At 39.0% G+C, this 57671-nt stretch carries 48 protein-coding genes and 1 tRNA gene (1 of these 49 running past the window's edge); 36 read left to right on the top strand and 13 right to left on the bottom strand.

Going from position 1 to position 57671, the window contains the following annotated elements; translation table 11 throughout:
* On the top strand, positions 1–372 hold the end of the coding sequence (locus H5126_RS06355) for a multifunctional CCA addition/repair protein (protein ID WP_182721371.1). It extends 879 nt beyond the left edge of the window; 372 of the gene's 1251 nt are visible here — the last part of the coding sequence; its start codon lies off the left edge, out of view; the stop codon is at positions 370–372.
* Positions 373–377: 5 nt separating this feature from the next.
* Here the strand turns inward: H5126_RS06355 and H5126_RS06350 are convergent, their stop codons facing one another.
* The 3 genes from H5126_RS06350 to pdsR form a co-directional block, all read right to left on the bottom strand.
* Positions 378–542 carry a hypothetical protein gene (locus tag H5126_RS06350; RefSeq protein WP_182196201.1) on the bottom strand — a complete coding sequence of 55 codons (165 nt, stop codon included), beginning with the start codon at positions 540–542 and terminating at the stop codon, positions 378–380.
* Between the two features lie 281 nt (positions 543–823).
* Positions 824–2962: a proteobacterial dedicated sortase system histidine kinase gene (gene pdsS / locus H5126_RS06345; RefSeq protein WP_182695729.1), complete on the bottom strand. Its 2139-nt coding sequence runs from the start codon at positions 2960–2962 to the stop codon at positions 824–826.
* The gene (gene pdsR / locus H5126_RS06340; protein WP_182721372.1) at positions 2962–3651 is read right to left on the bottom strand and encodes a proteobacterial dedicated sortase system response regulator; all 690 of its coding nucleotides are present in this window, start codon (positions 3649–3651) and stop codon (positions 2962–2964) included. The genes pdsS and pdsR overlap by 1 nt, the downstream gene beginning before the upstream one ends.
* Positions 3652–3855: 204 nt before the next feature.
* Between pdsR and pdsO the strand changes: the two genes are divergently transcribed.
* Genes pdsO through H5126_RS06325 form a run of 3 tightly spaced genes read left to right on the top strand, consistent with a single transcriptional unit; the run spans position 3856 to position 7254 of the window.
* Positions 3856–4587 carry a sortase-associated OmpA-like protein PdsO gene (pdsO, locus tag H5126_RS06335; RefSeq protein ID WP_007377011.1) on the top strand — a complete coding sequence of 244 codons (732 nt, stop codon included), beginning with the start codon at positions 3856–3858 and terminating at the stop codon, positions 4585–4587.
* Positions 4588–4633: 46 nt separating this feature from the next.
* Positions 4634–6652 carry a marine proteobacterial sortase target protein gene (locus tag H5126_RS06330; protein ID WP_182721373.1) on the top strand — a complete coding sequence of 673 codons (2019 nt, stop codon included), beginning with the start codon at positions 4634–4636 and terminating at the stop codon, positions 6650–6652.
* Entirely contained in the window at positions 6649–7254 is a 606-nt protein-coding gene (locus H5126_RS06325; RefSeq protein WP_182721374.1) for a class GN sortase, read from the top strand. Before H5126_RS06330 ends, H5126_RS06325 begins: the two co-directional genes overlap by 4 nt.
* On the opposite strand, the gene H5126_RS06320 is transcribed toward H5126_RS06325, so the two are convergent.
* Positions 7149–8108 (bottom strand): DMT family transporter, encoded by a 960-nt coding sequence (locus H5126_RS06320; RefSeq protein ID WP_024597327.1) that lies wholly within the window; start codon positions 8106–8108, stop codon positions 7149–7151. The two genes, H5126_RS06325 and H5126_RS06320, sit on opposite strands and share 106 nt — an antisense overlap.
* A 119-nt stretch (positions 8109–8227) precedes the next feature.
* On the opposite strand from H5126_RS06320, the gene proB reads away from it, so the two are divergent.
* The 5 genes from proB to H5126_RS06295 all read left to right on the top strand — a co-directional run bounded on the left by proB (position 8228) and on the right by H5126_RS06295 (position 12810).
* Positions 8228–9331 carry a glutamate 5-kinase gene (proB, locus tag H5126_RS06315; RefSeq protein ID WP_024597326.1) on the top strand — a complete coding sequence of 368 codons (1104 nt, stop codon included), beginning with the start codon at positions 8228–8230 and terminating at the stop codon, positions 9329–9331.
* 101 nt (positions 9332–9432) lie between these two features.
* On the top strand, positions 9433–10407 hold the full coding sequence (locus H5126_RS06310; RefSeq protein WP_182695723.1) for a GGDEF domain-containing protein: 975 nt from the start codon (positions 9433–9435) through the stop codon (positions 10405–10407).
* A gap of 56 nt (positions 10408–10463) precedes the next feature.
* The gene (locus H5126_RS06305; protein WP_002961611.1) at positions 10464–10823 is read left to right on the top strand and encodes a glutaredoxin domain-containing protein; all 360 of its coding nucleotides are present in this window, start codon (positions 10464–10466) and stop codon (positions 10821–10823) included.
* Positions 10824–10862: 39 nt separating this feature from the next.
* Complete coding sequence (gltX, locus tag H5126_RS06300; protein ID WP_182721375.1) at positions 10863–12347, top strand: glutamate--tRNA ligase; 1485 nt, start codon at positions 10863–10865, stop codon at positions 12345–12347.
* Between the two features lie 163 nt (positions 12348–12510).
* Positions 12511–12810, top strand: a complete 300-nt coding sequence (locus tag H5126_RS06295; protein ID WP_154903479.1) for a 2OG-Fe(II) oxygenase — start codon at positions 12511–12513, stop codon at positions 12808–12810.
* Between the two features lie 16 nt (positions 12811–12826).
* Here the strand turns inward: H5126_RS06295 and H5126_RS06290 are convergent, their stop codons facing one another.
* Together H5126_RS06290 and H5126_RS06285 are read right to left on the bottom strand one after the other, a co-directional pair.
* Positions 12827–13219 carry a hypothetical protein gene (locus H5126_RS06290; protein WP_154903480.1) on the bottom strand — a complete coding sequence of 131 codons (393 nt, stop codon included), beginning with the start codon at positions 13217–13219 and terminating at the stop codon, positions 12827–12829.
* A gap of 104 nt (positions 13220–13323) precedes the next feature.
* A complete protein-coding gene (locus H5126_RS06285; protein WP_182721376.1) occupies positions 13324–14193 on the bottom strand; it encodes a CPBP family intramembrane glutamic endopeptidase in 870 nt (289 codons plus the stop codon).
* 113 nt (positions 14194–14306) lie between these two features.
* Between H5126_RS06285 and H5126_RS06280 the strand changes: the two genes are divergently transcribed.
* The 3 genes from H5126_RS06280 to H5126_RS06270 all read left to right on the top strand — a co-directional run bounded on the left by H5126_RS06280 (position 14307) and on the right by H5126_RS06270 (position 17478).
* Positions 14307–15008, top strand: a complete 702-nt coding sequence (locus H5126_RS06280) for a DUF3581 domain-containing protein (protein WP_182716070.1) — start codon at positions 14307–14309, stop codon at positions 15006–15008.
* 176 nt (positions 15009–15184) lie between these two features.
* On the top strand, positions 15185–16432 hold the full coding sequence (locus tag H5126_RS06275) for a DEAD/DEAH box helicase (RefSeq protein WP_182721377.1): 1248 nt from the start codon (positions 15185–15187) through the stop codon (positions 16430–16432).
* 59 nt (positions 16433–16491) lie between these two features.
* On the top strand, positions 16492–17478 hold the full coding sequence (locus tag H5126_RS06270; RefSeq protein ID WP_182711497.1) for a sensor domain-containing diguanylate cyclase: 987 nt from the start codon (positions 16492–16494) through the stop codon (positions 17476–17478).
* Positions 17479–17584: 106 nt separating this feature from the next.
* Here the strand turns inward: H5126_RS06270 and H5126_RS06265 are convergent, their stop codons facing one another.
* Entirely contained in the window at positions 17585–19864 is a 2280-nt protein-coding gene (locus H5126_RS06265) for a hypothetical protein (protein WP_182711498.1), read from the bottom strand.
* A gap of 230 nt (positions 19865–20094) precedes the next feature.
* Positions 20095–21051, bottom strand: coding sequence for a methylenetetrahydrofolate reductase (locus H5126_RS06260; protein ID WP_182711499.1), 957 nt, complete (start codon positions 21049–21051; stop codon positions 20095–20097).
* Between the two features lie 259 nt (positions 21052–21310).
* On the opposite strand from H5126_RS06260, the gene H5126_RS06255 reads away from it, so the two are divergent.
* From H5126_RS06255 to H5126_RS06245, 3 genes are all read left to right on the top strand, one after another.
* Complete coding sequence (locus tag H5126_RS06255) at positions 21311–24193, top strand: pitrilysin family protein (protein WP_182721415.1); 2883 nt, start codon at positions 21311–21313, stop codon at positions 24191–24193.
* Between the two features lie 197 nt (positions 24194–24390).
* A complete protein-coding gene (gene cysE / locus H5126_RS06250; RefSeq protein WP_002958786.1) occupies positions 24391–25209 on the top strand; it encodes a serine O-acetyltransferase in 819 nt (272 codons plus the stop codon).
* A 35-nt stretch (positions 25210–25244) separates the two neighbouring features.
* The gene (locus tag H5126_RS06245) at positions 25245–25922 is read left to right on the top strand and encodes a hypothetical protein (RefSeq protein ID WP_182721416.1); all 678 of its coding nucleotides are present in this window, start codon (positions 25245–25247) and stop codon (positions 25920–25922) included.
* Here the strand turns inward: H5126_RS06245 and xseA are convergent.
* A complete protein-coding gene (xseA, locus tag H5126_RS06240; RefSeq protein WP_182695719.1) occupies positions 25919–27250 on the bottom strand; it encodes an exodeoxyribonuclease VII large subunit in 1332 nt (443 codons plus the stop codon). The two genes, H5126_RS06245 and xseA, sit on opposite strands and share 4 nt — an antisense overlap.
* A gap of 401 nt (positions 27251–27651) precedes the next feature.
* Here xseA and guaB point away from each other — a divergent pair, with 401 nt between their 5' ends.
* From guaB to rimI, 5 genes are all read left to right on the top strand, one after another.
* On the top strand, positions 27652–29121 hold the full coding sequence (gene guaB, locus H5126_RS06235) for an IMP dehydrogenase (RefSeq protein ID WP_002958783.1): 1470 nt from the start codon (positions 27652–27654) through the stop codon (positions 29119–29121).
* 102 nt (positions 29122–29223) lie between these two features.
* Entirely contained in the window at positions 29224–30801 is a 1578-nt protein-coding gene (gene guaA / locus H5126_RS06230; RefSeq protein WP_002958782.1) for a glutamine-hydrolyzing GMP synthase, read from the top strand.
* Positions 30802–30956: 155 nt separating this feature from the next.
* Positions 30957–31033, top strand: a tRNA-Trp gene (locus H5126_RS06225).
* A gap of 64 nt (positions 31034–31097) precedes the next feature.
* Positions 31098–31403, top strand: coding sequence for a hypothetical protein (locus H5126_RS06220; protein WP_182721389.1), 306 nt, complete (start codon positions 31098–31100; stop codon positions 31401–31403).
* Positions 31390–31857: a ribosomal protein S18-alanine N-acetyltransferase gene (rimI, locus tag H5126_RS06215; RefSeq protein ID WP_002958780.1), complete on the top strand. Its 468-nt coding sequence runs from the start codon at positions 31390–31392 to the stop codon at positions 31855–31857. The genes H5126_RS06220 and rimI overlap by 14 nt, the downstream gene beginning before the upstream one ends.
* Before the next feature lie 73 nt (positions 31858–31930).
* Here rimI and H5126_RS06210 read toward each other — a convergent pair whose 3' ends face one another.
* Entirely contained in the window at positions 31931–34597 is a 2667-nt protein-coding gene (locus tag H5126_RS06210; RefSeq protein WP_024596082.1) for an ATP-binding protein, read from the bottom strand.
* Positions 34598–34754: 157 nt separating this feature from the next.
* Here H5126_RS06210 and H5126_RS06205 point away from each other — a divergent pair, with 157 nt between their 5' ends.
* The 5 genes from H5126_RS06205 to H5126_RS06185 all read left to right on the top strand — a co-directional run bounded on the left by H5126_RS06205 (position 34755) and on the right by H5126_RS06185 (position 40448).
* Entirely contained in the window at positions 34755–35036 is a 282-nt protein-coding gene (locus H5126_RS06205) for a multidrug transporter (protein ID WP_259414007.1), read from the top strand.
* Between the two features lie 292 nt (positions 35037–35328).
* Positions 35329–36918 carry a peptide chain release factor 3 gene (gene prfC / locus H5126_RS06200; RefSeq protein ID WP_002958776.1) on the top strand — a complete coding sequence of 530 codons (1590 nt, stop codon included), beginning with the start codon at positions 35329–35331 and terminating at the stop codon, positions 36916–36918.
* A gap of 60 nt (positions 36919–36978) precedes the next feature.
* Positions 36979–38721: an arginine--tRNA ligase gene (gene argS / locus H5126_RS06195; RefSeq protein WP_002958775.1), complete on the top strand. Its 1743-nt coding sequence runs from the start codon at positions 36979–36981 to the stop codon at positions 38719–38721.
* Positions 38722–39020: 299 nt separating this feature from the next.
* Entirely contained in the window at positions 39021–39659 is a 639-nt protein-coding gene (pdxH, locus tag H5126_RS06190) for a pyridoxamine 5'-phosphate oxidase (RefSeq protein WP_002958774.1), read from the top strand.
* A 21-nt stretch (positions 39660–39680) separates the two neighbouring features.
* Positions 39681–40448: a TatD family hydrolase gene (locus H5126_RS06185; RefSeq protein ID WP_182721390.1), complete on the top strand. Its 768-nt coding sequence runs from the start codon at positions 39681–39683 to the stop codon at positions 40446–40448.
* Here the strand turns inward: H5126_RS06185 and H5126_RS06180 are convergent.
* A complete protein-coding gene (locus H5126_RS06180; RefSeq protein ID WP_002958772.1) occupies positions 40415–41035 on the bottom strand; it encodes an AhpA/YtjB family protein in 621 nt (206 codons plus the stop codon). The genes H5126_RS06185 and H5126_RS06180 overlap by 34 nt on opposite strands.
* A 152-nt stretch (positions 41036–41187) precedes the next feature.
* On the opposite strand from H5126_RS06180, the gene serB reads away from it, so the two are divergent.
* Positions 41188–42216 carry a phosphoserine phosphatase SerB gene (gene serB, locus H5126_RS06175; protein ID WP_182721391.1) on the top strand — a complete coding sequence of 343 codons (1029 nt, stop codon included), beginning with the start codon at positions 41188–41190 and terminating at the stop codon, positions 42214–42216.
* Positions 42217–42236: 20 nt separating this feature from the next.
* Here serB and H5126_RS06170 read toward each other — a convergent pair whose 3' ends face one another.
* Positions 42237–44714, bottom strand: a complete 2478-nt coding sequence (locus H5126_RS06170; RefSeq protein ID WP_182721392.1) for a PilZ domain-containing protein — start codon at positions 44712–44714, stop codon at positions 42237–42239.
* 363 nt (positions 44715–45077) lie between these two features.
* Between H5126_RS06170 and radA the strand changes: the two genes are divergently transcribed.
* Positions 45078–46463, top strand: a complete 1386-nt coding sequence (radA, locus tag H5126_RS06165; protein ID WP_002958769.1) for a DNA repair protein RadA — start codon at positions 45078–45080, stop codon at positions 46461–46463.
* A 75-nt stretch (positions 46464–46538) separates the two neighbouring features.
* Positions 46539–47471, top strand: coding sequence for a hypothetical protein (locus tag H5126_RS06160; protein WP_002958768.1), 933 nt, complete (start codon positions 46539–46541; stop codon positions 47469–47471).
* 53 nt (positions 47472–47524) lie between these two features.
* On the opposite strand, the gene argE is transcribed toward H5126_RS06160, so the two are convergent.
* Complete coding sequence (gene argE / locus H5126_RS06155; RefSeq protein ID WP_149602219.1) at positions 47525–48673, bottom strand: acetylornithine deacetylase; 1149 nt, start codon at positions 48671–48673, stop codon at positions 47525–47527.
* Between the two features lie 224 nt (positions 48674–48897).
* Here argE and argC point away from each other — a divergent pair, with 224 nt between their 5' ends.
* The 8 genes from argC (at position 48898) to H5126_RS06115 (ending at position 57235) form a co-directional block, all read left to right on the top strand.
* Positions 48898–49908 (top strand): N-acetyl-gamma-glutamyl-phosphate reductase, encoded by a 1011-nt coding sequence (gene argC / locus H5126_RS06150; RefSeq protein ID WP_182721462.1) that lies wholly within the window; start codon positions 48898–48900, stop codon positions 49906–49908.
* Positions 49909–50676, top strand: coding sequence for an acetylglutamate kinase (gene argB, locus H5126_RS06145; protein ID WP_002958765.1), 768 nt, complete (start codon positions 49909–49911; stop codon positions 50674–50676).
* 7 nt (positions 50677–50683) lie between these two features.
* Positions 50684–51616: an ornithine carbamoyltransferase gene (locus H5126_RS06140; protein WP_002958764.1), complete on the top strand. Its 933-nt coding sequence runs from the start codon at positions 50684–50686 to the stop codon at positions 51614–51616.
* Positions 51613–52815: an argininosuccinate synthase gene (locus H5126_RS06135; RefSeq protein WP_007377844.1), complete on the top strand. Its 1203-nt coding sequence runs from the start codon at positions 51613–51615 to the stop codon at positions 52813–52815. The genes H5126_RS06140 and H5126_RS06135 overlap by 4 nt, the downstream gene beginning before the upstream one ends.
* 51 nt (positions 52816–52866) lie before the next feature.
* Positions 52867–54732, top strand: coding sequence for an argininosuccinate lyase (argH, locus tag H5126_RS06130; protein ID WP_182721463.1), 1866 nt, complete (start codon positions 52867–52869; stop codon positions 54730–54732).
* 257 nt (positions 54733–54989) lie between these two features.
* A complete protein-coding gene (locus H5126_RS06125; protein WP_149602223.1) occupies positions 54990–55199 on the top strand; it encodes a hypothetical protein in 210 nt (69 codons plus the stop codon).
* 13 nt (positions 55200–55212) lie between these two features.
* Complete coding sequence (locus tag H5126_RS06120) at positions 55213–55746, top strand: hypothetical protein (protein WP_149602224.1); 534 nt, start codon at positions 55213–55215, stop codon at positions 55744–55746.
* A gap of 964 nt (positions 55747–56710) precedes the next feature.
* Complete coding sequence (locus tag H5126_RS06115; RefSeq protein ID WP_182695710.1) at positions 56711–57235, top strand: hypothetical protein; 525 nt, start codon at positions 56711–56713, stop codon at positions 57233–57235.
* The last annotated feature ends 436 nt before the right edge of the window (positions 57236–57671 follow it).

Genomic DNA, 57671 nt, shown 5'->3' with positions numbered 1-57671 from the left:
CGCGATATTGGTGTACTCACCAGTGATAATCACACCCTTTGCCATACAGTTGATCAGTTAAGGCCGCAAACCATTCACAAGCTAATAGTGACTAACTTAAATGCGTTGGTACACCCAGAACGTTTTATAGCGTTTACCCAAGCATGCCAATGCGATGCACAAGGGCGTGGTGAAACACTGGTCGATAAGCCATACCCGCAAGCAGCTAAACTGCGAGCAATTCATACTGAACTGCAAAAAATGGATAAGAAACAAGTAGTGCAAGATGCACTTAAAAATGGCAAAAAAGGCCCTGAAATAGGCGAAGAAGTAAAACTTGCAGAAATAAACTGCATTAAAGCATTTTTAGAACATGAGAAGTCCCAAGCGTAATAAAATTAGACTAAGTAGTGCGATACACCTTGGTTTTTAGTCGCGTCGTGCTTTCTTAGCTCTTTGTAATTGGTGTTTTTTGGTTTTACCTCTTCAGACTTGGGCTTTTTAGAGGGCCTGTATAAGTCAAAAATAAAGTCTAGTTCTTCACGCTCTAGTGATGGTTTCATGAGTATTCCTTCAATTTAATACTTTAATATGATGTAGGGTATGGTCATTCGACTGAATAAAAAGTGAATAGTTACATTTGAAGTTGTACTAAATTGTAACCGGCAGGTTTTGAGGGATGAGAGGGGGTTGTTTGTTAATTTATATGGAGTTAAGGTAAATTAAAGTAGCTCTTTTTAACTAAAAATATACAGCTGAATTTAACTTATTGCGTACTTACTATTTGCATATAATGCTGGGGCTATAAATATAACGGTACAAATATAACGGTATAAATACAGCCCTAACCATTAGCTAACGGCAGTGTTACGGTAAACACTACACCATTACCTTGCTCGTTGTTTTGCGCGGTTACACTGCCTTTATGGTAATCGCACACCAGCCTTACAATATAAAGCCCTAACCCCAAATGTGGCTGTTGCTGCATTTGCTGGCTACGTACCGACACCATAGAGTCAAAAATATGCTCAGTGAGTCCTTCAGGTAAAGCAGGACCAGTATTACTCACTGTTAATGTTGCTTTATTTTCGCTCTGCTTAAGGCTTACATTAATAGCCGTATTGGCTTTGCTGAACTCCAGCGCGTTACTAATAAGTTTATCAAGCAGCTGGGCTATAAACTCCGGTGCACCTTGCATAGGTAATTTGCTTTGGCATACATCAAGCGTAAATAACTGGTTTGGGTAAGTAAGCTGGTAGCCTTGCATGCAACCATTTATTACTTTTTGTAAATCAAAAGGCTCAGACTCGTTGCTTTGAATACTCTGCTCAAGGCGGGTGGCTTCGCTCATGGTGGTTATTATTTTACCTAAGCGTTCAACGCCTTCACTGGCGCGGTCGAGGTATTTTTGACTCAGCTCGTTTTGTGGCAAGCTTTGCAAGTTTTCGAGTGATGAGCGCACTACGGCAACTGGCGTGCGCAGCTCGTGGGATAACCGTGACGACATATTTTCTAAGTAATCGGTATAGCCACCAAGTCGGCTTACAATATTTGAAAAACTACGAGACAGATCCCCAATTTCATCGTTAGCATCGCTGTAATTAATACTGCCGGTAACACGCCCTTGTGCATCAATTGCTTGCTCAGCGGTATCGCGCAGCCGCCTAATTCGGTTCGATATACGTGAGGCAAAAAAGAACAATGTGACAGTACCAATTAGCATCACAGCTAAAATAACGTTAAAGAGTTTTTCAAGTGACTTGTTACGCAGCGTACGTACGCCGTTTGTGGTTTCCTCTGCTATTACCGCGCCAATTACTTGGTCTTGAATCCAAATAGGGTAAGCGGCCGATAAAATAACGGCTTTGCTGTCGGGAGTTAAGCGCCAAGACGATGCAGGTTGTCCTTTTAATGCTTTCGCTAAATGTGTGCCCTGCATAGAAGCTACATCGTGCAGGGTATCTAAAAACTCATTTTCGGGGCGCGTTAATATTTTATAGTAAATTGGGTGTAAGTAATTTTGCTCAAAGCGCTGCCACCAAGTTTCAGGTGCTTTGTTAGCAAGTCCATCAGCCCATACGCCATCTGCATTTTGAATAGTACCCGATTGCGCAAGTACACGATGATGGTTATCAACCACCCAAATGCGGCTACCACTGTGGCCCATACCTTTTAAAATACGGCTAATTTCTGGAGAAGGGACTAATACTGAGCCTAAATCGTTTGGGTTATTTAAGTTTGAGGTCGACATTATTTTAGGCTCTAGCAATGCCTCTTTACTATCAATGTCAACAATAGCAAAGCCAAGTTTGTTGCCCAGCATGCTAATAGGAAAGCGCAGCTCTACGTTATAACCTGATTCGGTACTTTCAAAATAGCCCTGAATTTTTGTAAAAGGGGCTTTGGTATTTGCATCAAACGCATTAACCCAGCCATCTTGGCGTGGCGCAATTATATAGGTATTAAATTGGCCGTCAGGTGTTTTTAAGCCAATTTGTAAATAATCGTTATTGGTAATGCTTAAACTATTTTTAGCGCGATAAATAAGGGTATTGTCGGTTACTTTAAATGCGGCGTATAAGTAGTTATCAAACTTGCCAACCATATGATCAAACGATAAGTCACTGGCTTGATGTTTGTTATCTGTTTTTTGTAAATAGCGTTTGTCGTAGTGCCAAAATAACGGTTGATAGCTGTCCCAATCGTTAAGTTTACCGTCGAGCTGAATAGGGTTTTTAAGATTATAAGCGTATAAATCACGACCTTTTACAACTTGGTCTAAAAAGTTGGTTTGCTCGTCAAATAATGCAGGGCGCTCATGTAATGCGGTAGCAAGTGCGCGAGTGGTGCCTACGAGGGTTTTTTCTTGGCCTTGGCGTAAAAACTTTTCCATTTCCCATACGTACTCGTAGCCAAGCCACGGTAGCAAAAACAAAAAACATGAAAGTAATATAAATTTACTGCGTAGACCAAATCGTAGCATTAGTATTGTTCCCACCTGTAGCCCATGCCATACACGGTATCTATGCAATCAAAGGAGCTGTCGAGTGCTATAAATTTTTTACGAATACGCTTTACGTGGGAAGTAATAGTGCTGTCGTCTACATAAATTTTTGCATCGCTCATTAAATCGTTACGGCTTTTAACATGGCCTGGTCGCTGGGCGAGTGAATGCAGCATCCAAAACTCGGTTACGGTTAAATCAACTAATTGTTGCTGCCAAAATACCTGCATACGTTGCGTGTCGAGCGTTAACTGCCCGCGTGTTATGAGTGCATTTGCATCAGCGGGTTGTTCAAGTGCTTCCATTCGGCGAAATAGCGCACCAATACGTGCAGCCAAGTGAGCCAAGCTTATGTCTTTTGTTAGGTAGTCGTCGGCGCCCATGCGTAGGCCGCATACGGTATCTATTTCGCTATCGCGGGCGGTTAAAAAAATAATAGGCAGTGTTTTAGAAAGCGATCGCAATGTTTGGCACAGTAAAAAACCACCATCTATTTCATGGCCTAGGCCAATATCAACAATGGCTAAATCGGGCAGGGCATTTTTAAATGCAGCTTCAGCGCTGGCGCGATCGGCAAAGCCACTGACTTGGTAGCCCTGTGCGCTCAGCATTTCTATGTAGTTTTCGCGGATTGCGGGTTCATCTTCAACGATGGCTATTTTTTTCATCTTAATCATTATCCTATCGGCTCTGCTGTGCACTATATCGAAGTTTTTAAGCTAAGTACGCTTAAAAAGGCAATTGCCATTTTTTTGCCACAATTGCTCAGCAGTTTGCCATTTTTGATCCCCTTTGTTGCCACTTGAACTTGTTTTAATAGGTCCATCAAAACAAAACATCACAAATTAAAAAGTAAGTTTAAGGGTCAAATCATGAAGAAGACATTAATTGCATTAACACTCGTTGCTAGTTTTTGTACTCCAGCAATTGCCTCAACATCTAACACGCCATCAAAAGAAGCCCATAAAGAAACGGCTATTGGTTTAGGTGCAGGCGCTATTATTGGCGGCGTAGTAGGCGGGCCAATAGGCGCGTTTATTGGGGCATTTGCCGGTGGTTTAATAGGTGATTCAAAAGTAGCTGATAACAAAATTGCAGAGCAAGAGCGTGCAATTACGGTTATGAAAGAAAAAACCAGCGATTACCAACACGTGCTTAACCACAACAATATGTTAGAGCAACAGCTAGAAGTGCTTGCCAATCAAAATGAGCAGTTAACTCAAGTTCAAATTAATAACTTATTGGCGATGACGGTGCAATTTAAAACAGGTTCAAGTGTTATTGCCCCGCATTTTGCACTGCAGTTAGACCAACTCGTTACCTTGTTAAACAACCAACCACAACTCGCACTTGATTTAAGTGGCTTTGCCGATCAGCGCGGCGATGAGCAAGCCAACCTTTTACTTTCTAAAGCGCGTGTAAATGCCGTGCAAAGCTATTTAATAAAGCACGGTGTGAGCCACAAACGTTTAAGCACGCAGGCATTTGGCGAGCAGCAAACATTGGCTAACAGCAACACGGTGGAAGATAACTTTTTTGATAGACGCGTAACGCTTACCACTCGCTCAATGAATCCAGTAAATGGCCAAACGGCGAGTAACTAAATCTAACTGAATCTAAGTAAAACAAAGCGTTCGATGGAGTGATTTTATGTTGAGTAAACCGACCAAAATGCTTATTAAAGTAAGCATTTTTATATTCATAGCGATTGTGCTGTTAGCGAGCTTCAAAAGCCATGCGCAATCACCCAAGTTAGAGCTTTTTGATAGCAATGGTGCGCCAGCAGGCCCAGCAATAATATTAAAAAGCGACGCCAATATGACCTTAACTGGCCTGATTAATCATGTTGTAGTCACGCAAACCTATCAAAACGAAAACCCGTTTGCGGTTAATGCGCGCTACGTTTTTCCATTGCCTGATGAAAGCGCCGTACATGCCATGACTATGCGTATAGGTGAGCGAGTCATTAAAGGCCAAATTGATAAAAAGGTAGAGGCCGAAAAAAAATACGAGGAGGCTAAAAAAGCAGGTAAGCAAGCGGCCCTTGTACGCCAGCAACGCGCCAATATGTTTATTACGAATGTGGCAAATATTGGCCCTGGTGAGCAAGTAATTATTGAGCTTGAGTATCAAGAAATAATTGATTACAGCAGCGGCACATTTGCTATTAGATTTCCTACTACCATTACACCGCGTTATCACGCGATTAGTGGTGAAGTTGAGGTTAATACTCAGAACCAAACGCACGTTAACTCACTCCCAACGGGATGGTTAAGCCCTGTTTACAGTATTAAAAGCAGTAATCAAAATGATAACGTACCAAGCAGCCAATTTAGCTTAAACATAGATATAGACGTAGGCTTAGAGCTGGTGGATATCAATTCTAAATTTCACAATGTTGATGTGCAAAACACCGCGTTTGGACAATATAAAATAGCGTTAAATGAGACAAATGCAGTTAATCGCGACTTTGTACTTGAGTTTAAACCGCTGCAAAAAGAGCAAGCTCAAGCCGCATTTTTTACTCAGCAGTTTGAAAATGGTGACCGATACGGGCTTGCTATGCTAATGCCACCAGGGGATCATTTCACACAAACACAGCGCTTACCTCGTGAAATGGTATTTGTAGTTGATACGTCAGGCTCTATGCATGGGCAATCTATGGAGCAAGCTAAAAAAGCGTTGTTTTATGCACTTTCATTACTTGATAGCGACGACAGCTTTAACATTATTGGTTTTGACAACATAGTAACTCCAATGAGCGATAAACCACTTATAGCCAGTGACTTTAATTTACGCCGTGCAGAGCGATTTATTTATAGCCTAGAGGCCGACGGTGGCACTGAAATACAAGGTGCGCTTAATGCCGTACTTGATGGTAGCGAGTTTGATGGTTTTGTGCGCCAAGTTGTATTTTTAACTGATGGCAGCGTAAGTAATGAAGATGCATTATTTAAAAATATTCAAAGTAAATTAGGCGATAGCCGCTTATTTACAGTGGGTATTGGCAGCGCACCGAATAGCTTTTTTATGCGCCGAGCGGCAGATATAGGTAAAGGCTCATTTACGTTTATAGGCAGCACAAGCGAGGTGCAACCTAAAATGCAGCAGTTGTTTGATAAGCTTGCACATCCGGCTATTACTAATTTGGGGCTAAGCGATGAAAGCGGTAACAGCTTAGATTTTTGGCCGTCACCACTACCTGATTTATATTTTGGTGAGCCTATCATGGTCGCCATAAAACTTAATAATGCTAAAAATGTGGTACTTGCTGGGCAAACAGCACAAGGTCCTTTAAGTATTAAATTAAGTACACAAAATAGCTCAAGCGCTCAAGGTATAGCAAAACTGTGGGCGCGCCAAAAAATCAAGTCATTACTTTTATACAACGAGCAAAATACAGTTAAAGATGAAGTACAGGAGCTTGCGCTTACTCATCAATTACTTAGCCCGTTTACTGCTTTTATAGCGATTGAACAAACTCAAATAAAAGAAGTGGCAGAGCAAACGGCGCAAGCTACTAATGCAGTACCACAAGGTATGGCAATGCGTTTACCGCAAACCGATGGGCAAAGCAGGTTACATATATTACTAGGCTGTATTTTATTATTGGGATCTAGCGCCCTTAAAATAAACCGATCATTTAAGTTAAGCAGGGCACGTAAATGAAAAAGTGGCTAAGCGCGGGTTTACTAATAGCTGGGCTTGGATTATTTGGTCACGGCGCTTATATGCAGGCAAAAGCGTGGCTTGCTCAAGTATTAATTGAGCAAGCATGGCAAGAGGCGCTTAAATCACCCGGCACTAAAGTAAAGCCGTGGTATTACGCCGACAGCTACGTGACTGCAAAGCTTGATTGGCCAAGCCATAATAAAACATTAAGTGTATTAGCTGGAGCGAGTGGTCGCAATTTAGCGTTTGCGCCTAGCCAATTTTTACCCGCAGGGGAGCTGGGCGGAAAAGAGTTTGGAAACGAAAAAGGCGCGCTAATAGCAGGGCATAACGACACCCACTTTGCATTTTTACAACACGCCAAAGTGGGAGAGGCGTTTACTTTGCAACTGCAAAGTGGGGTGATTCAAAATTATAAGGTAACGGGGATTGAGGTTATTCATCAATCCCAAAACTCATTTTTACAAACACCTGGGCTGTATTTGCTTACCTGTTACCCTTTTGATTCACTTGCCTCGGGTACTGATTTAAGGTTGCTTGTATCTGCGCAAATGTCTTCGCCTGATTCGCTAAGCGGTATATCAACCACGAGTTCTTGATGGCGCTGGCTTACCATTACGCCAATAAATACCACAAATATGCTCAGCCATTGCCAAACGTTGAGCACTTCGCCCAAAATAATAGCTGATAAAATAAGTGTAAAAATAGGAATTAAATTAGAGTACGCAGCCGCGGTTAATACTGATACTTTGCTAATTGCATAGTTGTACATGCCGTAGCCGCCAAGGGTTACACACGAACCTAAATACAAAATGCTCATGAGCGCAGTTAAGTCGTGCTGGTTTTCGCTTGGTAGGTCGATAAAAAATAAAAACGGCGCAAAAAACAAGCTGCCGCTAATACCTTGCAAAGCAATTAAAGTCAGGGGCGAGTAGCGATTAGCTAAATGTTTAATACTTACGGTATAAAATGCAGCGCACACCATCGCCATAAGCTCTAAAAAGTTACCTAGTAACGGATTAGGTGCTTGGTCGGTACTTGGTGAAAGAAGCGTAAGTAAAATACTGCCGCCTATACACAGCGTAAAACCGACAACAATGGCTTTGCTTATATGCTCTTTAAGTAATACAAAGGCAAGCAACGCAATAATAATAGGCAAGCAAGAGACAATAACACCAGCCTGCGAGGCTGATGTGTATTCCATTGCATGGCCTTCAAATAAAAAGTATAAGCAAGGCTCAGCAAGCGACATACCCACTAAATACTTCCAGTCACCTTTTAAGTACTCAAACCGAATAACGTAGCGCCATAAACAAAGCGACAAAACTAACGTGGTGAGCATGCGTAAAAATATCACCAATGCAGGGTCGTAAATAGCAATGGCGTATTTGAGCGCAATAAAAGAGCTGCCCCATAAAAAGGTGGCAATAATTAAACATAAACTGGCAGGCATAGAGAGTAATTTACTTAATTTAATAAAATCAGATCCTAGCATGAAAATTTTTAACTTGTTCAAAAATACCGAGCTGGTATAAATTAATTCATCTTTAATTAATCAATAGTAAAAAGCACATGCAAAGGGAACAGGTAATAGTTGTAAAGCTTGGTACAAGCGTACTAACTGGCGGCACCGATAAGCTAGACAAAGCACATATGGTTGAATTAGTACGCCAATGCTGCGAGCTTAAAAAGCAGGGGCATCAGGTTATTTTAGTGTCGAGCGGCGCGGTAGCTGCTGGGCGCGAACAACTATTAAAACCCTGTGGCAGAAGCTTAATTGATAAACAAATGCTTGCTGCAATTGGACAAGGTCAACTTATTCATATTTGGCAGAGCTTGTTTGCTTTATATGGGGTAAATGTAGGGCAAATGCTGCTTACCCGCGCTGATGTAGACGACAGAGAGCGCTACCTTAATGCCCGCGATACACTCAATGCGTTATTAAATTACGATGTTGTGCCCATCATTAACGAAAATGACGCAGTCGCTACCAGTGAAATAAAAGTAGGCGACAACGATAATTTATCGGCACTTGTTGCTATTTTGGCTAATGCTAATAAATTATTGCTACTTACCGATCAAGAAGGGTTATTTACCAGCGATCCTCGCACCAATGCCGATGCCACCCTCATTGGTGAAGTAACACATATAAACGATGAGCTGCGCCAACTTGCTGGTGGCAGTGGTACAAACTTAGGTACTGGCGGCATGGCAACCAAATTACAAGCAGCCGACATTGCAAGGCGTGCAGGCGTTGAAGTCATTATTGCTAAAGGCGCTGGTAAAAACGTTATTTTAAAATGTATGAGTGACGAGTTACCTGGTACACGCTTTTTAAAACTCACCGCCCCAAAAGATGGCCGTAAAAAATGGCTACTAGCTGGGCCTAAAAGTACCGGCCAAATTGTTATAGATGCAGGTGCTATTAGTGCCCTTCAAAATAAAGGTGCAAGCTTACTTGCTAAAGGCGTTACTAATGCATTTGGACGTTTTGAAAGAGGCGATTTAATTGATTTAATAGATACTAAAAATCAAGTAATTGCACGTGGCTTAACGCGTTTTAGCAGTACCGAGGTAAATAAAATCAAAGGCGCACACTCAAATCAAATAGGTGAGTTACTTGAATACGATAGTGGTGCAGAAGTATTGCATCGCGACGACTTAGTATTACTTTAATACCTATTCTAAAGGATTAGTTAATAAGTATTACCTCATAACTTAGTAAATTCATGAGTATTGTCTAGACTAATAAAAGTTTAATTAGTTTAGGCAGTGTAATGAAGGCAAATAAGTGTGGGCACGAATGGATTATTAAGCTTACCCAGCAAGAGGAAGAAAGTGATTTAGATAGCGCATTAATACAAATAATTAGCGACTTGCTCGAAGTTGATAATTTTGCCATTTACGTCAATAAAAATTTTTCAGCCCCCATACCCCCTACTCTTATTAATTCAAACAGTAATTTAGAGCAATTAAGCCCAGATGAAGCATCATTGTTATTACAAAAGGTCACTCAAAATAAAATTAGGGTGAGCTATGCCTTTAGTAGCACATCAAGTTACGTGCCTATTTATCATTTTGGAAAAGTAGTCGGCACTTTATTAATAGAAACCGAGCAAGAATTACCAGAACGAATAACTATGTTAGCTGTACATATTTTAAATATTTATGCTAATCAGCTTGGGCTATTATATAAGTCGCGGTTAGATCCACTTACAGAGCTTTTAAATAGGCAAACATTTGATAAAAAAGTAATTGAGATTGTATCGGGTAACGGTTTTTTGTTACCAAGAAATGATAACAATAAAAAGCGACGTTGGTATTTAGCTATTGCCGATATCGACAACTTTAAAAATATTAATGATAACTACGGGCATGTAATTGGCGATGAGGTTATTTTACTTGTTGCACGGCTACTAAAAAATAATTTTAGGATTGAAGACTATGTATTTAGGTATGGTGGTGAAGAATTTGCAATGTTATTTCAAGCAAAAACAGAGACTGATGCACACGTTGCACTTAACCGGTTACGCCTTAATGTTGCCCAATACCCTTTTCCACAAATTGGCCAATTAACCATTAGCATTGGTTTTTTAGAGTTAGTGAGTATTGATACTGTATCGAGTATTGTAAATCAGGCTGATTTAGCGCTTTACTACTCTAAAAATACTGGCCGTAATAGAGTTACCTCCTACAGTGAATTAGAAGTTAATAACGAACCAAAGATAGATAATAGTATTGAGCTTTTTTGATTGTAAATTTGTGCTAAAATCTGGCTCCTTAAATTGTTGTAAGCAGAGCACAGAACATGAAATTAGTTCGTTGGTTTTTAGGTTGTATAATCTTATTCTTTAATTTTGTATTTACTCCTCGCAGTAAAAAGCGTGCAAGCGACGAGCAAGCACAGCTTGATCAGCAAACCTCACAATTTAAACTGTACCAATTTAAAGCATGCCCGTTTTGTGTAAAAGTACGCCGCGCTATTAAGCGCGAAGGCTTAAACATAGAAACGCGTGATGCAAAAAATAATGAGCAATATCGTCAAGAGCTTCTTGAGCAAGGCGGCAAAGTTAAAGTGCCTTGCCTGCGTATAGAGAAAAATGGCCAAGTACAATGGCTGTATGAATCAAACGATATTATTGCTTACTTAAACAAAGTAGCTGCATAAACCACTTTTATTATCTCACTTATTTAAAGAGAATTTACCATGACAATTCGCACCCGTGTTGCCCCGTCGCCAACTGGTGACCCGCATCTTGGCACCGCTTATATCGCCTTATTTAACTACTGTTTTGCTAAACAACAAGGCGGTGAATTTGTACTTCGTATAGAAGATACAGACCAAGTACGTAGCACGCCAGAGTCTGAACTTGCGATTATGGATAGCTTACGCTGGTTAGGGCTTGAGTGGGATCATGGTCCTGATGTGGGTGGCGAATTTGGTCCTTACCGTCAATCTGAGCGTAGCGATTTATATAAAAAATACGCGCATCAGTTAGTTGACGATGGGAAAGCGTTTTACTGCTTTGCAACAAGCGAAGAGCTTGATCAAATGCGTGAAGAGCAAATGGCAGAAGGCTTGCGCCCTAAATACGACGGTCGTGGTTTAAACCATACAGATGAAGAAATTAAAGCAAACTTAGCGGCAGGCAAACCTTACGTTATACGTATGAAAATCCCAAGCGAAGGCACATTTAAGTTTAACGACTACCTACGAGATGAAATTGAGATCCCGTGGGAAAACGTAGACATGCAAGTGCTTTTAAAAGCGGATGGTTTCCCAACGTACTTTTTAGCGAACGTAGTTGATGACCACCATATGCAAATTAGTCATATTTTCCGTGGCGAAGAGTGGATTAACTCAGCACCTAAGTTATTAAAACTTTATGAAGATTTTGGTTGGGAAGCGCCGGTACTTGGTCATTTACCATTACTACGTAACCCAGATAAATCAAAGCTGTCTAAGCGTAAAAATCCAACGTCTATTAACTACTATAAAGAAATGGGTTACCTACCAGAAGCCGTGCTTAACTACTTAGGTCGTATGGGTTGGTCAATGCCAGATGAGCGTGAAAAGTTCACACTTGATGAAATGATTGAAAACTTTGACATGAAGCGCGTATCGCTTGGTGGCCCAGTATTCGACGTGGATAAATTAAGCTGGTTAAACGGCATGTGGATCCGTGAAAATTTAACCGACGAGCAGTTAATTCAGCGCTTTGTTGATTGGAAGTTTAACGGTGAAATGTTAGCTAAAGTATTACCTGAGGCTAAAACGCGTATTAATACCCTTTCGGATATGGTTGAGCTGGCAGGGCACTTTGTAGGTGGTATTCCAACTTACGATCCTGCGCTATTAACAGCTGGTAAAGCAGACGAAAACGTAATACGCCAAGCACTACAATTTTTTGTATGGCAGCTAGAAGGCTTACGTAGCTTTGATAAGCCCGCTATTTTTGCAATTGCAAAAGAAGTGGCTACATTCCACGAGCTTAAAATTAAAGACTTTTTAGAGCCAATTTTTGTCGCAATTACAGGCAAAACATCAAGTACGTCAGTGCTTGATGCAATGGAAATATTAGGCTCTGACTTATCACGTGCTCGTTTACGTGTTGCACTTGCTCATTTAGGTATTTCTAAAAAGCAGGCTAAAAATATAGAGCGTGCGTACCGCGAATACCCAAGTGCATAATTACTAAACAATGTACTTTTAAAAGCCGAGCTTAGTAAAATAAGTTCGGCTTTTTTGTTTCAGGCTGTTTAGCTATATGACATCGTATTTTGATATTGTTTAGCCTAAGCATTCATAATTTACTAAATGCTACAATGCGGCATATAAACTCATAGGAGGCAGTATGATTGCACTTGTAAAAAACAAAGCCATTTTTAGCAGTAACACATTTTCGATAAACCTTGTTACTTACCCAACCAATCATAGCGTAATGAACCATATTGACCCTGTGCAGCAAGGGCGCTATTACAAGCTTAATTTTGTATTAGAGAAACCTAAAGCGGGTGGGGTATTTAAATGCTCAAAATGCATTATAAATTTATTTAATCGCGTGTATTTGTTCAGACCCGATAAGTACGAACACAGCGTATCTAAAATCGAGTCTGGAAAGCGTGTACTACTGAGCTTTGCGCTTAATATATAATTTGCACTTTTACTTATTAATAGTCGTAGGCCTGTCCGGTGCATAAAACAGATAGGTCGCAGTACGATACAGAGGTTTCACTACAGGAATTAATAGTAAAAGCATTCCCGCCCCTGCGCATAGCATCAGCTTTAAGTAAATCAATCGCGTTTGATTTAGAGCGATTGTAGCTTACATTATTGTTGCCCATACCGTCGCCATCACAGCTTTCACCTTCTATTCGGCCTAAAAGTGTTGCGCCACTTTCGTGTGCTTCTTGGTCGCTATAAAATTGCTGTAAATCTCTTTTATTAACGTAGGTGCCAATTTCTTGAGATAAAACACCGTTGTCTATGTCTGTATGATAGGTCATTCCTGAACAACCGGTTATTGTGGCCAGCACTGTTATTGCCGCTATAAAACGTAGCATATTTATTAGTCCTTTAATTTATTATTTAAAGTAGTAAATTACTAACAAAATCAAACGCTGGCAATGTTTGCTAACGGGTAAATTGTTAGCATTTGTAAATGTATTTAGATTTTACTGAGCATAGGGTAAGTAAACAAAAAGAAGTGAAAAACGTTCACTAACCAGTGGCATATAATAGCCCATTCTAAACGCAGCGTTTTATAAAGAATATAGCCGTATCCTAAGCCTGCAATAAATGAAACCAATACATAGTTAATTCCTCCAGCAAAATGTGCTAAAGCAAACACTGCAGCAGTCATTATTGGGGCAAGTAACGCTAGGCGAGTAGATGTGATTATTTGGCTAAGTTTGGTTTGTAATAAACCTCGAAATAAAGCTTCCTCAGCTACACAGGTAAATAAAAGATTAATAGCAATAAAGGCTAACCAAAAGTTGGGCACTTTTGGGTTAAAGCTTACAAGTCCAAGTGTTAAAGCCGCAGTGAGCGAAGCTAAAACAGTAGTAATAACTATTAAAATGGGTTGTTTAACGTTTAATGGGCCTGCTTTATTGGAGTCTGCTTTTAAAGCTTTTTTATTCGAATAAAAGTAAGCACAAAGGAATAACCCAGCCATAGCTTTATCAAAATTAGCATAAAGGGTAAAAGCAATCGCATCGCTTGTAATACGCTCATCTATAACAATAGGGAGGTTATTAAAACCAGGCACCCAATGAAGTGCTAATGCCAGTGAGGAAATTATAAAAACAGTACCTAAAATAGCGCGTATTATTGCCCGCTTTGCATTTAGCACACAGTAGTATAAAACAACGTAAAGCCCAGTGCTGAGCAGAGCATACAAATTTATATAACCTTGAAAATACCCACTTAGAACACTTAAAGCCATTAAGTAGTGCCAAAAGGGTTGCCGCATTATTGATATTTTGCAGTACGGAAAAACACATATAATTGATAGCGCTAACAAATAAAAGGTCATTGTTTTTTTATTGCTCTGTTTTATTTAGCCATTAATCTAACAGATTCGACCTCTCAATATTTTTTTTCTGGTAATATAGATAGGTTATAAGCAGTTTAAGCAGTGAACAAACTATGTTAAGTCCTTTTTTTCAGCAGCATGCTGATTATGTTTCTATCTCTCGTGAGCAGGGTTGTCGCTTCGCTAAATGCGTTGCTGACGATTACAATCCACTTCATGACAAAGATGCCAAAAAGTTTTGCGCGCCAGGAGACTTACTTTTTTCATTGGTACTAGACCGCTACGGTATTAGTGAACAAATGGAATTTACTTTTGCCGGTATGGTTGATGAAAACACCAAACTTCATTTCCCTGAGGGAGCCGATGAGTTTGATGTAACCAATGGCGAAAAAGTCATTTTAAAGGTAAAGCGCAGCGGTAAAACCAGCCAATGCCCAGCACTAACTAATAGTCTAATAAAAAATTATGTTGAGTTTTCTGGTACTACCTTCCCGCATGTAATTATCCCATTAATGGGCAAGCAAGAGGTAATGATAAACCCTGCTCGTCCGATGGTAATTTACGAATCAATGCTTATTAATCTTGATAACCTTGATATAACAGCGCCAGTACTTGAATTTGCAGAGCCAAGCTTTGAGTACACTGGTAAGCGCGGAAAAATTACACTACGTTTTAACCTGTTAGAAAACGGCGTTAAAGTGGGTAGTGGTGAAAAGCACATGGTGGTTTCGGGTATTCGCGAATACTGCCAAGCAACAGTTGACGATTTAATAGCGTTTTACAACGAACGTAAAGCGACACTAAAGCCAGCTTAAAGCTACAGCAAATTATAAAAGGCGCTAAATACAACGGTTATTTAGCGCCTTTTTTATTATTTTAGCGCTAAAGCGAAAGAGAGCAATCACGATTAAATACTTTTCTGGACTGGTTAATTTACGCAGTACAGTAATATGCGTACAATAGCGCTCTTTGTTATTTTAAAGCTAAGCCTATGTCTGCCACTACGTTCTCATCACTTAATCTCGACCCGTTATTATTAACAGCGATTGAGCAAAATAATTACACTCAACCAACCGCAATTCAGATTAAAACTATTCCGCCTATTTTAGCCGGAAGTGATGTAATGGGCAGCGCGCAAACAGGTACGGGTAAAACCGCCGCCTTTGTTTTACCTCTATTACATAAGCTTTTAAATACCCCTAAAAAGGATGAGCAAGGCCTTGCCCGCGTTGTAATTTTAACGCCAACACGAGAGCTTGCTCAGCAAGTATTTGCCAGCTTTGAAAAGTACGCACAAGGCACTAATATCATTGGTGCCTTAGCCTATGGTGGTGCAAGTATTGGCCCTCAAATTAAAGCACTTAAAACAGCACAAGTTATAGTGGCAACACCAGGGCGTTTACTTGATCATATAGTTAAAGGCAGTGTGGTACTTTCAAGCGTAGACTCTTTAGTGTTTGACGAAGCCGACCGCATGCTTGATATGGGCTTTATTGATGAAATTAGACGTATATTGCGACATATCCCGGGCGATCGCCAAACTTTACTCTTTTCAGCTACGTTTGATGACAGCGTGTTTGAACTCAGTAAAAAACTACTTAAAAACCCTGAGCTAATTGAAGTTGATAAACGTAACTCAGCTGCGGTTGAAGTAGAGCAAGTTATTTACGCTGTAGATGAAGACCGTAAGCGCGAACTTGTATCGCACATGATTGGCATGAAAAACTGGCGCCAAGTGCTTATTTTTACTCGCACAAAACAAATGGCCGATCAGCTTGCTAAAGAAATGTGTAAAGATGGGTTAAAAACCGAATCAATCCATGGCGATAAATCGCAAGGCGCACGTGACCGTGCACTGCAAAACTTTAAAGAAGGTATTACACGCGTACTTGTTGCAACCGATGTCGCTGCGCGTGGTTTAGATATTTCTACACTTAGATACGTAATTAATTTTGAACTGCCGTACATTGCCGAGGATTATGTGCACCGTATTGGCCGTACAGGTCGCGCTGGTGAACAAGGGCTTGCTATGTCATTGGTAAGTCTTGATGAGCAATGGCTGCTAGAAGAAATTGAAGTATTACTCGATACGCGTTTAACGCCGCAGTGGTTAGAAGGTTACGAGCCTGACTTAAATAAAAAGCCCAAAGATAATCGTAAAAATACGAATAAATCTCGAAAAGATCGCGATAAAAAACGCATTACAGGTAAAAGAGAGCCAAGTAGACGTCGTAAATAATAGCTTTTAGTTTACTTTTTTGCCTATACTGGAGCTATTAAATAGCCGAGGTAAAGTTAATGTTTGAAACTGATAAATGGGCATTCTCTGGTGTTGATGGCCAAATATCTTTGCATAAATGGCAAAAAACAATGGACCTTATCACGGGGCTTTTTTCAGCCCCGTCTGGTTATATAGTTCAGGCAACAAGCAAAGGCTATCGCGTTGTTATTAGAAATAACGAAGGTGGCTCAAGCTTTGAAACCAACCCGATACTTCCCCCTCAAACTCCTCTTTTTTGTCGGCACGTCGCTGAAACTAATAATATTTTATATGTTAATGATGCAAGCAATAACGATGCATGGAACACCCTCCCAGAAGTAGTTGAGGACGGTGTTGAATCCTACTTAGGCTTACCTATTCATTGGCCAGAAGGTGAAGTATTTGGCACGCTATGCTTAAAAGACACTAAAATAACTAGCTACACCGATGAATACTTTGAGCTCATAGAGCAACTACGCGATTTAATTGAAGACGACCTAGCGCTTGTTTACAGCTATGAACAAATGCGCGAAATAGCCATGTTAGACTCATTAACAGATATTTATAATCGCCGAGCACTTAACTTACTAGCTCAGCAAAAGCTTAATTTAGCACTGCGTTTGGGCTTCGACGTATGTTGCTTGTTTATTGATATAAACGACTTTAAAAAATTAAACGACACCTTTGGACATGAAGTGGGTGACAAAGCCTTAATTATATTGGCAGATACGCTAAAAAACCATTTAAGGGATGCCGACATAGTAGGGCGTTTAGGTGGTGATGAGTTTGTTGCAGTAATGCAATTAAGTGATAAAAGCAAAATTAACTACATCATGGATAAAATATCCTCAGAGTATTCAAAAGCTTTACTCAAAGAAGACGTTTGCGATTTATCGCTCAGCATAGGTTATAGCTTTACTAATAAACAAAAGCAGCCTTTTGAAACGCTATTAAATGATGCAGACCACGCAATGTATAAAAATAAACAAGCGTATAAGCTCGCTAAAAAGTTGAACAATAAGTAGGAAAAAAATAAACGTTATTTTCAAAAAAACATCAGCGTTAAATTAACGCTGATGTTTTAATTAGCCTCAATTAAGGTTGAACATTGAAATAGAAAGGATAAATATTTCATAAATTAGCTTTAAAGAAAAAATGAATATTTACTTCAATATCCTCTCCCATATCAACTATGCCTAATTTAAAAGGATTAGATTCGCCTATTTGACATTTAAATAAAGTGTCTTTATCTGATATACAATAAAAACTATCAATAGCTCCGTAGTTTAATTTTAAACAGTAAGCTGTAGTATTATCGGGCCAAATTATTTCTCTATCTGTGAAACTGAAGCCATTATCAACTAGGTATTGCTGTATTCCCCTTGTAATAACTACAGCTTTAATACCAGAGCTTACGCTGGGAAAGTTCTTAGCCTGCGAGCATCCACGCTTTCGTAATATCAAATTAAGCTCATTCATTATATGTTTTGTTAAAATAGAGCCTATATTCCAAAAGTCTGTGTCTATATTGTTGTTTCTTAAAAAAGTTGTTCTAGGTAGCTTTACACTAAATGAAGATATGCTTTCATTTACTAATTTTATTTGCTTCAACCCTATTAAAGTTATAGGGCTATTTTCTATTTCGTCTTCAAATACTTTCTTAATTTTTTTAAAAGCATTTGGGTCTAAATCTCCATTTTTTTCAAGCTCTAATTTATATTCGTCTAACTCTTTTATCATCGTAGCTAGAAGAGTATTTGCTGCATTTAAAACTTCATCAATAGTTAAGTAATGACTCGATATGAAATGGGATACTTCGTTAATTAAGACGATGTTTTTTACAATAATCTCTAACCTTTTAGCCGAATAGATAAGAATACTTAAGTCTTGATATTGGAACTGCTTACAGGAAAATAAAGGTTTTTTATTATTGTAAATGCATTTAATAACCTCATAGATTAGAAGCATCCCTGATGAATGAATTATGTTCTCTCTTGGTGAATCTCCAAAGACAAAATAATCTAACTTTTCTGAATTTGTAATGTGCGAAAATATTTCATCTATCGAACTCGGTAATAGCTCTGATGTAAGGTTGTTAAAATTTGTTTTTATTGGGTTGTTTATATTCCTTATTGTTAGGAGGTGACTCTCTTTATTATGGAAATACAGAAGGAAAGTATATGTTAACTGTTCTGCAGCCTTAACATATGCGTTGTCCCAAACCTCTAGCATAAATTCATCGACCTTTTTGTCATCCTGGACGCCTGCATTTTTTAGGACTAACGTGATCTGAGATTTAGTGACTTTTGATTCATTATTTTTAAATAATTCTTCTAGTTCTTTATGTAGGTTAGTTTTGTATAAGTGCTCACCAATTTTGAAGTGAAAGAAAAAGTAAAAATAAGAGCCATTTTTCTCTCTCTGCCATAATGATTTACAAATATTTTTATAAAGCTCTGTTATGATATGTATATTTTCTTTCTTAGAGTGCCATATCAGAGTTCTCAAATGCTTTATTAAGTCAGGAATGCAAATATTAACTCTGTTCTTAAAATGTTCGAATTCAATTAAAAACCTACCGGATGTAAGCGGTTTATATGTATCGTCCCTTTTGCTCTCAACCCACACTATAATTTCATTTAATCTACTTAAAGATATATCATGTTTTGAATCACCAAGTAGCTGAAATGTTAGATAAGATAAGAAGTTAGCTGTTTTTGTATATTTTTCCTCGGGCGCTGTTTTAGGTAAGCTATATAAAATTTTATGTAGGCTATTAAGATAGGTATTCATACTTTCAATAGATTCATGGATATCTGAACTTTTTAATAAATGCCCAAGATCCCTAGCTTGACTACTTAACTCATTAATTTCTTGTTTTTTGATTAATCTAACTTTTTCAATATCCATTAAAACTGCAATTTCAGTGACTGTGATTTCATCTAAACTCTCAGTTTTTTCTAATATTTTGTCATATATATACGTTGTACTACTCAGGTTCTTAAATACGTATGCAAAATACCTAGAATACATTACTACGACATATGCAAAATAGGTAATGATAGTGATAAAGAGGAACGCTTTTAAAGGTATTGTTAAAAGCTCATGTGCCAAAAAAAAGATTAGCGAAAACAGTAAGTATATTAGTACTTTTGGTACTATTGAATTAGCTTGAATGGGGGCTTTGTCATTTAAGTATTTAACTACACTTTCAGAATCGTACTTGTCTTCCATCCATTGCAATGACTGTTGTGTTAGCGGAAGCGCGATAGCCGTTAGTGTAACTAACACTGTTGCTATATAAGTTATAATATTAGAAATGTTGGAGAGAGCGTTGTTCGCTGTCAACTCTAAACAGCTACCTGCGTATAGTTCACCTATAACTTTGAGTGTTAAGTTAATTGATTCCATTTATCTGATCTCCCTATCCACAGTTATCATTTACAGAAAATTGTTAACGCTCTATCGTTAACAATTAAGTGATAGTACTGCTATATGAATTACTCGGTCAATCAGCAAGTTAAGAGAGGTGAAATTATAGGCTTAATTAAAAGCTCATAACCATTTTTAATTTAAGATTAATAAAAAAAGCAAGCCACTAGGCTTGCCAAGAAGGGTGTGAATTGGTTTAGGCTCAAGCTCTAAGCTATTAGCTTTTCCGCAAGGTTCAATTCCATAATGGCTTTTAATAAACGGTATAAGTTAATTGACGCGTCAATTTCTTCTTTACGGTTTGTTAAGCTTTCAATATTTAAGCCCAACGGCACGTCTAAATGTGCACAGCTTTTAAGTATTAAGTCGAGGTTTTCGCGGCAAATACGAACTGATTCGCTTAATGTATTGTCTGCATCAAGCATGCGCCATTTTGTAGCCTCTGGCACTGAGATACCCAACCATTGCATAAACTCTAAGGTTTTTTCGCCGCCGCACGGGGTAAACGTTAATATAATACGTTGAGGTGTAATACCCTGTGCTTTACATGTACGTGCGTAGCTAGTAATTAACTCTATAGTAGCTTGTGCGTCGTAAACAGCTTGCGATATAAAAAACTTACAACCCTGTGCTGTTTTTTCTATTAATCGTTCGTGCTCATTTCGTTTACTTGAATGGCGCTCGGCAATTGTAACGCCACCTAAAAAGAAATCATCTGATTGCTCAGCCAATGCTTTATACGCATCTGGCAGGCTTAGCTTTATATCGCCTACCGATGACGGGCTACCTACTAAAACTACATTTTGTAAATCGTAGTCGTTTTTAGTTTCACTTAGCCAATCTTTAAATTCGCCTACGCCACGCTGCGCCACACTTTTATAAGTAATTACATCTTGTGCAGATAAATTACGCAGTAAATGGCTGTATTCACGCGGATCAACGGTTTGTTTAAACGCAAACGGGCGCGCTTGATTGGTTCGACTGCTTTCGTCTTGAATGTCGTAAATTATTACGCCGTCGTATTCAATTTCGTGTAAGCGACCTAATAGCTTTTCTGCAATAGTTTTTAATTGCGCTTTATCGGTGCCTATTTTAGGCGGGGTAGTACCAATAAGATAAACACCTTGGTTGGTGTCCTCTATTTTCTCTTTTAATGATAAAGCCATAATCCTCATTCCAGCCAAGTGCGTTTTGATGGATTTAATATAGCAGCCATTTAGACGTCTAGATAGATTTATTTAGTGAAAATTTTTCAATTAACATGATGTTTATTCATAGTGCTTGTTCCCATAATTTATAATTGACACAGTTGTTTACATAATAAATTCCCTTGGGACTCTTATATTTATTGGCTTTGGGGCATAATCGAGGGTGAGTTAGTATTAAATCTAACAACAAATTTGCTCAATTTAAAAAGGGACAACAATGAAATTTAAATTATTAGCAACCAGCTTAGCGGTATCGCTGGCGTTAACGGGTTGCGCCATGCAACAAAACCAAAGCACGCAAACAACAGCACAACAAGAACAAGTAAATAAAGCTGATGACCGTGTTTTTTCACAAGATTACTTAATTGAAGAGCTAGAAAACGGCTTACGTGTCATGGTTGTTAAAACCGATTACCCTGATGTAGTGTCGCTGCAAATTCCGGTATCGGTTGGATCGCGTAACGAAGTTGAAGAGGGCAAAACAGGCTTTGCTCACTTTTTTGAACACATGATGTTTAAAGGCTCACAAAAATACCCTGAAGATGTGTACTCAGACATATTAAAAAATTCAGGTGTTGATAACCGCGCATATACAACAAACGATTACACAAATTACCATTTAAACTTTTCAAAGCAGCACCTTGATAAAGTACTTGAGCTTGAAGCTGATATTTTTCAAAATTTAACCTACACCGAAGAGCAATTTAGAACCGAAGCACAAACGGTAAAAGGTGAGTACTTGAAAAACAACGCGAGCCCAATTCGTAAATTATTAAGCGCTGTACGCGAAAAAGCGTTTGATAAGCACACGTATAAACACACCACTATGGGCTTTTTTAAAGACATAGAAGCCATGCCTGATCAAATGGCCTATGGTAAAGAATTTTTTGCCAAGTTTTATAAGCCTGAGTATGTGTCACTTGTCATCGTGGGCGATGTAGACCCACAAGCAACAATGGCAATGGTTAAAAAGCATTGGGGCAGCTGGAAAAAGGGTAACTATGTTGCTGACATTAAAGCAGAACCTGTTCAACAAGCACCAAAATATTTACACCAGCAAGATGAAGCGCTACCAGGGCATTGGTTACTCGTATCGTACAAAGGCGCTGCGTGGGAGCCTGCTAAAAAAGACAGAGCGGCGCTTGATTTAATCTCACAGCTTTATTTTTCTAGTAATTCAGATTTATATCAAGAGCTAGTGGTCGACAAACAAATTGCCAGCCAAATGTTTACCTATAACCCAGAGACTAAAGATCCGGGTTTATTACACGTATTTGTTAAAGTAGAAAACGCAGGCGATTTAGCCACTGCGCGCGATGCCATTAATCGAACTTATGCAAAAGCACGCACTGAGCTTGTTGATGAGCAAAAGCTAAGTGATTTAAAATCGAATCTTAAATACAGCTTTATTAATGGCTTAGATTCGTCGCAAGCGATTGCATCAACCCTTGCCAGCTACATGCATTTTGAGCGCGATCCTGAGGTTATAAACCAGCTGTATAAATCGGCAGATAACATCACCAGCGCAGATATTAAAGCCGTTGCTAATAAATACTTTACTGATAACGCACGTACCACATTAACAATGTCGGCACTTGATAAAGCCCCAGGTTTTGAGCAAGAAGTTAATTTAAATGCGCTTACTGCAAAGCTTGAACAAGCACCTGCGGCACCTGCATTTAAAGTACTTGATAAAACCAATAGCTCGCCGTTAATCGATGTTAACTTTTTATTCAATACCGGCGCGGCTGCCGACCCTCAAGGCAAAAAAGGTGTTGCAGCGCTCACTGCGGCAATGCTTGCACAAGGTGGCTCAGAGGCGACAAGCTATAAAGATATTCAAAAAGCACTTTATCCGCTTGCAGGTAGCTTTGGTTATCAAATAGATAAAGAAATGCTGTCGTTCCAAGGGCGTATTCATAAAGACAATGCAGCGCAGTGGTATTCACTTGTGAGCGATCAATTATTAAACCCAGGCTTTAGAGACGATGACTTTAAACGCCTTAAAAAAGAAATGATCGATGGTATTAAATCAGGCTTAAAAGCATCTAACGATGAAGAGCTAGGCAAAGAAGTGCTATACAGTGCACTTTACAAAAATCACCCTTACGAAAGTTACAACTACGGTGATATTTCGGATTTAGAAGCGTTGACGCTAGATGATGTTAAAGCGTTTTATAACATCGAGCTTACGCAATCTAAACTCACGGTTGGCTTAATTGGGGCTGTGCCTGCAAACCTTAAAGCTAAAATGATGAGCGATTTTGCAACGCTACCAAAAGGTGAGCAAAGCCGTTTAAGTATTCCTGATGCGCCAGTGCTTAAAGGTCATCATGCAACTATTGTAGAAAAATCGGCACAATCGACTGCTGTATCGTTTGGTTTTCCTATTGATACAATAAGAAGTAGCGAAGACTGGACAGCCCTTTGGCTTGTGCGTTCGTACTTTGGTGAGCACCGTAGTTCTAACAGCTTTTTATATGAGCGCATTCGTGAAACTCGCGGCATGAACTACGGCGATTACGCATACATTGAATATTTTCCACGTGGTATGTTTCAAACCAAGCCTGATGCAAACCTAGGGCGCTCTGAGCAAATTTTTCAAGTGTGGTTACGCCCACTTCGCTCTAATAACGATGCGCACTTTGCAACACGTACAGCCTTGTTTGAGCTAGATAAGCTAATTAAAAATGGTATGAGCGAAGATGACTTTGAAGCTACGCGTAACTTTTTAATTAACTTTGTGCCGCAAATGGTCGCAAGTCAAAATCGCCAATTAGGTTACGCACTTGATAGCGAATTTTACAACACAGATAGCTTTGTAAGTTACGTTACTAATAAACTTAAAACGCTAACGCTTGCTGATGTTAATCGCGTTATTAAAGAAAACTTACAAACAGACAATGTTCACTATGTATTTATTACTGGTGACGGCGCTGATATGCAAAAACGTTTAGCATCGCAGCAAACATCACCAATGATTTATAACACTAATAAACCTGCTGAATTAGTGGCTGAAGATAAAGTGATTGCTGATTATAAATTAGCAATTCCTGCAAAAAATATTGAAGTGATGAAAGTCGATAAAGTATTTCAATAACTTAAGTGTTTTTTAAGCGTTAAAATAATGCCTCGGTGCTATAAGCATCGAGGCATTTTTATTATTTAATAATGAAACTTAATAAACAGTTATACCTAATAACCAGAACAAATAACTAAGGGATTAACACCTTAGTGGTTAAATCCGTTAGACTTGGGAAAAGGCTATTTTATATCAACTTAAGGCAGTGCAGTATTATGCGTCATGCAATTTGGCAACAGCTTCGCGACGAAGCTAACGATGTAGTAAAACGTGAACCATTATTAGCAAGTCATGTTTATTCATGTGTTTTAAATCATGATTGTTTAGGTTCGGCATTGAGCTTTATTGTTGCTAATAAGTTGGCTGATGCGGTGGTATCTGCATTCACTATCCGAGAGCTGTTTGACCAAGCATTTGTAAAATGTGACCGTATGCTATCTTTTGTTGCTGAGGATATTAAAGCGGTAAAAGACCGCGACCCTGCATCAGAAACCTATCTTACGGTTATATTAAATCTAAAAGGTTTTCATGCTATTCAGGCGCACCGTTTGGCTAATTGTTTGTGGCAACAAAATCGCAAAGAGCTAGCGCGCTTTATTCAAAGCCGTAATTCTGAAGTGTTTGGGGTCGATATTCACCCAGCATGTAAAGTGGGTAAAGGCATTATGTTTGACCACGCAACCGGTATTGTTATTGGTGAAACAGCGGTAATTGAAGATAACGTATCAATTTTGCAATCTGTAACGCTTGGCGGTACAGGCAATGAGCAGGGCGATCGTCATCCTAAAATTAGAGCAGGCGTATTAATTGGCGCGGGTGCTAAAGTACTTGGTAATATTGAAGTAGGTGAGGGCGCACGAATTGGTGCGGGCTCAGTTGTACTTAGCAATGTTCCACCACACACAACCGCTGTTGGCGTACCCGCTAAAATTATTGGTCGACCGGATTGTGAGTGTCCGGCGCAAAGTATGAACCAAAATTTTTTAGCAAATCCTGAGCCTGAAAACGAATCGCACACGAGTGCAATGTTATAAGTAACTAAAAATAATAAAACTTAAAAGGAATTAACATGAACAAGAATAGTTTATTGGCTCTAGGGATTGGGTTTATTGCGGGTGTAGGTTTAACTTGGAGCTACTTTAATGCAGCTTCAAGTTATCCGGAATCTGTTAAGTCGCAGCCAAGTTATGAAAAACAGAAAAAGCTTCATACTGAACAACAAAGTAATGAGGTATTGAGTAATACAGGTTCAGCACCTGAGCAAGTCGCTAGTATAGAGCCCGCTGAAGTCTCGCCTACAACCAATTCAGAAACCCAAATGCTTGATGAACTACCTTTAGAAGAGCAAGTAACTCAGCTTAAGCAGCAACTCGCCGAACAGAAAGCGGCGCTCAAAAGTGTTTTAAAGAAAATGAGGGGCCCTTCAGATTTTGAGCAGATTTTACGTGATAAATTTGAAAATCAAACGCGCGATGAAGAATGGGCTTATCGTACTGAAATGGCATTACAAGATTTTTTATTAACAGCTGATTTATCAATTATTCCTGACGTTGTTAGTGCAAAATGTAAAAAAACAGTATGTGAATTTGAACTTGCCGCCCCTATTGATAACGACACATTTGGTAATGCTCAATGGCGAGAGCTAAACGATAAGTTGATGGAACAAGAGTTTTGGCAACAATTTAAAAGCACTACCTCCACATCGAGCGATAGCGAACTTAAAATGTTGCTAAGTACAGAGCTTTAAATAATTTGTGATTCTATAGAGCCATCGACTAACTCTGTAACTAAAACATCGCCTGTTTTAATTTGCCCCACAGATTTAACTACTTTTCCTTGCTGTGTTTTAGTGATGCTATAACCGCGCGCTAAAACATTAAGCGGACTTACCGAGTCTAACCTGCTTGCTTGCAGTGCTAAGCTATTATTCGCTTGTTGTAACTGATGCTGTATAGCTTGGTTTAGCCTAGCTTGTAATTGCGAGAGTTGATGGCTTGCTGAAGCGAGTTTTTTATCAGGTGATTGGCGCATCAAACGAGGCGTTAAGTTATTGAGTGTGCGTTCTTGCTGATATAAACGATTACGCATAGCTTGTTGCAGCGCAATGCTTAGCTCATCCAAACGTTGTGATTTTTGACTAAGCTGACTACGCGGATGACACAAATTAAGGCGGTGTTGTAACTGCGTTGCTAGAGCGCGTTTATCGGCAATGTCGTGCTTAAACGCGTTAGATAAACGATTAACCAATTGCGTTACTTTGTTGTGTAACTCTTGCGTATTTGGGCTTACAAGCTCAGCTGCGGCTGATGGAGTTGCTGCACGAACATCAGCAACGTAATCGCTAATGGTTGTATCTATTTCATGGCCTACTGCACTTACTATAGGTAATTCACTTTCAAAAATAGCCCGTGCGAGCTGTTCGTGATTAAAGCACCATAAATCTTCAAGTGATCCGCCGCCTCGTCCTAAAATAAGTACGTCTACTTCATCACGAGCATTAGCTAATTCAATTTGATTAATTAAATGTAGGTGTGCTTCTTTGCCTTGTACCATAGCAGGGTAAATGATTACCTCTAGCTGCGGCGCACGGCGTTTAAGTACCGTTAAAATATCTTTTATAGCAGCGCCGGTTGCAGAGGTAATAACACCAATACGATTAATGTTTTGCGGAAGTGGTTTTTTATACGCAGAGCTAAATAATCCTTCGGCGGCCAAACGCATTTTAAGTGCATCGAATTCTTGTTTTAGCTGACCTTCGCCGGCCGGTTCCATATGCTCAACAATAAGCTGGTAGTCACCGCGAGGTTCATAAAGTGATACACGCGCTTTTACTGTAACTTGCGCGCCATTTGCAGGGCGATAGCTTTGGTTGCGATTATTCCCACGCCACATAGCGGCTTTAATTTGTGCTTTATCGTCTTTTAACGAAAAGTACCAATGTCCAGATGCAGGGGTAATAAAGTTAGAAATTTCGCCCGTGAGCACTAAAGATGCAAAACCTTGCTCAAGAATTGTGCGAATTTCTCTATTAAGGCGTGAAACGGTGTAAACCGCCTGCGAAGGCTTCGAAAACATAAAAAACAACCTAAAACTATTTATAAAGCAAGGGTCTATTGACCTTTGTAGATTAAAATTTGTTCAAACTAGGGGCGATTTAATCGCGGCGCGAGGTTTGTAACCTAGTGGGCTAAGTAAAAACCGAGTAACAAAGAGTTAATCGCCCCTAGGCTGAACCCTTTGGGCAGCGCTTGTTTGGAATTGATGCTACGTTATCGCCTATTTATGGGGAATAACCACACTGCATAGGCTCTGCCTTGCCTAAATACCTAACAAACTGCTGCAAATTTAACCTTGAAAGGCTAATAGACCCTATATTATCATAAATATTTGCGAAATATTATTTACTCATGCCAACAACGCTGTTAAAATTTGGCCGCAATTCCTTATCTTAGATCCACATGTGAGAAGTTGCCAAAATGCTTAGAATCGCTAAAGAAGCTCTTACCTTTGATGACGTACTTTTAGTACCTGGTCATTCTACTGTTTTGCCACACACGGCAAATATTTCAACTCGCTTAACGCGTGGTATCAAACTTAACTTGCCGCTTATTTCAGCATCTATGGATACTGTTACAGAAGCTCGTTTAGCTATTGCCCTTGCGCAAGAAGGTGGTCTTGGTTTTATTCATAAAAACATGACTATTGAAGAACAAGCGAAAAACGTACGTAAAGTTAAAACCTACGAAGCAGGTATTGTTTCATACCCTGTAACGGTCACTGCCGATTTAACAATTGCAGATGCAATTGAGCTTTCGCACGAAAAAGGTTTTTCAGGCTTTCCGGTTACCGACAGCAATAATGTGCTTGTAGGCATTGTTACTAGTCGTGATATGCGTTTTGAAACTAAGCTTGAACAGCCTGTTTCTACCGTTATGACCAAAAAAGAAAAGCTTGTTACCGTTAAAGAGGGCGCAGCACGCGAAGAAATTTTAGGCTTAATGCACGAACACCGCATTGAAAAAATCCTTGTTGTTGATGATGAATTTAAACTCAAAGGCATGATCACAGTAAAAGATTACCAAAAAGCCCAAGACAAACCTGACGCATGTAAAGATGACCAAGGTCGTTTACGTGTAGGTGCTGCTGTAAGTGTTGGCGCAGGTACTGATGAGCGTATTGCTGCATTAGTAGAAGCGGGTATTGATGTTTTACTTATCGATACATCGCATGGTCACTCTCAAGGCGTTATTGACCGTGTTACTAAAACTCGCAAAGAGTACCCAGACTTACAAATTATTGCAGGTAACATTGCAACAGCTGAAGGTGCGATTGCACTAGCTGATGCCGGTGCCGATGCAGTTAAAGTAGGTATCGGCCCTGGTTCTATCTGTACTACACGTATTGTTACCGGTTGTGGCGTTCCACAAATTACCGCTATTTCAGATGCTGTTGAAGGCTTAAAAGGTCGCGACATTCCTGTTATTGCTGATGGTGGCATTCGTTTTTCTGGTGATATTGTTAAAGCACTTGTTGCTGGTGCATCGTGTGTAATGGTGGGTTCTCTTCTTGCTGGTACAGAAGAAGCACCAGGTGAAGTTGAATTGTACCAAGGCCGTTATTACAAATCTTACCGTGGTATGGGCTCATTGGGCGCGATGGATCAAAAAGAAGGTTCATCAGATCGTTACTTCCAAAAATCAAACGAAGCAGACAAGTTAGTACCTGAAGGTATTGAAGGTCGCGTAGCTTACAAAGGTCCTATTGCAACGATTATTCATCAGCAAGTAGGTGGCTTACGTAGTGCTATGGGCTTAACGGGTTGTGCAACAATTGAAGAGCTAAATACAAAACCACAATTTGTACGTGTTACTTCAGCAGGTATGGGTGAGTCGCATGTTCATGATGTGCAAATCACTAAAGAAGCACCAAATTACCGCTTAGGTTAAGCAGCGTAATTAATTTAATATACTGGGCTTGCTTTGCAAGCCCTCTTTTTAGTCGTTTACATTAACAAACGGCATTTAGCATCAGACTTTACGAGATACTCCATGAGCAAAGATATTCACGATTCACGAATTCTCATTTTAGACTTTGGTTCACAATACACTCAATTAATCGCCCGTCGTGTGCGTGAAATTGGTGTTTACTGTGAACTTTGGGCATGGGATGTGACTGAAGAGCAAATCCGCGAGTTCAACCCACAAGGTATTATTCTTTCTGGTGGTCCAGAATCAACAACACTTGAAAACAGCCCGCGCGCTCCTGAGTATGTATTTAATGCAGGCGTGCCTGTGCTAGGTATTTGCTACGGTATGCAAACAATGGCAGCTCAACTTGGTGGAAGTGTACACAGCTCTGATAAAAAAGAGTTTGGCTACGCACAAGTTGAAAAAGTAGGCAGCTGTGCATTATTTGATGCAATTGAAGACCATATTACTGATGGCGGCAACGGCATACTTGACGTATGGATGAGTCATGGCGATAAAGTAATGGACATTCCAGCTGATTTTACAACAACAGCTAAAACATCTACTTGTCCACATGCTGCAATGTCTAACGAAGAAAAGCGTTTTTACGGCGTACAATTTCACCCAGAAGTAACGCATACTCATCAAGGGTTACGTTTGCTTGAGCGTTTCGCTATTGATATTTGTGGCTGTGAAAAATTATGGACTCCTGCAAAAATCATCGATGATGCTATTGAGCGTATTAAAGAAACTGTAGGTGATGACGAAGTCATTTTAGGTCTATCTGGTGGTGTTGATTCATCAGTTGTGGCTATGCTTATTCACCGTGCAATTGGCGCAAAGCTAACATGTGTATTTGTTGATAATGGTTTACTTCGTTTAAACGAAGGTCAGCAAGTTATGGACATGTTTGGTAATAAATTTGGCTTAAACATTGTTAAAGTTGAAGCTGAAGAGCAGTTTTTAAATGATTTAGCTGGTAAGTCAGACCCAGAAGATAAACGTAAAGCCATTGGTCACACGTTTATTAATGTATTTGATGAGCAAGCCAAAAAGCTTAAAAATGCGAAATGGTTAGCGCAAGGTACAATTTATCCTGACGTTATTGAATCTGCGGCATCTGCCACAGGTAAAGCGCATGTTATTAAATCTCACCACAATGTGGGCGGATTACCAGATGACATGAAAATGGGCCTTGTTGAGCCATTGCGTGAATTATTCAAAGATGAAGTGCGTAAAATTGGTCTAGAACTTGGTTTACCGTACGACATGCTTTACCGTCATCCTTTCCCTGGACCAGGTTTAGGTGTGCGTGTACTTGGCGAAATCAAAAAAGAGTACTGTGATTTACTACGCCGCGCAGATGCGATTTTCATCGAAGAGCTACACAAAGCTGAGCTTTATCATAAAGTAAGCCAAGCGTTTACTGTATTCTTACCAGTTAAATCGGTAGGGGTTATGGGCGATGCACGTAAGTACGATTGGGTTGTATCACTTCGTTGTGTAGAAACAATCGACTTTATGACAGCACGCTGGTCACATTTACCATATGAGTTTTTAGGTGTGGTTTCAAACCGTATCATTAACGAAATAGATGGTATTTCTCGTGTAGTTTACGATATTTCAGGTAAACCACCTGCAACTATCGAATGGGAATAATTAATTTTAGTTTTAATTAACTAATTTTAAGTGATTAAAAAACGGCGAATTAGCATGCTAATTCGCCGTTTTGTTTATTTAAAAAGCAGTTGAACTAAAAGAGTGATTTTTCTCTTTACCTTTGGCGAAACTTCTCTATAATTCGTCGTCATTGCAGGGGCGTAGTTCCAATTGGTAGAACAGCGGTCTCCAAAACCGATGGTTGGGAGTTCGAATCTCTCCGCCCCTGCCATTTCTTCTTTACATCGTTTTTATTACTTCTTATATTGTTCAAATGTCTAATCTACTGAGTTGTTATGCACCCACGTTACGCAGCTATTTTTGATATAGAAAATCTTGAACTCAATCAGCATTATTGTTCTCAAGCAAATGACCAAGCAGATACTTTATCGCAAAGCACGACAGCTAGTTCTTTAACGATAAATGAGCAACTATTTGCAGACATTAAGCTCAGTGCAGGGGCTATTATTATAAATAGCGTTGTACAGGGTAGTGAGATGCAATTAAACGATAATCAGCTTACATTGCCAACCCCACAGCTTAACGCCTATGAGAAGCGTGCTTTATGGGCTTTAATGAGTGAACACCTTGATAAACTTTAAATCAGTAGATGAAACTGCAATACCTCAATTAATGGCCATCGAAACAGCATGTCATAGCCATCCGTGGACTTTAAATACAATGAGTTCATGTATAGGCGGGCGCTATTTTAATGTTGCCGCATTTGATGAGGTGAGCATGATTGGTTTTTATATTGGTGAAAAAGCAGGGCCTGATTTTACGCTTATGGATATTTGTGTAACACCAAGCCACCAGGGTAAGGGTATTGCAAGGCAGTTGTTAGCTCAGTTTATTGAATATGGTGAACAGCAAAATGCTGAAAACCTCTTTTTAGAAGTACGCGAATCTAATACGCGGGCTATTGCGCTATACGAGAACGCTGGCTTTACAGAGATGTCAGTGCGTAAAAACTACTATCCAAGTGATAATCCGGCCAAAAATGGCTTTGAAGACGCTATTTTAATGGGCATGGCATTAGGTTTAAACTTTTCATAATTAAAGTCGGTGGTTAGCGTTTTAAGCATAGAGCACTAACGCACCGAACTTGTACTATTTTGTAAGTTTTCTTTTAGGTTACTTTGCCACTAATTGCTTGCTCAATGGCTGCTATTAATTTATTTACCAGCTCGTCTCTTGGCACTTTATTGTTACTTTTTAAATTTTCTTCAAGTGCCGCAGCGCTGTGATAAATTTCATCAAAATTAAAGCACCCAGAACTACCTTTAATACTGTGCGCTATACTTCTTAATGCTTCCCAGTCATTACAATGTTGCAGAGTTTTAACTTCTTCTAAATAAGTAGGTAAGTTGGCTAAATAGTTATCAGTAATTTGCTGAAACTTTTCGCTTTTTAATAAGCTGTCCCACTTATTTTGATTATCCTTTTCAAGATGTAGGTAGCTTACGAGTACATTTTCCAGAGCATCTTTATCAATGGGTTTAGCGAGTGCTTTGTTGCAGCCAGCTTCTAGGTAAGTGCCTATATCGTGGTTCATTACATTAGCAGTAAGGGCAATAATGGGGCCATCGTATGCTGCATGACGAAGCATTTTAGTCGCTTCTAATCCGCCCATTACAGGCATTTGCATATCCATTATAATAAGCTGATAGTCATTAACGAGTGCCATTTCTACAGCTTGTGCGCCATTACTAGCAATATCGGGTTCAAGGCCCCAAGTTTGCAGTAATAATTTAATTAATAGTTGGTTATCAGGGTTATCCTCAGCGACTAAAATATTAGCCTCAAAGTTATTGGTCGCAAACGATAAGAGAGGGTCTTTCTCTGGTATTAACTGGCTTTCTTGCGTTAAAAACTCAAGCATTGGTTGATCATCAGATAACTGACACGACACCCTAATTGTAAAGCGGCTACCAACGCCAACTTCACTTTCAAGCGTTACATCGCCACCAAGTAACAGTGCTAAATTTTTAGAAATACACAACCCAAGGCCTGTACCACCAAAACGACGTGTGGTTGTGGCATCGGCTTGCTCAAACGGTTTAAACACACGCTCTATTTGATGCTCAGACATACCAATGCCGGTATCTTTAATTACAAATTCTAGCTTTTGACTTGCTTGTAAATAATGCACGCAAATAGACACACTGCCATTTTCGGTAAATTTAACAGCGTTATTTGCAATATTTATAAGTATTTGTTTTAAGCGGGTCACATCACTATAAATGGTGCGAGGTAGCGGCAGTTGGTAATCAATATTAAGGGTTAATTGTTTTTCTTGTGCCAGTGGTTGAATAATTGATTCAATGTCATGCACAAGCTGCACTACGTTTAACGCAGACAAATCGACAGCTAGCTTTTCAGCTTCAATTTTAGATAAGTCGAGTATATTATTTATTAACTCTAGTAAGTGTTTTGAATTACGTAAAATAGTGCTTAGATGTTGTTTGTCGTTGGCTACTTTGTCGTTGTGGAGTAATTGCTCTGTAAAGCCCATAATAGCCGTAAGTGGCGTTCGTATTTCGTGACTCATATTAGCTAAAAAACGACTTTTAAGCTGATTAGCTTGCTCGGCTTGGCCAATTGCAAGCTCTAGTTGGCTGTTCATGGCTTCAAGTGCTTTAGTACGACTTTCTACTTTATCTTCAAGGTGGTGTTTATATTCTTCAAGCTGCTGCTGGTAGTGTCTAATTTGATTAACCATGTGGTTAAAGTCGTTAAACAAAACACCCACTTCGTCATTTGTATGAGCTGGTAAGTGCACCGACAAATCGCCATCACCAACACGGTGGCTTGCAGCACCCAGTAATTCAATTGGATTAAGTAGTAAATTACGTACCACTATAAAAATTAATATTGGCAGGGTGATTATCGAAATAATAACAATTAAGCCTGTTATTAGGCTTATGGCTTTACCAGATTGATAAAGCACACCTTTGGGAATGGTTGAAACGTAATAATATCCACCGGGCATTTGTACGGCAAAAATCATTCGCTCTATTTTATCTATGCTTGAGAGTTCAATGGTAGAAAGCATGCCTATATCGGCAAGATCATGTACTTGGTTAAGTTCATATTCGCTTATGTATTGGCCGCGCATGTTGTAGTCGGAGCTAAATAAAATTTTCCCGTCTTTGGTCAACATTAAATTAAGTGTGTTGTTATATGGCGCTTCTAAAATACTGGAGTTGAGTATTGAAGGCTCAATATGTATTACAATAAAACCAAGCTGCTGTGGACGTTTCAAGTAGTAATCAACGCTGTCAATTCGTTGAATGAAATATAAGCTCGTGGTGCCATCGTCCTTTTGAATCATAAATTGCTGTGTACTTAAATTACTTTGCAATACTCGATTAAAAAATGGATAGCTTTTAGGCGCTGTTGTTAGGTTATTAGAGTAGTAGGCATCACTTTTCCCACTTGCTGAAACTAAATTAATGCTAATTATATCTGGATAAGCTTCGCTGTAACTGGCAAATACATCCATAAGCGCGCCAAGTTTTCGGGTGTAATTACCGTTGGCGCTAATATCGTTTGCTAAAAAGTCACTAAGTACTGGCGAATTTGAAAGTAGTTTTGCAGTAGAGTGAAAAGAGTCAATATAGTTGAATATTTTTTGCTGTTGTTGCTCAACAAAACGGCTCATTATTAAATCAGCTTGTTTTTGTGTTGAATTAGTGACATTGGTGAGCGTAAAGCCACCTAAAAATAGCAGTGGCAGAATAACAAGAGGTGTTATATACCATAATAATCTTATACTTAACTTACTGGTTTTCATGACCAAACGACTTATCCTCCATGCAATCTGCCAATAATATGCGTTACGACCTGATTACACAAGCTTATAGCGGTCTTGGTGGCTAAATTACAATCATTAGTTGCATGATCTTTAGCTCTTTTTTTTATGTTTAAGTTATTTAAATTTAACAAGTTACATGGATATAATATTAATTCAGTGTTTAAAAACTTACATAGTTTTACATCTTTTAAAGTCAATAACTAAAGTTGATGCATTGCCAGGCGTGACATTAAAAGGACACGTTGACAGTCTAAATCCAGCAAGTTACTCCACTATTGGTGAGCATAATGCAACAGGCAACTTTACTAAAATAGCGCAGCGCCTACCGGTAAAGATTAGTTTAGATGCTAAGCAGCCTTTACTTAGTCAACTACGTGTTGGAATGTCGGTTGTACCTACTATTGATGTTGTTAAGTAACTACTCATTTTTATTTAAACGATCTACGACTAAATTGTAGGTCGTTTAAATATCGCTCGCTGTACACATTTATTTTAAAGCTAAGATATTTTTAAGTAGATAGCACACTTTTATACCGACTCCTGTTACAATTGCCATTATTAAAAAATCAACTATTGACGCTTTATTATCAGCTGTTTGCAACGTGAAAATCAGCGAGAATAGTAGTTAATTACGATCAACATAACGGGTTTACTCGCAGACGCTTATTAAAATGCATTCAACCCCGCATATAAACTAAAAGAATTTATCAATGGCAGACCAGACTATTATCAATGAAATCAGCAAGCGAAGGACCTTTGCTATCATCTCTCACCCGGATGCTGGTAAAACAACGATTACCGAAAAAGTATTGTTATTCGGACAAGCTATTCAAAGAGCTGGTACTGTAAAAGGTCGCGGCTCTAACCAGCATGCTAAATCTGACTGGATGGAAATGGAAAAAGAGCGTGGTATATCAGTTACTACGTCTGTAATGCAATTTCCATATAACGACGCACTTGTTAATTTACTTGATACGCCAGGACACGAAGATTTCTCTGAAGATACGTACCGTACATTAACAGCAGTAGATTCGTGCTTAATGGTTATTGATGCGGCTAAAGGTGTAGAAGACCGTACCCGTAAGCTAATGGAAGTTACACGCCTGCGTACCACACCTATTGTTACATTTATGAACAAATGTGACCGTGATATTCGCGACCCAATGGAAGTGCTGGACGAAGTTGAAACAGAGCTAAATATTGCCTGTGCACCCATTACTTGGCCAATTGGTTGTGGTAAAGAGTTCAAAGGTGTTTATCACATTCATAATGATGAAGCTGTTTTATATAAAACGGGCCAAGGTCATAAAATTCAAGATGTTCGCACAATTAAAGGCCTTGATAATCCAGAGTTAGATATAGCCATTGGTGAAGACTTAGCTGCGCAGTTACGTGATGAGCTTGAGCTTGTTATTGGTGCATCAAACGAATTTGATTTAGATCTGTTTTTAGCCGGTGAGCTTTCGCCAGTTTATTACGGTACCGCACTTGGTAACTTTGGTGTTGATCACGTGTTAGATGGTTTAACTAAGTGGGCGCCAACGCCATTACCACGTGAAACCGAAGACAGACTAATTGTTGCAACTGAAGAAAACTTTACCGGGTTTGTATTTAAAATTCAGGCCAACATGGACCCTAAACACCGTGACCGTATTGCATTTATGCGTATTGTATCGGGTAAGTACAGCCAAGGCATGAAAATGAATCACGTGCGAATTGGCAAGCAAGTGAGCATTTCTGATGCGGTAACCTTTATGGCGGGCGATCGTGAACGTGCCGCAGATGCTTTCGCTGGCGACATTATTGGCTTGCATAACCACGGTACAATTCAAATTGGTGATACGTTCACGCAAGGCGAAAAACTTAAATTTAGTGGTATTCCTAACTTCGCCCCTGAACTATTTCGTCGTATTCGCCTTCGCGATCCGCTTAAGCAAAAGCAATTATTAAAAGGCTTAGTACAGCTTTCTGAAGAAGGGGCTGTACAGGTATTTAGACCACTTATTAATAACGACTTAATAGTAGGCGCGGTAGGCGTACTTCAGTTTGATGTGGTTGTAGCACGTTTAAAAGCAGAATATAACGTTGATGCTATTTATGAAGGCGTAAACGTAAATACGGCACGCTGGGTAAGCAGTGATGACGTTAAAAAGTTTGAAGAATTTAAACGTAAATGCGAAAGCAATTTAGCACTCGATGGCGGTGATAACTTAACTTACATTGCGCCGAGCCGTGTAAACCTTAACTTATCGGTCGAGCGTTACCCAGAAGTAACGTTTAGCCATACACGCGAAAACTAGAGCTCATTTACAAGAATTAAAAGAAAACCTGCTTTGGCGGGTTTATAAAGGTAAAAAAATATGAATATTCGTACTATTTTAATTGAAAAAGCCATTGCAGCTATGGTTGGTGCAGGCTTACCTGAAGATACAAACCCGGCAGTAACGCAAAGCACGCGTCCACAATTTGGTGATTACCAAATTAATGCAGCCATGGGCGCAGCTAAAAAAATGAAAAGCAACCCGCGTGAGCTTGCACAAAAAATTATTGATAACCTTGATGTAAGCGATATTGCACAAAAGACTGAAATTGCGGGTCCAGGTTTTATTAATATTCATTTAAAGCCTGAGTTTTTAGCGCAAAGCGTGAAAGCGGCTAACAATGATGCAAAACTAGCTGTAAACGAGCACGCTAAGCCACAAAAAGTAGTTGTTGATTATTCATCACCAAACCTAGCTAAAGAAATGCACGTAGGTCATTTACGTTCAACTATTATTGGTGACTCAATTGTACGTGCGCTTGAATTTAGAGGCGATACGGTTGTGCGTCAAAATCATATGGGTGATTGGGGCACGCAATTTGGTATGTTAATCGCGCATTTAGAAGATCAAATTAGTCAAGGCGTTGACTTAGATACTGTTGCGCTTGCTGATTTAGAAACTTTTTACCGCGATGCTAAAAAACGCTTTGACGACGAAGAAGGCTTTGCAGATAAAGCACGTGACTACGTTGTTAAATTACAAGGCGGCGATGCGCATTGTGAAAAACTTTGGAAACTATTTATAGCCACCTCAGTTAAACACTCTGAAGAAGTATACAAGCGTTTAAATGTAACGCTTACCCAAGCCGATATTATGGCTGAAAGCGCATACAATGCAGAGCTTAACGATATTATTAGCCTACTTAAAGATAAAAACATTGCCGTAGAGTCGCAAGGCGCGCAAGTGGTGTTTTTAGATGAGCTAGCTAATAAAGATGGCGAGCCATCAGCCTTTATCGTACAAAAATCTGGCGGTGGTTTTTTATATGCAACAACAGACTTAGCGGCATGTGACTACCGTTCAAATAAATTAGGTGCTGATCGCATCTTAATTTTTGTAGATGCACGTCAAAATCTACACTTTAACCAAGTAGAGCTAACAGCGCGTAAAGCTGGTTTATTAAGAGACGAAACAAGCTACGAGTTTTGCCCGTTCGGCACCATGATGGGCGCCGATAATAAACCATTTAAAACACGTACTGGTGGCACAGTAAAACTTGCTGATTTATTAGAAGAGTCAATTAACCGCGCAGCAGCAAAATTAGCTGAACGTGAGTCTGATTTAAGTGATAGCGATCGCAGCGAAATTGCCCGTAAAGTAGGTATTGGCGCAGTTAAATATGCCGACCTTTCTAAGCACCGTACCAGTGATTACATTTTTAACTGGGACAGCATGCTAAGTTTTGAAGGCGCAACCGCTCCTTACTTACAATATGCTTATACACGCGTACGCAGTATTTTCCGCAAATCAGGCGTTGATGCTGCTACATTAAATTCAGACGTTGCAATTGTTGAGCCTCAAGAAAAAGCACTTGCACTTAAGCTACTACAGCTCGAAGAAGTACTTGATTTAATGATCAGCGAAGCAACACCGCACGTACTATGTGGTTACTTATACGAGCTTGCAAGCTTATACATGACATTTTACGAAGCCTGCCCAGTACTTAAAGAAGGCGTAGAGCCAAGCGTGCGCGATAGCCGTTTAGTGTTGTGTAATTTGGTTTCAAGAACATTAGAAACGGGATTAGATCTGTTAGGCATTGAAGTCATGGAGCAAATGTAATCTGCTGCGTGTAGTTCGCTTTGACTGCGTTGTCGTGCTTTTTTAGCCTAAGTCACATACTAAATGTATGCTCCTTGGCATAAAAAAGCACTCCGTCTTGTCAGCACTTCTACACTTGCAGATGCAATGTTTTACATTGTAGGTTGGGTTGAGTGAAACGAAACCCAACGATACACCCGAGACTCGGTGCTATTTCTATCGTATATACCTGAGACTCGATACTTGTTATTACTCAATATCTATTGTTTTAAGCTCGCTACCCTAAGCTCTTTTCTAAGTCTTTATTTAAAGGATTTGTTATGAAACTCGAAGATATCCGCCGTGAATACCTGCAAGACGCGTTAAGCGAAGATAACTTGCAAGATGACCCATTCAAGCAGTTTGAAACATGGCTTGAGCATGCTGTAGCAAGCCAATTACCCGATCCAACAGCGATGGTTGTAGCAACTGTTGATGAAACCGGTCAGCCTTCACAGCGTATTGTGCTTTTAAAGCACCTGGATGATAACGGCTTTGTATTTTTTACCAATACAGGTTCGCGTAAAGCGCAGGAGCTTAAAGGCAATAACAAAATTTCCTTGCACTTTCCGTGGCACCACATGGAACGCCAAGTTATTGTATACGGTGAGGCTAAACCATTACCTACCTCTGCTGTGGCAAAGTACTTTTTATCTCGTCCTAAAGAAAGCCAATTAGCAGCGTGGGCATCAGCGCAAAGTCGTCCGGTGTCATCACGTAAAGTACTAATGGAAACCTTTGCTAATATGAAAAACAAGTTTGCTAAAGGTGAAATTCCATTACCTGATTTTTGGGGCGGTTATTGTGTAGTGCCCACTAAAATTGAGTTTTGGCAAGGTGGGGCGCATCGTTTACATGATCGTTTTATGTATCAGCGCCAAGCAGATAATAGCTGGCAAATTACACGCTTAAATCCTTAATAAATAGATGAGTAAGTAACCGTGCAATTTATTGACTCTCATTGCCACCTCGATTTTAGTGAGTTTGATTCAAGTCGTGAATCGCTGATAAACGAGTGTGTAGCAAAGGGAGTGAATCAGTTTGTTGTACCGGGTATTACGCTTGCTCAATCGCATACTCTTATAGGGCTCAAAGCAACCTATCCAAGTATAAAAATAGCGGCAGGGCTGCATCCTTACTTCTTAGATCAACATAAAGAATTGCACATAGAAGCGTTATTCGAGTTTGCAACTACAAATAAGCATCAGCTGGTGGCTATTGGTGAGTGTGGGCTTGATCGAAGCATTGAAAACCTCTCTAAACAAACTTATTTATTTGAACAGCAAATAGGGCTTTCTAATGAGCTAAGTTTACCGCTCATTGTACATCACAGGCAAAGCCATGATTTAATTGCGCAAGCGTTTAAACGTTGTAAGCCAAAAAATGGGGGAGTAATTCATGCATTTTCAGGTTCAATCCAACAAGCGAAGTACTATATCAAACAGGGCTTTAAGCTTGGCGTAGGCGGTGTTATTACCTATGAACGTGCAGCTAAAACCCGTGCTGTTATTGCCGCTATTGAGCCCGAGCACTTAGTGCTTGAAACAGATTCACCTTCAATGCCTTTAAGTGGCTACCAAGGGGAGGTTAACACGCCATTGCATATACCTGATGTGTTTGACGCACTATGTGATTTAAAGCCACACAGCGAAAAAGAGACGCTTGCAAAGCAACTTTATGATTCTTGTTCAGATGTTTTTTGCATATAACGATTTACCTGCCAGCGCTTTAATCCACGGCCTAACTGCCACGTAAAAATACAAGCAATCACTAGCATTAGTAAAACCTGCCTGCCTAAGTCATGAAAATGATTGTGGCTGTCGGATATTGCAGCGCGAGTTAAATAAGTAATAGATACAAAACCTATAGGGCGGTCATCATCGCTTATAACAGGTTCCATAAAAGGTGTTTTTAACTTACTTATTCCGGGGGTAGAATCAGAAAGTTGACCATAAACATGGTGCGACTGCCAATTGTCGCTACTGGCTAATAAAATACCCTGTTGATCGTAAATAGTGGCCGAAAGCACGAACTCATCTTTACTTATATCGTTACAAATTGCATTGAGCTGGGGTTTATTTTTTTCGATTAAAGGTGTTTTAACATTTAAAGCCATAAACTGAGTGAGGCTTTTTGCGGTGCTGTCGGCGCTATCGTAAAGTAACTGGTGACTCTGAAAACTACTATTAACACCCACCCAGCTTAGTAATACAAAACAGCCAGCCGCAAGAATTAAGCGAACGAGTCGCTTTCTTTGGGATGCGCTTATAGGGTTTTTAATATGGTTATTTTTCATAGTCACCGTTTATGCTACTGACAGCATTTTGATTTGATGTTACAACTACACTAACTATAACCTTAAACCCCACCTGATGGCGAATTTAGTGTTGAGAATAGCAGTTTTGAGATGCCAACTATCAGGAAAATAAAAATAAACACGGAGATCCCATGTCGCAAATCAACATGGCACAGCAAGCTGCTGAGCAACCATTACAACACTTAACTCTAAATAAATGGTTTAGCTATAGTGGTGGTGTATCTACACCTCTCGATTATATTCCAAACAAAGCATTAGGGTTATTTAGCATCGCATTTGCAGGTGATTTTGCAGAAAAACACATTGCCAGTATTGTTGACTTTTTAGCGACACATAACCAAAACGTCACCGCTATATGCCAATACCAACCTGATTTAGGGCTTGCACCAGCACTGTGTTTTTACGCGCAAAATGCAGATAAAACTATAAACCCGTTAGTACTACAAGAATTTTCAAACACGCTTGATTGTCAATTAGTGCAAGTTGCTACGCCGCCTAATTTATATGAGCCTGGTTTATTGGTTATGGATATGGATTCAACTGCAATAACTATTGAGTGCATAGACGAAATAGCACGCCTTGCGAACGTATACGATGAAGTTGCTTCTGTAACTGCACTTGCAATGGCGGGAAAACTTGATTTTAGTGAGAGTTTATATCAGCGTGTAGCTAAGCTTGAAGGTATTGAAAAAAGCTTAATTGAAGAGCTGAAAAGTACATTACCATTGATGCCTGGTATTAAAATACTGTGCCAAATTTTAAAGCAACATAAGTGGTATTTGGCGATTGCCTCAGGTGGTTTTGTGCCTTTTGCAGAGCGTGTACAAGAGCTGATTAATTTAGATGAAGTGCACGCTAATGAGCTCGAATTTAAAGACGACAAGCTAACAGGTAAAGTACTGGGTACGATTGTCGATGCACAGCAAAAAGCGGTCGTTTTAGAGGTGCTTCAGCAAAAGCTAGGGCTTAAAAAAGCACAAACTGTAGCTATTGGAGATGGCGCAAACGATCTAGTCATGATGGCAAAAGCTGGCCTAGGTGTGGCCGTACATGGTAAGCCAAAAGTGGTTGAGCAAGCACAGGCGGCTATTTGTGATGGGTCATTATTGCAATTGTTGTATATGTTGGCTATTCCGTTAGAAAAACAACCAACACTTTAAAATAAATTAAGTTAAACCGCTTAACGTAAGCGGTTTAACCAAATTAGCTTACGGCGGCTCATTTGTGCTACTTGCTCTTTTTTTAGTTCTAAATGGCTTAGCGCTTCTTCAGTTATATCTACTACATCACCTACACCAGCTACGGCCCATAAGGCTTCTTCTAAATCTTTAGCTTTGTGCATTGCGTACTGACTTACGTATTTTAGCTCATTAGAAAGATAATCAGTATCGGGGCGACCTGTGCGCGATATATACAAACGCATTACGAATATAAGTTGCGATGTAATACCTTTACTAATTTGTTTATAAAAGCTTGAGTAGTCTTCACCTAAAGCGCATTGGCTAACAATAGCCTCTTCAATACTGCCTTTTCGAGGATCGAAGTTAATAGCAAGTGTAAAAGCAAGTGGTGCATCTTGGCGGCTGCGATCTTTAATATTTGGTGTTATTACATTAATAATTTGCTCTTCAGTCAGAATGCTCGAAAAGTCAGTTTTGTTACTTAATAAACCAAAGTTTTGCAAAATTACGTGAATAGGACTGGCGTATAATCCATATCCAATTGCGCCGGTTTTAAAGTGTGCAGCTTCTTTGTGTAAATATAGCGGAAATTGGCAAACGCTTTTTGTAACCATATTTCTAAGTGCGGTAGATAAGCCTTCTACTTTAGGTGCCTCTTCAGAAACTTTTAGCTTATCTTTATTCCCTTCTATTAACTGAGTAAAAAAGGTCACGCCAGCATGGGGTAAATCAGCAATACGATTTGCTTTTAGGTTAATAGTAGTAAATGACTTACTGATGGCCATTACTTCGTACTTTAGTTCACTAAGCTTATGCTTTTTAGTTATTTTTTGAAGTTCAGGGAATGCTAAAAGTACTATATCGCCTTTTTTAAATGTGGCAGGTTGTTCGCACTCTAACTGCAAACCCATTACCGAAAAGTCACGTGTATAGCCGTTAAATACCTCATCATTAATAGTGACACTAACTGGTGTTTTATAAAGGTAGCGCTTATGCGAGCGTAAATTTACGTATTCAAGTGGCACAATATCTAAGTAGGGTGGTGTTTTGTGTTTTGCGTGGCCAAAGTGCTTGAGCTGATTTACTAATGCTTTATCAAAAGTAAGTTGTTTATAATTTGCTTGTTCAGCTTTATTGCCAATATTTGTAAGTACAACAATATACTTAACATCTTTTATAAGGCCTTTTACACGAGGTGAAGGCGGCTTATTTAATTTTTCTATATTTTCACCGGCACTATTAGGTAGTGAAAGCGGTATAAAAGAATCATCTGGATGACTTGGCATTACTTGTATTTTAAAGCACTGCCAGCTCTCTTTTTGGCTACCAAAACCTAAAAATAGATCACGTAATTTAGGGTTGTTATTTAACTCTGTACGCGTCGCTGAGTAGTAATAAATTTTACCTGATGATATATGTGTAAATGTATAGAGGTAATCTTCTTTTACTGCGGTAATTTGAGTTAGTAATTGTGTAATACGCTGATGATTAAGTATATTGTACAAACACGGTATTTTTCTTTCATCGGTAAAGTAGCGCTGAATAAAAATATTATTTTCAGTGGTAAGGCTAAGGCTTGGGTAATATTGCTCATCTTTTTTACTTAAAAACACATATAAAGACGTTACGCGAGGAATGTAGTACTGCTCATACCCCTTTGATACTACAGCATCGAGCGTATTATCTAGATTTACTTTATAACGACGCTTATTACCATGAATAAAACTTTCTAAAAAGTCATTAAAGGCATCGTTGTTTTCTATATAAGTGCGCTTTAAGCGGATGTGATTAAATTCACGAGAGATATTTTCTACTGCAACAACTTCGTATTGAATACCGTTTTTTAGGCCAAGTTCAAAGTCTTGCTCAAGGCCTACTAAGCGCATTGCGATGAGTTCGCCTTTTTTTATAGAGTAGCGCGTTGCAAGCTTAACTTTACAACCGCTTAAAGATATATCTGAGGTGCTAGCAGCAATGTTCTTTTTATCTTTGTAATCAATCGTTACTTTTATTGAGTAATTCATCCGCTCTTCACGGCGGCTCTCGTAAGAGGCAAACTTAATTACTTCAGTGTTTAAGTTATTTTCTAACTCTTGTAACTCTGATTTTTCGGCTGCTTGTTTTTGTAATACGCGGTGGTTATTTTCTGTATTCATTACGGCTTCGTAAACAGCTAAGGTGTATTCACCATGTTGTTTAAGCGCTTTTTCAAACACTTCAATGGCTGTGTCATCCATAAAGTGTTGCTTGCCGTTATGCTCATATGGTTTTACTTGGCCTGTCACTAATCCCCGAAGATCAACAAAACGTGCCACTGGCTGAGATAAACGCGACATTTCCATTTTCATTAAAAATTGCTCAGGTTTAGTTAACCCTGCGGTTTTTGATTTGAAAATCAGATCAAATTTAGCGTTGCCTAAATATGTTTTTAACTCATTCACGAGGTCTTCGTGTTTGAGCATTATGTCATCAGCCATTTATAAAACCATCACCGTCTAATTGAAAAAGTAGGTATACTGTTAAGTCCATTTATTAGAAGTTCAATAAACGTTAAATCGCGCTATGTTATTAATATAGGTACAATTATTTGAGTTACTACTGTTTAGCTCTTGTTATGTATGTGTTATTTGCCATTTTATTGGCAAGTTACTTTAAACTATTACAAAGCAAAAAGTATGCCCTAAATTATAGCTAAAAAGAAACACCATGTGTATTTATTGATTGTGACGCTAGATTTTTAAGCAGGCAAGAGTTTGTTGCTAAGTAAATGCCTGAAATGGCAAAATAAGCGCTTAATAGTAAGAATTTTTTTAATTAAAGAATAGTAGGTAAAGTTATCAATGGCTAAAGCGGCAAAAGTAGAATTTGTTTGTACCGAATGTGGCATGAACTATCAACGTTGGCAGGGTCAATGTCGCTGCGGTGCGTGGAACACATTAGCGGAATTTAAGCCTTCAGCAGGGCACAGTAAAAAAGCATCAATACGAGCAAACGTTGGTGGTTATGCTGGTGGTGTTGGTGGTGGCTCTAAAAAAATCAATGATATTGCTACATCAGAGGCTGAAAAGCAGCTAACTGAAATCGGCGAGCTTGATCGCGTACTAAGCGGCGGGGTGACTACTGGCTCTGTTAATATAATTTCGGGCGATCCGGGGGCGGGTAAGACAACTTTGCTATCAGACCTAGTGGCGAGAATGTCACAACGGATGCCGTCACTTTACTGTACGGCAGAAGAATCTTTATCGCAGTTTAAAAACAGGGTAAATCGTTTAAAGTTAAACTATAACCCGGACGAGCTTTATTTACTTTCAGAAACGAGCGTTGAAACCATCATCGAAGAGCTCGAGAAAAATAAAATTAAGTTTGCTGTTATTGACTCTATTCAAGCTGTTGTAACCGATACGGCAAATGGTAGCCCAGGTTCGCCTTCGCAGGTAAAAAGCGCCGCCCAAGCATTAACTCAGTACTGTAAGCAAAATGATGTAACCATGTTCATTATTGCTCACGTAAATAAAAATAACGAAATAGCAGGCCCTCAAACACTTGTACATATTGTTGATGCGCTTTTACACATAGATACCAACGATGGGCAAATACGAACCCTTAGGGCAAATAAAAACCGCTTTGGTGATATTGATACTGTTGGCATTTTTAAAATGTGTGAACGTGGAATGTTAAGCGTTGATAATCCAAGTGAAATATTTTTATCGGGTTCAACCACCGACTCACCTGGCTCTACTATTACCTGTATTCGTAAAGGGAATCGTAATTTATTGCTTGAGATTCAATGTTTAACTACCGAAACAGAAGCTGAATTTCCGCAGCGTGTTTGTGTTGGTTTAAATATGAATCGTATAAAAATGCTGACCGGTATATTACGTAAGCATACTAAAACTAAAATATTTCACGATACGTTTTTTAATATTGTGGGTGGTTTAAGAATTGATGAGACAGAAACCTGCATCGATTTAGCATTAGTAACCGCGCTACTTAGCAGTTTAAACGAATTTGTTGTACCTCGTACCACGTGTATTATGGGAGAACTTAGCTTAAACGGCGATGTACGCCCAATAGACAGTGGTGTACCGCGTGTTAAAGAGGCTGCACAACATGGTTTTACAGAAATATATATTCCATTTCGCAATTACCATAAATCGATGGAAGGGCTAGGCGCTAAAATTACCCCTGTAAAAACCGTACATGAGTTACTTAGTTTGATTAATTAACACTTATCGGTGATGTTCTTCAGTGTTACTCTTAAGTTGAGACACTTTATAGAAAGAATTAAATAAGGAAATGACATGAAAAAATTAGTTATAGTTGCAGCTCTTGTGGCCGCAGGCGTGGGTGGTGTTAGTTACGCAAACTACGTAGCAACTCAAGAAGTGCGTGCAGAAGTAGATAAGCAACTTGCTTTAGTAAGCGAGCAAACTGGCGCTACATTTAAATACGCTGGTTTATCGGCAAGTGTTATTTCAAAGAGTGTAGAAATAACAAACATGGAAGTAATAAGCCCTGAAGGTGACAATGTTGCTAATATTCAAAGCATTGAAATAACTGGCTACGAGCCGGATAAAATATCACCACATACATCATTTGATGTAAAAAGCTTTCAGTTTGATAAAAGCTTCGTATCAAAATTACCAGCTGATACAAACGAAATGTTAGCGTCGGCAAGTTACGACTTACATTCATCACTTGATTACGATGAAGAGTCTGGCAATAGTGATGTAGTAGTTAAGCTTGATGCAAAAGACATTGTTAGTTTTAATATGGATATGGGTTTAGCTAATTCAAAAGCGTTAATGGATGCTTCATTGGCTATTAGCAAGGCGCAGCAAGAAGCGGGTGATCAACCGCTGACGTATGAGCAAGAATTACAGCAGCAAACACTTGTTATGCAAGCAATGAGTAAATTAGAGCCGCGTAATGTTAGCTTTGCCTTAAATAACCAGGGTAAATTAAAAGATTTACTCTCAAGCGAGCTTGAAAAGCAAGGTATGACGCTTGAGCAAATGGAAATGACGCTAGAGCAACAGTTACAACAAGCTCCTGTAACTGAAGATATTGCAGAGGCTTTAACTAGCTTTGCGAAAGGTTTAAATTCATTCAGTGTGTCTGCAAAGCTACCTGAAGGTAAAACTATGATGGAAATTAACCAACAAGTTATGATGCTAGTAGGGCAACCTGAAGAGCTAGTTAAGTTTATTAACTTAGAAGTTAAAGGTGATTAGGCCTTAGTTCTGTATTAATAAAGGCGCCAATTGGCGCCTTTATTGTAATCTTATTAGCTAAAGCAATTTGCTTTTATAAGATCAGTGATTATTTGTTGTGATGGTTTTATTTTTTCCATCGCTAAAAATTCATCAGGCTGGTGTGCTTGGTTAATTGAGCCTGGGCCCATTACAATCGTTTCACAACCGAGTTGCTGGATAAACGGCGCTTCAGTGCAGTAATTTACTGCGACCGCTTTTTGCCCCGCTATTTTTTCAGCCATTTTTACTAAAGCACTGTCGGTGCTCCCACTAAATGCCGGTATTGGTTCATGTAAATCAATAACGCTCACCGCATTTGGGTATTGCTGATTTATCTCTTTCGTTGCATCGAGTACTAATGCTTGTAGTTCTTGTACACTTAAACCTGGTAATGGGCGCATATCTATATGCATTTCACAGCAACCACAAATTCTATTCGCGTTATCGCCGCCATGAATATTACCTAAGTTTAATGTTGGATAAGGGATTTCGAAGTGGTTTATTGAATACTTATGCTTTAATTGTTCTTTTAAGATCATCAATTTTGTAATCACTTTATGCATTACTTCAATGGCGTTAAGACCACGTTCGGGATCGGAGCTATGCCCAGAGCGACCAACCACTCTTATTGCTGTACTCATATGGCCTTTGTGCATAAATACTGGCGTCATATCAGTAGGTTCGCCTATTATACAACGCGCAGGTTTTAAATTCGGGTGCTTACATATTTGTTGTGCACCAGCCATCGTTGTTTCTTCGTCGGCGGTGGCAAGGATTAAAATAGGCTGAGTTTGCTGCTTTTCATCAAGTTCACTAATCGCTTGTAATACAAAAGCAAAAAAACCTTTCATATCAATACTTCCTAGCCCATACAATTTGTTATCGAGTTCGGTAAGTTTAAATGGATTATGATTCCAACGACTGTCATCAAAAGGCACTGTGTCGGTATGACCAGCTAGCATTAATCCGCCATCACCTTCTCCGCGTTTTGCTAATAAATTATAGCGCCCTTTACCTCCTTCTAATTCTATAATTTCACACGTAAAACCGATTGTTTCGCACCAACTGGCTAGGAGTTCAATTACGTTTTTATTGCTCATACACAGGTTGTCTTCAATAGCACTAATAGAAGGGGCTGCAATCAATTGTTGGTACATGGAAATAAACGAAGGCAAAGGCATAAAAAAATCCAAAATTATTATTCAATTTAATTGCATAACAATATAAAAGTATTTATGATGAATATCAATTCACTTTTTAAGCATAAATATATTAAAAGTAACGCCATGAAAATAATGCGACGATAATCAAAATTCATTAATAAAAAAGACTTAATTAGCGTCTAAGCTAGTTTAAGCGAACATTATAGATAAGTAGTAATTAATTTTAAGATAACGAGTAACAAATGAATGTAGTGATTATTGGCGCAAGCGGATACAGCGGCGCAGAGTTAGCAAGTTTAGTTGCTAAGCATCCAAACTTAACTTTAACAGGCTGTTATGTATCTGAGGGTAGCTTAGATAAAAATAAATTGCTAAGTGATTTATACCCAGAGCACCTTGGCTTACTAGACTGCCCTTTACTTCCTCTTAGCGTATCAGCTTTTGATGACATTCAAAGTGATGCTGATTACGTATGCTTATGTACCGATCACAAAGTAAGTGTTGATTTAGCGCCGCAATTTTTAGCTATGGGTAAAAAGGTATTTGATTTATCTGGTGGCTATCGTTTAGCAAGCAATGACGACTACGTTACTTACTATGGTTTTGAGCATCAACATCCAGAGCTTTTAAATGAAGCGGCTTACGGTCTAGCTGAGTGGAACCATGATGCTATCGCTAATGCAAAGCTAATTGCTGTTGCAGGTTGTTACCCAACAGCAGCGCTTAATGCGCTAAAACCGCTTAAGCAAGCAGGCTTATTGAGCAGCGAAAGTATTATTATTAATGCGGTTTCGGGCGTTACAGGCGCAGGGCGTAAAGCCAGTGTAGGAACACATTTTTGTGAAGTGTCGCTTGCACCTTATGGTTTGTTTAACCATCGCCACGGCCCTGAAATTGAACAACACCTTGGCCACAAAGTGTTGTTTACACCGCACTTAGGTAGCTTTCCGCGCGGTATTTTAGAAACTATTTATGTACAGCTTAAGCCAGGCGTTACCAAGGAAAACGTTGCATCGGCTTATCAAGTACTTTCGAGCGAGCCATTAATTCGTTTATTAGGCGATAAAGTACCTTCAATTAAAGGTGTAGCTAAGCAGCCATTTGTTGATATTGGCTGGCAGCAACAAGGAACGCAGTTAATTGTGATGTCTGCTATTGATAACTTATTAAAAGGCGCTGCTGGACAAGCTTTGCAGTGTATTAATATTTCTATGAATTTAGATCATACCACTGGTTTAAGAGGAGCGTTTTAAATGAGTAAAAAAACGTGGGTAATTAAGCTAGGTGGTGCAGTACTTAATACAGAAAATGCAGCAAAAGCGTTGTTTGATGTATTAAATGAGCAAACAAATGATGAATTTGTCATTGTACATGGCGGTGGCGCTTTAGTTGATACATGGTTAAAACAAGCGGGTTTTGCCAGTGCTAAACACCAAGGATTACGTATTAGCCCAGCAGAGCAAATGCCTTATATAGTGGGTGCGCTTGCAGGTTGCGCTAATAAACAATTAATGACTCAAGCTATTAGTGCTGGGCACAAGCCTGTCGGCTTAAGTCTTTTTGAGGCAGGTGTTACTGCCACTCAAAAGCTAAAAGCGCTTTGCTTAGTGGGTAAATGTAAAAGCAACGACGATTCTATTGTTAATGATTTACTTAAAATAGGTCGCCTACCGATTGTTAGCTCTATAGGCTTTGATGAGCAAGGGCTTTGGTACAACGTAAATGCAGATGAAGCTGCAGCGGCTATTGCTAGTAACTTAAATGCTGAGCTTATTTTTATGACGGATGTTGAAGCAGTGCTTGACGAAAATAAACAGCCGTTACATCAACTTGACACAAAACACATTGATACTTTAATTACAAATGGAGTAATTGTGGGCGGGATGGAGGTCAAAGTTAAGACCAGCCTTCACGCTGCCCAACATTTACGACGCGGTGTGTATATTTCCAGCTGGCAAAAGCCAGAAAATTTAACTGCTCTGCTACAAGGCGAGCATGTCGGAACTAAGATTACACCATAGGTTTATTATGTTTGAGAATTTTTTAACGGGTTTAGAGTTAGACCAAGAAGGCGCACTTAATTTATTAAAGTTAGCGCAAGATATAAAAGCAAAACCAGAAAAATACAGCAATGTATTAGCGGGAAAATCAATCGTAACATTGTTTGAAAAACAAAGTTTACGTACTCGCTTATCGTTTGATATAGGTATTAACCGTCTTGGTGGCCATGCAGTTTATTTAGATCAGCAAAATGGCGCTATGGGTGCACGTGAATCAATTAAAGATTTCGCACTTAATATTTCTACTTGGGCTGATGGTATTGTTGCACGCGTAAATCAGCACAGCACATTAACTACATTAGGTGAATACGCATCAGTACCGGTAGTAAATAGTTTGTGTGATTTATACCACCCATGCCAAGCTCTTGCTGATTTTTTAACGCTTCAAGAAGTTCATGGCGATGTGAGCGAGCTTAAAGTGGCTTACTTAGGTGAGGGCAACAATGTAACTCATTCATTAATGCTTTTAGCTGCAACGCTTGGCACTGATTTTGTTGCTGTAACGCCAAAAGGCAGCTCGCCTGATTCGCAAATCCTTAAAAAGGCAGAGCAAATAGCGGCAATGAATGGCGCATCAGTGATGGTAAGTGACCGTGTTGAAGCGGCTGTTGGTGCAAACGTTGTATATGCAGATACATGGGTATCAATGGGTGATACAACACCGCTTGAGCAAGTTAAAGAAAAATATATGCCTTATCAATTAAATCAGGCATTGCTAGATCAAACAGGTGCAACTACGGTATTACATTGCCAACCGGCACACCGTGAATTTGAAATTACCTCTGAGGTAATGGATGGTCCAGCATCGAAAATTATTCAACAAGCAGAGAATCGCATGCACGCGCAAAATGCTTTGCTAGTTACATTACTAAATCCAAATTTTGTTAAGGAACACCTATGAGTTCAATTAAAAAAGTCGTTTTAGCCTATTCAGGTGGTCTTGATACATCGGCTATCGTGCCATGGTTAAAAGAAAACTACGGTTGTGAAGTTGTTGCGTTTGTAGCGGATGTAGGTCAAGGCGCAGAAGAACTTGAAGGCGTAGAAGCTAAAGCAATCGCTTCAGGTGCTTCAGAATGTTACGTAGTTGATTTAAAAGATGAAATGGTAAGTGATTACATTTATCCAACACTTAAAACGGGCTCGATTTACGAAGGTACTTATTTACTAGGTACGTCTATGGCGCGTCCTATTATTGCTAAAGCACAAGTTGAAATTGCACGTAAAGTAGGTGCTGATGCACTTTCTCATGGTTGTACTGGTAAAGGTAATGACCAAGTTCGTTTTGAATCATGTTTTGCAGCCCTTGCTCCAGATTTAAAAGTAATTGCGCCATGGCGTGAGTGGGACTTATCGAGTCGTGAATCATTACTTGATTACTTAGCAGAGCGTGACATTCCGTGTTCAGCATCTGCTACAAAAATTTATAGCCGTGATGCTAACGCTTGGCATATTTCGCACGAAGGTGGTGAGCTTGAAGATCCATGGTGCCAACCAACTGAGCAAGTATGGACTTGGACTAACTCTCCAGAGCAAGCACCAGATAAATCAGAACTAGTAACTTTAAAAGTTGTTGAAGGCGAAGTGGTTGCTGTAAATGGCGAAGAACTTAAACCATATGACTGTTTAGTTAAATTAAACGATATTGCATCACCTCATGGCGTTGGGCGTGTTGATATTGTAGAAAACCGTTTAGTAGGTATGAAGTCACGCGGTTGTTATGAAACACCAGGTGGCACAGTAATTATGGCTGCGCTTCAAGCCATTGACGAGCTAGTGCTTGATAAAGCAAGCCGTAAATGGAAAGAAGTACTAGGTGGTGAATTTTCACATTTAGTGTACGACGGACGTTGGTTTACACCACTTAAAGATTCTATTTTAGCCGGTGCAGAAGCACTTTCTAAAGTGGCAACAGGTGAAGTGGTACTTAAGCTATATAAAGGTCAAGTAACTGCGGTTCAAAAGCAATCACCAAATAGCTTATACAGCGAAGCATTTGCTACATTTGGCGAAGATGATGTATATGACCAGTCACACGCTGAAGGCTTTATTCGTTTATTCTCGCTTTCAAGCAGAATTTCAGCATTGGCTAAAAAGTAAATTATTTATAGCCCCTTATAAAAGGGGCATTACAGGGTTTGGAGAGATTTCATGGCATTATGGGGCGGACGTTTTTCTACGGGTCCAGATGAGGCGTTTAAGCAATTTAACGACTCTCTTCCCTTTGACTACCAGTTAGCAGAGCAAGATATTATTGGCTCTGTGGCATGGGCTGGTGCACTTGAACAGGTAAATGTACTTTCAAGTGATGAGCATACAAAATTAGTTGCTGCATTAAATGAGCTACTTGAAGAAGTTAAAGCTGATCCACAATCAGTTGCTACTTCAGGTGCAGAAGACATTCATTCACATGTTGAAGCTGCTCTAATTGGAAAAGTAGGTGATTTAGCTAAAAAATTACATACAGGCCGAAGCCGTAATGACCAAGTTGCCACCGATTTTAGACTATGGTGCCGTGATACAGCCGATCATTTACTAGATGCCATTGCACAGCTAAAAGGCGAATTTGTAGTGCTTGCAGAGCGAGAGCTTGGCACAATATTGCCAGGTTACACGCATTTACAGCGCGCACAACCAGTATTGTTTAGCCACTGGTGTATGGCGTATGTAGAAATGCTAGAGCGCGATGAAAGCCGCCTGCAAGATGCTAAAGCGCGCATGAATTTTTGCCCATTAGGCAGTGGTGCATTAGCAGGTACAGCTTATCCGATTGATCGCCAAGCATTAGCCCACGGATTAGGTTTTACAGCGGCTACAAAAAATAGCCTTGATGGCGTATCTGATCGTGACTTCGTGTTAGATCTTTTAAGTTGTGCGTCTATTTCGATGATTCACTTATCTCGTATGTCTGAAGATCTGATTTTTTATAATTCGGGTGAAGCCGGATTTATAGAGCTTGCTGATAACGTCACGTCAGGCTCATCGCTCATGCCTCAGAAAAAAAATCCTGATGCACTCGAGCTTATTCGCGGTAAAACCGGACGTGTATTTGGTGCATTTAGCGCTATGATGATGACATTAAAAGCGTTGCCACTTGCATACAATAAAGATATGCAAGAAGACAAAGAAGGCCTGTTTGACGCTATGCCAACATGGCTTGCATGTATTCATATGGCGCAAGCGTGTATTAAAGGCGTAAAAGTAAATGGTGATAAAACGTTAGCAGCGGCAAAAGGCGGCCACGCTAATGCCACTGAACTTGCTGATTACTTAGTTGCTAAAGGTGTGCCATTTAGAGAAGGGCATCACATTGTGGGTGTACTTGTACAGCTTGCGATTAGCGAAGGTAAAACGCTTGAGGAGCTATCACTTGAACAGTACAAATCAGTAAACACTGTATTTGAAGACGATGTTTACCCAGTACTTGAAATTGATGCTTGTATAAAAGCGCGTCAAGCGCTTGGCGGAACGTCTATTGAGCAAGTAACTAACGCTGTTAAAGAAGCCAAAAAAAAACAGCAAATAACGGTACGTGATGCAAATTTAGATGATGTAGAGGCAATTGCCACACTTATACAGCACTGGGCAACGGTAGGCGAAAACCTGCCTCGTGCAAAAAGCGATATGGTGCACTCCATTAACGAGTTTGCCGTTACTGAAATAAATGGAAAAGTGTCAGGTTGTGCATCGTTATACATTTACGATACCGGCCTTGCTGAAATACGCTCATTGGGTATAGACCCAAAAAGTAAAGTGACGGGGCAGGGTAGACAGCTTGTAGAGCACCTACTTGCTAAAGCCAAAAAATTGGCACTTAACCGAGTTATTGTATTGACCCGTGTCCCCGATTTCTTTGAACAACAACGTTTTACTTTTTGTAGCAAAGACTCTTTGCCTGAAAAAGTAATGAAAGATTGTGAACTTTGCCTTCGTAAAGAAAATTGTGACGAAGTAGCAATGGAATATATTTTGAAGCTAAGTACACGTGCGGAGATCCCGTGTAAATACGTAGCTTAAACTCCCTGGATACAAAAAACGTACGGTTATCCCTGTGCGTTTTTTTATATTTGCAGCAAACTGGTCGGAGCTGTTTGGTTTGATTATATTTTTGAGTGAATTTTAATGCGTCAAAAAAAGTTGGCACATTGGTTGCTATGATAAGATAGATAGCAAAATAGCTATCACTGCTTAAAACAGGTAATGCATTTATCTACATAATAATGTGGTTAAAAGTTGCACCAAATATAATTAAAACTTTTACAAGGATCAATCACATGCAAGTTTCAGCTAATAGCCAATTACAAATGCAAGCATACAACAAAACACAACAATTAAAGCCTGCAATGGAACAAACTGCTAGCCCTAAAACCCTGCAATCTGATACAGTAAGCTTCTCACAAGAAGCGATGACTGCTGCGAGTAATGAATTACAGCGTGGTGGCGCTGCAATCCTTTCAGGTGGTTCAGGCACTCGCCCTAAGTAATACAAGGTATTGAATGTTTTTAGCTGAGTTTTTTGGTTTGTTTTCGCTGTCAGCCTTCTCAATGTGGGCTTTTTTGATGGCATTCTTTTTTAATATCTTTGTATATAGCTTAGATGTTAAAAGGGATACCACACTATTGCTCAGCTCATTCATTATGATGATTTCCTATACTGCAACAGATTATATATTTACTTGGCTTTCATATTACGATACGACTTATTTTGATTGGGCAATTTACGACATATCTACAATTTTATGCTTAGCTATCGCATTTTTATTTATCAAAAAAACTACACCTTCATTTTTATACCTACTTATAGGTCTTTCTGTTAATTCTATATTTTTCTTATTGATGTATTTAGATGTGTATATTAATAAAAATCTTGAATCTTGGTGGTTTTGGAGTGTTTATCAGTTTTCTGTAAATATTATTGATTTTTTAATGGTCGTAGCTCTCATTGTAGATAGAGACTTTTTAGGTCTACACGGTATAAAAAGAAAATTAACTCGATTGTTTAAAACGAGTAAAACACAACCAACAACGTAACTAAAATGTACGTTACTGAACCCCTTATGGTTTATGTACAAGCCTTCACTCAGTGGGGCTTTTTAATGGCCTTTCTGTATTGTTTGACCTCTACGATAAATAAAGAAAATAAGTCTCCTGTTTATTTATCTGCGCTTATGCTCTGCTCATATGTTTCTAGTGGTTATATAGACTTATTAGAAGGTTTATATTTAAACTCGATGCTCTACGATTTTGTTACTATTTTAGCTTTATTAATTTTAGAGCACTTTAAAGTACTTCACCGCTCTATGGCTTTTCACTTCATCATCTTTGCGTTAATAATAAATGCTGTGCTTACCTTAATATTACATTACGATCTATACGTCTTGTATAACTATGAGCCTTGGTGGTATTGGAGTGTTTATTCTGTTGGTGTAAATATGTTCGATGTTTTAATGATTCTGTCACTAGTATTCAACAAAAATCTCAAAAATAATGGATAATATTCTAGTTAATCCAGCCATTTCTTTTTACATAGGTGCATTTGTACAGTGGGGCTTTTTAATGGCTTTTTTGTACTCATTAGTTATAAGTATTAACAAACCTAGAAAAGAAGCTGTATGGTTATCATTTGTTATGTCAATTTCTTACTCCCCAAGCCTGTTTATAGATATACAACACATATCGTATCTTCAGCTCTTTTTGTTTGATATAACAACTATTTTCGCCATTATTATTTTAAGGTTGTTCATTATTGAAAATCTTATATCGATTTACTTGTTGTTAGGGTTGATTATAAACTCATCATTATTTCTTGGTATGTATATAGATGTGTCAGTTTTTAATAATTACGAACCTTGGTGGTTTTGGTTTTTTTATTCAATTGTTGTTAATTTAGCCGACTTTATGATGCTAGCTATATTTTTTATAAACAAAGATTTTTTAGCTTTAGCTGCAATTAAAATATGGTTCCACAATAGTATTATGAAAAGGAATAGAAGTAGTGGCTGATATACTTTGGGGTCTGGTAGATTTAGGATACAACGTAGCAATACTATTTACATGGTTCTTCCTAATCGCATTTTTATATAATCTATCAGCGAGTATTAATAAAAATGACAAAAGTAGAGCGCATCTTTCATTTATAATGATGGTTTCATATATATCTAGTCTTTTTATGGATCCACTGATTGAAAATCCTCACCTAAATTACTTCTATTATGATCTTGCTACTATTAGCGCCCTGATACTTTGGCGATTTATATATAAAAAATTAGTACCAATTGCTTTTGACTATTTAATTGTAGGGCTTTTTATTAATGCATGTTTATTTTTAGGTATGCATTACGATATTGAAATTGCAGGTACTCTTTACTATTGGTGGTTTTGGACAGTTTATATTTTTGGAATGTATTTTGTCGACTTTACAATGGCATTGGTATTAATCATCAATAAGGATATTTTAGGTTTGTATAAACTAAAAGGGTGGTTGCGAAATAATAAATTCATAAAGGGGCATGATGGCTGACATACTGTGGGATCTGGTAGCGATTAGAGATTATGTAGGTATATTTATTACATGGTTCTTTGTAATTGCATTTCTTTATAATTTGTCAGCAAGCATAAACAGTCCCTATAAAAATACAATGTACCTTTCTGGTATTATGATGATTTCGTATACCTTAAGTACACTGTTCGATATGGTTATAGTGTCTCACTTAAACTATTTTTACTTCGATATTGTAACTCTAATTATTATTTTTACGTTTCGGTACTGCAGTTGTGGCCCAATTCCTAACGCATTTTATTATCTTGTTTTTGGTTTGAGTATTAACGCATTGAATCGCCCCGTGTTTGCCAGAGACTCAATAACTTGAGAAACTGGAACTATGAAAAAATCAAATCGCTATACATCAGAATTTCGTGAACGTGCAATTAGGCTTGTTACCACACAACAGCATGAA

This window comes from Pseudoalteromonas sp. SG45-3 (assembly GCF_014164075.1).
Classification (GTDB): Bacteria; Pseudomonadota; Gammaproteobacteria; order Enterobacterales; family Alteromonadaceae; genus Pseudoalteromonas; species Pseudoalteromonas distincta.
This window is presented reverse-complemented; position numbering and strand designations above follow the sequence as displayed.

What these genes read in the sequence shown, in the direction of transcription:
- H5126_RS06350 (WP_182196201.1), bottom strand. Translation starts at nt 542, where the DNA reads ATGAAACCATCACTAGAGCGTGAAGAACTAGACTTTATTTTTGACTTA.
- pdsS (WP_182695729.1), bottom strand. Translation starts at nt 2,962, where the DNA reads ATGCTACGATTTGGTCTACGCAGTAAATTTATATTACTTTCATGTTTT.
- pdsR (WP_182721372.1), bottom strand. Translation starts at nt 3,651, where the DNA reads ATGAAAAAAATAGCCATCGTTGAAGATGAACCCGCAATCCGCGAAAAC.
- pdsO (WP_007377011.1), top strand. Translation starts at nt 3,856, where the DNA reads ATGAAGAAGACATTAATTGCATTAACACTCGTTGCTAGTTTTTGTACT.
- H5126_RS06330 (WP_182721373.1), top strand. Translation starts at nt 4,634, where the DNA reads ATGTTGAGTAAACCGACCAAAATGCTTATTAAAGTAAGCATTTTTATA.
- H5126_RS06325 (WP_182721374.1), top strand. Translation starts at nt 6,649, where the DNA reads ATGAAAAAGTGGCTAAGCGCGGGTTTACTAATAGCTGGGCTTGGATTA.
- H5126_RS06320 (WP_024597327.1), bottom strand. Translation starts at nt 8,108, where the DNA reads ATGCCTGCCAGTTTATGTTTAATTATTGCCACCTTTTTATGGGGCAGC.
- proB (WP_024597326.1), top strand. Translation starts at nt 8,228, where the DNA reads ATGCAAAGGGAACAGGTAATAGTTGTAAAGCTTGGTACAAGCGTACTA.
- H5126_RS06310 (WP_182695723.1), top strand. Translation starts at nt 9,433, where the DNA reads ATGAAGGCAAATAAGTGTGGGCACGAATGGATTATTAAGCTTACCCAG.
- H5126_RS06305 (WP_002961611.1), top strand. Translation starts at nt 10,464, where the DNA reads ATGAAATTAGTTCGTTGGTTTTTAGGTTGTATAATCTTATTCTTTAAT.
- gltX (WP_182721375.1), top strand. Translation starts at nt 10,863, where the DNA reads ATGACAATTCGCACCCGTGTTGCCCCGTCGCCAACTGGTGACCCGCAT.
- H5126_RS06295 (WP_154903479.1), top strand. Translation starts at nt 12,511, where the DNA reads ATGATTGCACTTGTAAAAAACAAAGCCATTTTTAGCAGTAACACATTT.
- H5126_RS06290 (WP_154903480.1), bottom strand. Translation starts at nt 13,219, where the DNA reads ATGCTACGTTTTATAGCGGCAATAACAGTGCTGGCCACAATAACCGGT.
- H5126_RS06285 (WP_182721376.1), bottom strand. Translation starts at nt 14,193, where the DNA reads ATGACCTTTTATTTGTTAGCGCTATCAATTATATGTGTTTTTCCGTAC.
- H5126_RS06280 (WP_182716070.1), top strand. Translation starts at nt 14,307, where the DNA reads ATGTTAAGTCCTTTTTTTCAGCAGCATGCTGATTATGTTTCTATCTCT.
- H5126_RS06275 (WP_182721377.1), top strand. Translation starts at nt 15,185, where the DNA reads ATGTCTGCCACTACGTTCTCATCACTTAATCTCGACCCGTTATTATTA.
- H5126_RS06270 (WP_182711497.1), top strand. Translation starts at nt 16,492, where the DNA reads ATGTTTGAAACTGATAAATGGGCATTCTCTGGTGTTGATGGCCAAATA.
- H5126_RS06265 (WP_182711498.1), bottom strand. Translation starts at nt 19,864, where the DNA reads ATGGAATCAATTAACTTAACACTCAAAGTTATAGGTGAACTATACGCA.
- H5126_RS06260 (WP_182711499.1), bottom strand. Translation starts at nt 21,051, where the DNA reads ATGGCTTTATCATTAAAAGAGAAAATAGAGGACACCAACCAAGGTGTT.
- H5126_RS06255 (WP_182721415.1), top strand. Translation starts at nt 21,311, where the DNA reads ATGAAATTTAAATTATTAGCAACCAGCTTAGCGGTATCGCTGGCGTTA.
- cysE (WP_002958786.1), top strand. Translation starts at nt 24,391, where the DNA reads ATGCGTCATGCAATTTGGCAACAGCTTCGCGACGAAGCTAACGATGTA.
- H5126_RS06245 (WP_182721416.1), top strand. Translation starts at nt 25,245, where the DNA reads ATGAACAAGAATAGTTTATTGGCTCTAGGGATTGGGTTTATTGCGGGT.
- xseA (WP_182695719.1), bottom strand. Translation starts at nt 27,250, where the DNA reads ATGTTTTCGAAGCCTTCGCAGGCGGTTTACACCGTTTCACGCCTTAAT.
- guaB (WP_002958783.1), top strand. Translation starts at nt 27,652, where the DNA reads ATGCTTAGAATCGCTAAAGAAGCTCTTACCTTTGATGACGTACTTTTA.
- guaA (WP_002958782.1), top strand. Translation starts at nt 29,224, where the DNA reads ATGAGCAAAGATATTCACGATTCACGAATTCTCATTTTAGACTTTGGT.
- H5126_RS06220 (WP_182721389.1), top strand. Translation starts at nt 31,098, where the DNA reads ATGCACCCACGTTACGCAGCTATTTTTGATATAGAAAATCTTGAACTC.
- H5126_RS06210 (WP_024596082.1), bottom strand. Translation starts at nt 34,597, where the DNA reads ATGAAAACCAGTAAGTTAAGTATAAGATTATTATGGTATATAACACCT.
- H5126_RS06205 (WP_259414007.1), top strand. Translation starts at nt 34,755, where the DNA reads ATGGATATAATATTAATTCAGTGTTTAAAAACTTACATAGTTTTACAT.
- prfC (WP_002958776.1), top strand. Translation starts at nt 35,329, where the DNA reads ATGGCAGACCAGACTATTATCAATGAAATCAGCAAGCGAAGGACCTTT.
- argS (WP_002958775.1), top strand. Translation starts at nt 36,979, where the DNA reads ATGAATATTCGTACTATTTTAATTGAAAAAGCCATTGCAGCTATGGTT.
- pdxH (WP_002958774.1), top strand. Translation starts at nt 39,021, where the DNA reads ATGAAACTCGAAGATATCCGCCGTGAATACCTGCAAGACGCGTTAAGC.
- H5126_RS06180 (WP_002958772.1), bottom strand. Translation starts at nt 41,035, where the DNA reads ATGAAAAATAACCATATTAAAAACCCTATAAGCGCATCCCAAAGAAAG.
- serB (WP_182721391.1), top strand. Translation starts at nt 41,188, where the DNA reads ATGTCGCAAATCAACATGGCACAGCAAGCTGCTGAGCAACCATTACAA.
- H5126_RS06170 (WP_182721392.1), bottom strand. Translation starts at nt 44,714, where the DNA reads ATGGCTGATGACATAATGCTCAAACACGAAGACCTCGTGAATGAGTTA.
- radA (WP_002958769.1), top strand. Translation starts at nt 45,078, where the DNA reads ATGGCTAAAGCGGCAAAAGTAGAATTTGTTTGTACCGAATGTGGCATG.
- H5126_RS06160 (WP_002958768.1), top strand. Translation starts at nt 46,539, where the DNA reads ATGAAAAAATTAGTTATAGTTGCAGCTCTTGTGGCCGCAGGCGTGGGT.
- argE (WP_149602219.1), bottom strand. Translation starts at nt 48,673, where the DNA reads ATGCCTTTGCCTTCGTTTATTTCCATGTACCAACAATTGATTGCAGCC.
- argC (WP_182721462.1), top strand. Translation starts at nt 48,898, where the DNA reads ATGAATGTAGTGATTATTGGCGCAAGCGGATACAGCGGCGCAGAGTTA.
- argB (WP_002958765.1), top strand. Translation starts at nt 49,909, where the DNA reads ATGAGTAAAAAAACGTGGGTAATTAAGCTAGGTGGTGCAGTACTTAAT.
- H5126_RS06140 (WP_002958764.1), top strand. Translation starts at nt 50,684, where the DNA reads ATGTTTGAGAATTTTTTAACGGGTTTAGAGTTAGACCAAGAAGGCGCA.
- H5126_RS06135 (WP_007377844.1), top strand. Translation starts at nt 51,613, where the DNA reads ATGAGTTCAATTAAAAAAGTCGTTTTAGCCTATTCAGGTGGTCTTGAT.
- argH (WP_182721463.1), top strand. Translation starts at nt 52,867, where the DNA reads ATGGCATTATGGGGCGGACGTTTTTCTACGGGTCCAGATGAGGCGTTT.
- H5126_RS06125 (WP_149602223.1), top strand. Translation starts at nt 54,990, where the DNA reads ATGCAAGTTTCAGCTAATAGCCAATTACAAATGCAAGCATACAACAAA.
- H5126_RS06120 (WP_149602224.1), top strand. Translation starts at nt 55,213, where the DNA reads ATGTTTTTAGCTGAGTTTTTTGGTTTGTTTTCGCTGTCAGCCTTCTCA.